Here is a 51,730-nt window from a genome sequence, read left to right as displayed (position 1 = left end):
GGTCGGGGCGGCCGTCGCCGGTGTAGTCGGAGCCGCCGCTGATCTGGTCGTAGGTCTGCCAGCCGCCGCCTATGGCGACGCGGCCCGCGAAGCCGTTGCGGCCGTCGCCCTGGTACAGCCACAGGACGCCCGCCTTGTCGCGGGCGACGAGGTCGGCGAAGCCGGTGCCGGCGATGTTCCCGGTGGCCTCGATCCGGTCGTAGATCTGCCAGCCGCCGCCGATGTACCCGGAGTCGTGCGTCCGCAGCACCCCGGAGGCGTCCCGGGCGAGCAGGTCGGGCGAGCCGTTGTCGTCGAAGTCGTGCGGCTTCTGCGCGCGGGTGACGGTGAGGGTGCCGGACCGCTTGACCGGCGCGCCGAAGCCGCCGCCGGACTCGGCGACCGACTCCCAGGTGTACGCGCCGTTGAAGGCGGCGATCGACCCCTTCGGGTCGGAGGCGTTCCCGTCGTTGAGGGTGCCCCACCAGCCCCAGCCCATCGGGATGCCGTCGGGGTACCAGCCGTCGTCCCCGGCACCGTCGTAGCCGTTCTCCACGAGCGTGAACGTCCTGCCGGTCCGCTCGTGCCTGAGGGTGTAGCGGTACTTCACGCCCTTGTGGTTGAAGAACTGCTCGAAGGGGACGCTGTACGTCTTGTCGAGGTCGACCGTCGTGGGCGGCAGGCGGGGCGGGCTGACCTCCGCGAGCTCGGCGGGGTAGCCGCCGTCGGCGAGGAACGCGGCGGTGGGCGTGGAGTCCGCGCCCACCGACACGCGGAAGACGCCGTCGCCGGTGCCGATCCTCCCGCCGCTGACCAGCAGGTCGCCCTCGGGGGTGGCGGCGACGGCCCGCACGTGGTCGAGCAGCCGGGTCGTGGCGCCGGTCGTGAGATCCACGATGTTCAGCGCGTGGAACGGCGACGGGCTGAGCGCCTGGGTGCCGTCCCAGGTGGCGTGAACGAGCCGGTCGCCGAGGAAGGCGACCTGGGCGTCCGGAGTCGACTCGAAGACCTGCTTCTCGGCCGCGCCGCGGGTGTGCACGACCACGGTCGACTTCTTGGTCGCCGGGTCGTACTCGCTCCAGGCGATCCGGGTGTCGGAGAGGGCCGCCTCGAAGCCCCACTCGCGGGTGAGCGGCGCCGCGTAGTCCTCCGCGACGGCGGCCGTGGCGAGGTCGACCGTGCCCCGGTGCTCGACCCCGTCGGGCCCCCGGTAGCGGAGCAGCGCGTGGGTGGCGGTGCCCTGCCGCACCCGGATGTACGTGGAGCCGTCCGGGATACCGGTGACGGGACGGCTGCCGTGCCCGGCGTCGTACACCCGCAGCTTGCCGGTGGGGCCCCAGGAGGTGAGGAAGACCGAGGCGCCCGCGAGCCCGGCGCACTGCTCGCCGCGCTCCATGGGCGCGGTCAGGACGGTGGCACCCGTGGACATGTTCCGCACGGTGGCGACGCCCCCCGCGCACAGCAGGGCGGTGTCCCCGACGACACTGTTCTCGCCGACGTACTCGTACCTGTTCTCCTCGACCGGGGTGCGTTCCCCGGTGTCGTACCGCACCCAGAACTGCTCCTCCCCGCGGTACCGGTTCATCGAGACGAGGAAGCCCGTCGAGCCGGCGGCGACGACGGCGGCCTGTGGCTCGATCCGGATCGGGGCGGGAGAGTCGGCGGCACCCGCCGACGGGGCGGCGAGGACGCCTGCGCCGAGGGTCGCGGCGAGGACGGTGGCGACGGAGGCACCGAGACGGTGTCCGGTGGAGCGGCTGGGCATGAGGGTTCCCCCTGGTCCGGAGCGGGCGGCGCGCCTGGCGGGGCGCACCGCCTGTTGGACTTCCGACCAGGGCGTCCGGTTGTACGGGATCCGGCACGAAGTTCTACCCGGGGTCCGGCCCCGTCCTCCGGTGCCAGGAGAAGCCGGTGAACTTCGTGCCCTCGCCCGCGGAAGCGGGGAGACCCGCACGCGCGGGAGAGCGCCCTTGGGGTGGGTCTCGTGGCTCAGAGGCGGGTCAGTGTGTCCACCAGGGCCAGTTCCTGGGCGTCGAAGTCGAGGTTGCCCAGAGCGGTCACGCTGTCCTCCAGCTGTCGTGGGCTGCTCGCGCCCACCAGGGCGGAGGTGACACGGCCGCCACGCAGCACCCAGGCGAGTGCGAGCTGGGCCAGGGTCTGGCCACGGGAGGCCGCGATGTCGTTCAGGGCCCGCAACCGCGTGATCAGTTCCGTGGTGAGGGCGTCCCTGTTCAGGAAGGGGCTGTCGCTCGCCGCCCGCGAGTCCTCGGGGATGCCGTCCAGATAGCGTCCGGTGAGCAGGCCCTGCTCCAGTGGGGAGTAGGCGATGGAGCCGATCCGCAGGTCGTCGAGGGCGTCGAGCAGGCCTTCGTCCTCCGGGCGCCGGTCGAGCATGGAGTAGCGCGGCTGGTGGATGGTGAGCGGTGTGCCGAGCTCGCCGAGGATGCGGGCGGCGTCACGGGTCTGTTCCGCCGAGTAGTTCGAGACGCCGACGTAGAGCGCCTTGCCCTGCTGGACGGCGGAGTGCAGGGCGCCCATGGTCTCTTCCAGGGGCGTCTGCGGGTCGAAGCGGTGCGAGTAGAAGACGTCGACGTAGTCGAGGCCGAGACGGCGCAGGCTCTGGTCCAGCGATGACAGCAGGGACTTCCGGGAGCCCCACTCGCCGTACGGTCCGGGCCACATCAGGTATCCGGCCTTGGTGGAGACGACCAGTTCGTCGCGGTAGGGCGCGAAGTCGGTCCGCAGGAGGGCGCCGAGGGCGGACTCCGCGGAGCCGGGCGGCGGGCCGTAGTTGTTCGCGAGGTCGAAGTGGGTGATCCCGAGGTCGAAGGCGCGGCGCAGGATGGCGCGCTGGGTCTCCGCGGGGCGCTCCGGGCCGAAGTTGTGCCACAGGCCCAGGGACAGGGCGGGGAGTCTGAGACCGCTGTGCCCGACGCGCCGGTAGGGCATGTCGTCGTATCGGTCGGATTTCGCGGTGTACAACGCGGCTCCAGGGCTTGGGGACGGCACCCGGCGATCGGGGTTGCGCCGGGCTGGTCGTGCGGTGACCAATCTGCCCTGGCCTGCGGGCATGGATCCAACAGGAGAATCCGATGGGATTCAGTGGGTAGGCTTCTGAATCATGGAACTCCGGCATCTCCAGCACTTCGTCGCCGTCGCCGAGGACCGGCACTTCACGCGCGCGGCGGAGCGCCTCATGGTCTCCCAGTCGGGTCTGTCGGCGTCGATCCGTGCCCTGGAGCGGACGCTGAAGGCCCCGTTGTTCGTACGCAGCACCCGACGGGTGACGCTGACGGAGGCCGGGCGGGCGCTGCTGGTCGAGGCGGAGCGCATCCTGGCGCAGGTACGGGCCGCGCACGAGGCGGTGGCGGCCGTGCAGGGCGTGCTGCGCGGCACGCTTTCCCTCGGCACCGAGCAGTGCGTCGCCGGAGTGCACGTGGCGAGACTGCTGGCCGCGTTCAGGCGACGCCATCCCGACGTGGAGGTACGGCTCCGGCAGGAGGGCGGGCTCACCCTGGCCGAGGACGTCGCCGCCGGCCGCCTCGACCTGGCCTTCGCCTACCGAGCCCAGGACGACTCCGAGCACCTGCGCTCCCTTCCGCTGGCGGCCGAGCCGATGACACTGCTGTGCCACCCCGAGCACCCGCTCGCCGCGGCAGGGCGGGGGCTCGCGCTCGCGGACCTCGCCGACGAGGTCTTCGTCGACTTCCACCCCGGCTGGGGGCCACGCCGGGCCACGGACGCCGCGTTCTCCTCCGCAGGCGTGGCGCGCACCGTGAGCCTGGAGGTGAACGACGTGCACAGCCTCCTGGACCTGGTCGAGGAGGACCTCGGTGTCGCCGCTGTACCCCGCCACTTCAGGCACAAGCGCGACTCCCTGCACGTCATCCCCCTCGCCGACACCGGAGACGCCGTCTACGTGACGGTCGCCCTCCTTCCAGCGGCACAGGCCACCAGTCCGGCAGCGCGCGCCCTGATGACGCTGCTGGAACAGGACGCCGCCCGCTGATATCCGACCGGGCCCCCTCCGCAACGGACGCTCACGCGATGCCGGAAGCAGCGCCGAACGGACGGGCTTCGTCGACGAGACGGGAAGACTTCCGCGGCCTCGGAAGTAGCCGACCCCGCCGAGCCCAAAAGGCGGGCATCGACCGCTCGCCTGCTGCCACGATGCACCCCATGGACGTCGAGAACCCCAGCGGTCTTCGAGTGGACCGCGCGGACCCATCGGACTGGGCCGCGTTGGCCAAGATCGATTCCGTCGCGGCGGCAGGCGACCCCACGCGTCGGGACAGCATCCGGCGCTGGTGCGAGCAGGGCGCTGTCCTCATGGCCCGGGACTCATCCGGACCTCTGGGTTACATCGTGCTGGAATACCACTTCTTCGAGCAGGGCTTCGCGACCATGCTGATGGTCGCCCCCGGTGCCCGTCGGCGGGGTGTGGGCGCACGTCTCCTCACGGCCGCCGAGGCCGTGTGCACCACCGCGAAGCTGTTCACCTCGACCAACGTCTCCAACCACCCCATGCAGCAGCTGCTGCAACGCGTCGGCTGGCACCCGGTCGGTCTGCTCCACGGCCTCGACGAGGGGGATCCCGAACTCTTCTACCTCTGTCCGAGCGCTCGACTCCGCGACGGCACCGGAACCGGGGGCTGAACGGCAAGCGGTGAGGCGACCGACCCCGCAGACGCCGGAACCGCCGTGGTGAGCATGGTGGTAGGAATCCCCGGCACACGGGAAACGACCCGGCGCCAGGCGCCGGACTCGTGGCCCCGCCGGCGCAAGCGCGGCCAGGCCGGACTCACGCCGCGGAAGAGGAGTCCCGGATCCGTCTCGCGGCCTCTCTCAGCAGCAGAAGGGCGGCCGCCGGGGCCGAGGGGCCCGAGGGGCGGGTCGCCAGGGAGGCGCCCGCGCGGCGTACGGCGTCGAGGCGGAGGCGCTGGACGCCGACGAGGGCGCGGACGAAGGGGCGGTACGGAGGGACCACGAGGGTCGGGAGGGGGCTGGCGTCCCCGAGGTCGGCGGCGGCGCGGCCGGCCTGTTCCTCGACGAGTCGGCCGAGTGCGGGGCCGGGTCGGGTGAGGTCCGCACCGTGGCGGGTCACCGCGTCGACGGGGACGCCGGGGCGGCCCGCGCGTACGTCCTCGGGCAGGTCCTCCAGGAAGTCGATGCGCTGCATGGCGCGGATGAGCAGGTGGCAGCCTTCGGTGAACGCCGTCCGCGTGGGCGCGTCCTCGGGCGCGAGGAGGCAGGCCGTGAGCATCAGCGCGGGAAGCGAGTACTCCCGTACGTACTGCTCCAGTTCCCGGTCGTCGGCGATGGTCCGCCAGGCGACCTCGCGCTCGCAGCCCCGCAGGAACTCGTCCACGTGGGCGCGCACGTCGGGGTGGTGTTCGGCGGTGTGTGCCAGGCAGCGCAGGACGGGCAGGGCGGAGTCGCCTTCGGCGAGGGCCTTGCGCACGAGGCCGTCCCACTCGGCGAGCGCGGCCGCCCGATCGTCCGGCGTGCCGCGGTCGATCCGGTCGTCGGTGTCGTGCATGAACGCGACGGCGGCCACGACGTGCGGGAGCAGCGCGGCGGGGAGCAGGAGCCGCGCCGCCGCGTACTCGGCCGCCGCGAACCTCCGTACCGCCCGCCGTTGCTCGGTGTACTCCCGCCGCAGCCGCGGCTCCCGCACCCCGGCCCGGTCGAGGGCCCGCTTCCACATGCCGGTCTCCTGTCGTCGTCGGCTGTGAGCCTACGGCTCCCGGGCGGAAAGCCCGGAGGGCCCCCGGCCGTTCGTCCACCGGACCCACGTCGACGCGCGAGGGGTCGCAGGGGGCAGGTGAACGAGGTCGACGGCCGCCCTCGTCCTCTCGCACGTGGCCGCACGCTGGTCCAGCCGATGCCGACCCGCGCGGCCGGACGGCCGGGCGGGCCGTCCGGCGAGGGTGACCGGGCCGCGGGAAGCCCGATTCGGGGCCGGCCGGGGTCCGGTTCTTCGTCACAGCCGCAGGAGTGCCGGGATGTCGGCCACGCCGTCGAGGATGTGGGTGGGGTTCTCGGCCGCGAGTTCCTCACGGGTCTGGGCGCCGGTGAGGACGCCGGCGACGATCCCGGCGCGGGCGGCGTGGCCGGCGCGGATGTCCAGGGCGGTGTCGCCGGCCGCGAGTACCTCGGCGGGGTCCTTCACGCCTGTCAGCTCCATGGCCCGGTGGATCATGTGCGGGGTCGGACGGCCCGCGGCGACCTCGGAGGCGCAGACGACGGCGTCGAGTTCGTCGCCGACGCGCCAGTGGAGCGCGGCGAGCAGGGGGTCGGTGACCTGGCGGTCGAAGCCGGTGGTGAGGGCGACGCGTACGCCGGCGGCGCGAAGGGCCGCCAGCGCCTCGGGGACGCCGGGCAGCGGTGCGGGGCGGATGGCGGCGTAGGTGTCGTGCAGGCGGCCGACGAAGTCGGCGTGCAGGTCCTCCACCGCCGCCGGGTCGCCGGTGAGCGCCGCGAGGGCCTCGCGCTTGTCGGCGCCCATCCAGCGGCGCAGGGCGGCGTCGTCCGCGGGGGTTCCGTGGTCGGCCACCACGGCGGCGAGCACGTCGTAGACGGCGTTCTTCTCGTCCACCGTCGTTCCGGCGATGTCGAGTACGACCAGGCTGATCATCGGTGTTCCTTCGGGACGGGCGGTCAGGACAGGCGCTTGCGGACGGTGGCGGAGAGGCGGTCGACGGCGACGATCAGGACGACGACGACCAGGATGTGGGTGAGCATCTCGTCGAACTTGAACAGCCGGATGGACTGGTTGATCAGGAAGCCGATGCCGCCCGCGCCGACGAGGCCGAGGACGAGTGAGGAGCGGACGTTGACGTCGAAGCGGTACAGCAGCAGGCCCGCGAGCTGCGGGGTGACGGTCGGCAGCAGCGCGTGCGTGGCGACCTGGATCCGGCCGGCGCCCGCCGACCGCAGCACCTGCGAGGGGCCGGGGTCGGCGTCCTCCAGGGCCTCGGCCCAGAGCTTGCCCATGACGCCGACGTTGTGGCAGACGAGGGCCAGCACTCCGGGGAAGGGGCCGAGGCCGACGGCCGTGACGAAGATCAGGGCGAAGACCACGTCGGGTACGGCCCGCAGGAAGGAGAGCACCGACCTCGCGGCCTGGTAGACGGCGCCGGACGGTGAGGTGCCACGCGCGGCGAGCAGGGCGAGCGCCAGGGAGAACGGGATGGAGAGCGTCGTTCCCAGCAAGCCGATCCACAGGGTGACGAGCGCGCCGGAGAGGCTGGGTTCCAGGACCTCCCACGACAGGTCGGGAGGGATCGCCTCGGCCAGGAAGTCGGCCATGCCGCGCCAGCCCTCGGCCAGGGCGGTGAACGACACGTCGGTGGCGTCCCACGCGATGACGTGCGCGGCCACCACCACCGCCGTGACGGCGGTGAGCGCGGCGTGTCTGCGGGGGCGGCGGGGTTTCGGGGGTACGGCGATGCGGCGCACTTCGTCGTGGACGAGGGTCATGACACGGCCTTCAGGATCGTCGGCTGGTACAGGGCGTCGACGTCCTGCCGGGGGTCCCCGTCGAGGACCACGTGGCCCTCGCGCAGGCCCACGACCCGGTCGGCGTGGCGCGCGGCGAGAGCGGGCTGGTGCAGGACGGCGAGGACGGCGAGGCCCTCGGCGTGGGCGAGTTCGGCGAGCAGGGCGAGGACCTGTTCGGAGGCGGCGGGGTCGAGCGCGGAGACCGGTTCGTCGGCGAGCAGGACCCGGGGACGCTGGCACAGGGCCCTGGCCACGGCGACGCGCTGCTGCTGTCCTCCGGAGAGGCTGCCCGCCCGGTCGTGGGCGCGGTCGGCCAGGCCGACCCTGTCCAGACAGGCCATGGCCTCCTCGCGCAGCGCCCGGGGGAAGAGGGCGGGGACGAGGGAGTGGCGCAGCGACAGCCGGCCGAGGGCTCCCGCGCACACGTTGTCGAGGACGGTGCGGCGGCGGACCAGGTGGATGTGCTGGAAGATCATGGCGATGTCGAGCGGTGCGGCGGGCCTGCCGTCGATGGCGACCCGGCCGGACTCCGGCTTCTCCAGGCCGGCGGCGGCGCGCAGGAGCGTCGACTTGCCGCAGCCGTTGGCGCCGAGGACGGCGAGGAGTTCGCCGTCGGCGACGGTGACGTCCACGCCGTGCAGCACGCGCCGGTCGCCGTAGCGCACGGTGATGGCGGACAGGTCGAGCATCAGACGTCCTTCTCGGTGAGCTTCAGCGTCTCGGCGAGGTCGAACAGCGGCTGGTACGTGGACTTGTCCACCTTCACCAGCGGGCCGGGCGGGCTGACGTCGAGCAGGGCGCCGATCTCGGCGACCTGGGCCGGCGGAAGGTTCAGCAGCGCCTCGCGCACGGCCTTCTTGAACTCCGGGGAGTGGTCGCCCCGGACGGTGATCGGGTCGTTCGGAATCGGCTCGGAGAACCAGATCCGCCGGAACTGCCTGCGGTCGAAGGTGCCGGCGTCGGTCGCGCTCGCCAGCTGCTGGGAGTTGATCTCGGCGGCGTCGACCGCGCCGTTCTTGAGCGCGAGCAACGCTTCCGGGTGACCGCCCGCGTAGCTGACCTTCACGTCGTCCTTGGCCAGGCCGGCGTCGAGGAGGGCCTTGCGGGGCAGGGCGTCGCCGGAGGTGGAACCGGGGGAACCGAGGGCGAGGGTGCGCCCCTTCAGCTGGTCGATCGAGGTGACCGGGGAGTCGTTGGCGACCCAGATGCCGGCCGTGTAGCTGGACAGCTTGCCGTTCGCGTCACCGAAGGAGGCCACGGCCTCGGCGTGCGCGCGCTTCTCGGCGAAGACGTAGCCGAGGGGGCCGAAGATGCCGATGTCCAGCCTGCGGTTCTGCATGGCGAGGACCTCGGCCGAGTAGTCCTCGGTGACGGTCAGCTCGACGGGACAGTCGAGCTTCTCGCCGAGGGCGTCGGCGAGCACCTTGGCGGCGGGGGTGAGACGGGCGGGGTCCTCGAAGGGCTCGACGCCGAAACGGATCTTCCCGCCGGGGCAGGTGGCGGATCCGGCTGCGGAGGAATCGCTTCCCCCGCAGGCCGTCAGGGTGAGGGTGGCAGCGAGGACGCCGGCGAGGGCGAGGCGGCGTACGGACACGGTGTACTCCGATGAGGATGATCGGTACGGGGAGGGAGGAGAGAGGGCGGGGATGCGGCGGGAGCTCGCCGGGCCGGCCAGAAGCAAAGTCTCAGGCCGGGCCGACCCGGGTCAAGATCTTGTATCTACAAGTCACCGTTTGTTCACCTGGAGCCCGCCGGCCGGGGACCGGCGGACGGTGCGGTGAGGGGTCAGGCGGGCGGGTGACCCATCTCGGCGGCCGTGCGGCGCACTTCGAAGAGACGGCGGCCGTCGCGGTTGATCCAGGTCGCGGTCAGCGTCGGCGTCGCGCCGGTCGTGTCGGCGACGAGCTTCAGGAAGACGTGCGGCTCCACGGCGCTGTGCACCAGGTGGGGGCTGGGTACGTTCAGGCTCGGGATCGTGCTGTCGTGCAGGGGGCTGACGATGAACTGCCACAGGTCGTAGCCGACGCGCGGCCCGTAGTCCAGGGCGCGGGAGACGTGGATGTCGCCGCCGACGAGGAAGCAGCCCGGGATGCGGTTCTCGGCGACGAAGTCGAGGAGGGCTTCCTTCTCGTGGGCGTAGGTGCCCCAGTCGTCGGACTCGCTGTTCTGCTTGTCGTCCCAGATCATGCCGCAGGCCAGCGCCTTGAAGGGCGCGGTGCTGCGCAGGAGGCGCTCGCGCAGCCAGTCCCACTGCACCTGTCCCAGGCAGCCCGGCTTCGTCGGGTCGGCCCAGCTGGGTTCGGTGCGGCTGAACCAGCGCGGGTCGAGGAGGAAGACCTCGATCGGGCCGCGGCGGAAGGAGGTGTACACACCGAGGCCGTCCGTGCGGGTGGTGAGCGTCGTCCCGCCGGCGTCGTGTCCGAAGCCGGCGTTGGCGCGGTAGTCGACGAACGCGGTGCGGTTGTTGCGCTTGCCCGGGGCGTCCCCCTGCAGGTTGTTGCCGCCGAAGTCGTGGTCGTCCCAGGTGGCCCAGACCGGCCGGGAGGCGACCAGCTCGGCCAGCTCGGGCTGCTGGAGGAACGTACGGTGCTTGCGCCGGGCGACGGCCAGGTCCGAGCTGTCCACATAGGGGGTGTCACCGAGCAGCACGAAGCTGTCGCAGCCCTCGTCCGCGATCCGCGTCCACACCGGGTTCGGCGTCGACGGGGCACAGGAGCCGAGCCCCATGGTCACGACCGCGGGGCTGCCCGGTACGGGTGCGGTGGTGAAGGATCCCGTCAGCGCCGTGAAGCCGGGGGAAGCCGTGACGGGCGTGATGCTCAGGTCGTAGCGGGTGTCCGGATCCAGGCCGCGCAGGTCGAAGAGGAGGGTGTTGTCGTTGGCCGTGGACAGCGCGGTCTCGACGGACCGCGCCGCGCCGCCCTCCTCGCGGAAGGCGCACACCCAGCGGGTGTGGACGGCGGGGTCGAGACCGGGCCGGGCCCAGACCCGCGCGGAGGCGAAGTCCACGTGGCCGACGAGCGGGCCGGCGGCCGGCTCGGGCGGCATCGGCGTCGGCGTCACGACGGGCGCGGCACCCTGCCGCACGAGCGCCACGTAGCGGGCGAGCGCCTCGAAGAAGGCCACGCTGTCGGCCACGGCAGCGGCCGGCTGGACCGGCGTACCGGCACCGTCGAAGCACTTGTCCACGGTCAGACTGCCCACCAGGAAGCGGCCGCGCCCGTACCCGCCCTCCAGCAGGGCCGGCGGGAAGCCGTGGGCGGCACAGGCCATCAGGACCCGCATCGACCGCCACTCCTTCACGGTCTCCCAGCTGACCCGGATCCCGGACGCGCGGCCGGTGAACAGCAGTCCGCCGCTGGTGCGCAGCCCGGCGACCAGCGGATGGTCCGGGGCGACGGGATGGATGGTGTCGTAGTCGGCGTCGGTGCGCACGGCCCCGAGCGCGGCGGGCAGGTAGGGCACCGCGGCGCCGTACTGGTCGGACTGCGCCAGGTCCAGGACGACGCCGCCGCCCTGGGCGAAGACGCGCAGGGACTCGGCGTGGGCGGTGGTGTAGGCGGCGTAGCGGGGGTCGTTGTTGGTGAAGCTCCCGAAGGCGATCAGGTCGACCGGCCCGGGCTGGTCGGTGGCGGGCCGGGTGAGGTCCAGGGGTACGACGGCGAAACCGGCACGGCGCAGGAGCTCGGCCAGGCCCGTGGCCCTGGTCCACTGGTCGGTGTACTCCAGGACCGCGGCGCGCGGCGGTTCCGCGGCGGCGGCGGCGGTCGGGGCCGCCGCGGCCAGCGCGGAAGCGGACAGGGCGGTGGCGACGCCGCCCGTCAACAGGCGTCGCCTTTCGAAGCCCTTCATGGTCATCTTCGTCCTCTCGCGGGAACGCGGGATGGTGCGTGGGGGGAGGTCCGCGGGGAACGCTGACAGAGGGCGCACACGAAAACAACAAGGTGTATGTACAAGTCACCCGATGTTCACCCGCCTCGGCCGGGAGCAGGGCGGGGAGGCTCCACCCAGTAAGGTCACGTTCATGGGGACACCGCTGCACACGACGATCTCGAGCACGCTGCGACTGCGCATCCGGGACGGACAGATCCGCGTCGGCGAGGCACTGCCCTCCGAGGCGCAGCTGTGCGAGGAGTTCTCCGCCTCCCGCGGCCCCGTGCGGCAGGCCCTGGCCGCGCTCCGGGACGAGGGGCTGATCGGCGGCGGCAAGGGGAAGCGCGCCGTCGTCCTCGACGCCGTACCCGCCCAGCCCTTCGAGTCGTTCCTCTCCTTCACGCGCCGGGCCGAGCTGACGGGCCACCTGCCGGGGCAGCGGCTCCAGGAGATCGCGATGCGCCGGCCCGAACCGGAGGTCTCCGCCGCCCTCCAGCTCGACCAGGACGAGCTCGTCGTCCAGCTTCTGCGCCTGCGCCTCCTCGACGGCCGCCCGGCCATGCTGGAGCGCATGACGTACACGGCGGCCGTCGGTCGCCCCCTCTTCGACGCCGACCTCGACGCCGGCTCGATCTACGCGCTCCTCACCGAGCAGGGCGTCGACCTGCACTCGGCGCGCCACACCTTCGACGCGGTCGCGGCCGACGCCACCGACGCCCGCCTGCTGGAGGTCCCCGAAGGCTCCCCGCTCCTGCGGGAGAGGCGCCTGACCACCGACTCCGGCGGGGTGCCGATCGAGTGGTCGGACGACCGCTACCGCCCGGACGTCGCCGCCGTCACGGTCACCAACACGCGCAGTACACGCACCGCGATGCTGTGACGGGCGGTACCCGCGTCGGTTCCCGTCACCGGGAGGGGACGATCGCCTGCCGCGGCTCGACGGAGCCCCGCGCGGCGGCCACCGCCTCGTCCAGGGCGTCCAACGGGTAGGAGCCACCCACCAGTTCGGCGAACGGGTAGGCGTCATGGCGGGCGGCGAGGAAGTCCACCGCCTCCTGAAGGTGCTCGGCCCGGTAGTTGTGGACGCCGACGACGGTGTGCAGGCCGCGGACCACGCTCTCGGGGTCGAGCGCGACCGGCTCGCCGGGTGACACCGAACCGACGAGCACGAGGGTGCCGCCCACGGCCAAGGCGCGCAGGCAGGTCGCCACGCCCTCCGAACGCCCCGACAGTTCGAGCGCCACGTCGATCTCCTCGGGTTCCGCTCCGACGTCCCGCGCCTCCACGGCCCCGAACCGCAGCGACTGCTCCCGCCGCGCCGGTTCGGGGTCGATCGCGACGACGTGGGCACCGGCCTCCCGGGCCATCGCCGCCGCGGTCAGACCGAGCATGCCGACGCCGGAGACCAGAACCCGCCGCCCCTCCAGGGGTCCCGCCGCGTCCAGGGCGGCGGCGACGGTCGCGGTGGCACACGAGGCCGGACCGGCCACGACGTCGGGAAGCCCGTCGGGAACGGCGACGACGGACGTACCGGGCAGGAGGACGCAGTGGGTGGCGAAGCCACCGGTCAGCGGGGCGTTCTCGTCCCACGGCTCATGCCCGTACTTCCGCAGTTCCCGGCACTTCTGCGGCAGGCCGCGGCGGCACCGGTCGCACGAGCCGCACGCGGCGGTGACCGACCACACGACCCGCATGCCGGGGACCACGGGCCTTCCGTCCACGCACCGCGGATCTCCCCCGCCCACACCGACCACGGTGCCGACCTGTTCATGACCGAGCAGGGCGGGCACCGGCGACGGCCGCCGGCCGCCGACGGTGTGCAGGTCGCTGCCGCACACCGTCGCGAGATCGACGCGTACGAGAACCTCACCGGGCCCGGGCGTACGAGAGGTGGTGACGGCCACGGTCGAGAACGGCCGGCCCACCCCTTCCCACCGCGCGCATCGGGCATGGACGACATCGTCAGGAAGTGTCAGTGCTGTCACACGCCCCAACCTGCCATGCCGACGACCCCGACAGCAAGAAGGTGTATGGACAAGTTGTCCTCGCTCGGGCGCCGCTTTCCCGCGGAGCCGGAGCGAGACGGTGTCCGCCCCTCCTCCTCGCGAAGGGGGCGGGCCGGACCAGGCCCGCGCTACGACAGAAGGGCCCGGACCGCGCGTAGCGGTCCGGGCCCCACCTCGTGTGGTGCCGCCGGTGGCGGCGGTGCGTCAGCTCTGCGCGGTGTCGTCGCCCGTCTGCGCGGTGTCGTCGCCCGTCTGCCCCGCGTTCCCGGCCGCGCGCGTCTTCTCGCGCATCTTGCGCACCAGCTCCGCCTTCTGGTCGGCGGCGCCCTGGCGGTCGCGGTTGCGATGCGGACCGTTGTCCTGTCGTTCGGCGCGGGACTGCTTCTTGCGCTGGCCGCCGCCCTGGCCCACGGGGTTGTTGATGTTCTTGCTGTCGGTCACGGGTTCTCCCGGTGCTGATGTGAGGTGATCTACGGATTCGTCGGTGAGGGACGGGCGGCGACGTCAAGGGAGGTCAGCGGGGCCCGTCACGCTCTCACTCGTGAATCGGTGTCTGGAAGAACATGGAAAAGAGGTTACCCGCTTCCGTGGGCCCCTCCCCCGCGGGCTTTCGCCCTCCCGGAGACGGCAGGCGTCGGTCTGTCGGACCCCGCACCTAGGCCGTTTCTTTCGGATCTGGCCGGGTGAGGGAGCGGCGTCTGGTGCGTGCGCTCGCAAGGCGGAGGAGGGAGTCCATGCGGAGCATAGGCGACCGACGACAACGCGGCGAGCGTGCGTGCCAGACGCCGCGAGCCCGGCAAGATCCGAAAGAGACGGCCTAGGCTGGAGCGAGATCGATCAAGGAGTGGGACCGTGCGAATAGAGCGTCACCAGGTGAGCGAGGCCGTCGTGTCGGCAGCGCGCGAGGACTTCACGAACCGCATCGGGGGACAGGTGCGGTCCATGTCGAGGGGCGGCCGGATGGCCACGTACGAGTGGCAGTCGATCGCCGACGAGTTCCTCGACTACCTGGGCGCCCTCTCCGTCGAGAAGCCCGACCTCGACACCGCGGAGGCGGCGGCCGTCCTCAAGGACGCCTCCGAGGCCGCGGCCGGTGCCGTCGCCTACGCCGCGTACCACCCGCACTGCACCTTCAACGTCTTCCTGTCGTACGTGAACTTCGGCATGAGCTACGACCCGGGTGAGGACGCCCCCGAAGAGAGTGTCACGCCCGGGGAGTGGACCGACGCGCTCTGCCTGGCGATCCTCGCCGACAGGGCCACGTGGCACGGTGAGGCCTTCCACTTCGCCCGCGGCAAGTTCGGCGCGGAGGTGCGGGGAACGCCCGGCGGCGAGCTCGCCACGGGGCTGACGGCCGTGGTCATGGACGACACCGGCGACGACGAGGAGTACCCGCCGACCGCGCAGGCCAAGGTCGCCGCCGTCGACGCGGCCCTGGACCGCGTCCGGGCCCGCGCCGAGGAGACCGGCAAGCCCCTGCTGGACCGGCCGGACAGCGTGGCCCTGCGCGCTCTGCGCGCCCTGGCCGCTGAAGACCGGGCGGCCTTCGACACGGCTCTGGCCGACCTCCTGGCCAGGGAGAACGCCCTGAACGGACCCGCGGCCTCGCCGAGCAGCCTGCTCCCGCTCGTCCCCCTCGCCCTCGCCGCGCTCGCGTACCGCACGCTGGGCTGGGCGCCGGCCGTCCGCACCGACTACCTCCCGCACGCGCTGGTCACCGGCTTCGAGACGCGTGGCCCGCGAGTCGGAGGGTTCGGCCGGGACCGGCGGCAGGACGCGGTCGTCGCGCTCGCCACGGGGCCGCTGGTCGTGGAGCGGCCCGCTTGCGAGAGCCCCCTGGACCCGGAGCTGGAGGCGACGTACGAGGAGAGGTTCCGCACAGCGTTCACACCGGTCGACGGCGAAGCCCTTTCCATCCGGAGGATCGAATACGTCATGGGCGATCAGGAACGCCTCTTCCGGTGGCGTTCCACGAGCCCCGGCGGCGTCACGGACGCCCAGAGGACGAGCCTTCGCCTGGCCTCCCAGGCGGGTGCGGCGCTGTTCCGCATCGCCCTCGCGGAGTCGGGCACCGACGCCGAGGTGACGATCGACGGCCGCGCGCTGCGCTTCCCGGGCGGGAACAAGCTGACGGCCGGCGCCCACAACTGGCAGACGGCCACTGCCTTCGCCCTGATCACCGGCGTACGCGAGGACCTCGCCCCGCTGGTCCTCACCGGCCCCGTCTTCGCCGGCCCGGACGGCTCCGCCTTCGGCCCGTACCGCGCGGCGCTCCACGCCTACCTGACGGGCACCGATCCCGAACTCGCGGCGCAGCGCGCCCTGCAGTACGCCGAGACGGCCAAGAACTGGGGCTTCGCGATGCCGCCGACCGTCCTGCTGTCGCAGCTCGTCGAGGGCGACGAGGAGAGCTTCAACCTGGCCCTGGCCGACGCGCTCGAAGCCCACCGCTCCTACTACGAGGTCGCCGACCGCGCCGACGATCCGGACGCCGCCGTCGACCTGGACATCCTCGCCCTGGCCTGCCACGCCCGCCGCCGCGGCTGGGCCATCCGCGTCGCGTCCCCCTACCTTCCGCCGGAGCTCCTGCAGAGCGCCGAACCCTTCCGGGACCGGTCCTGACGATCGTCGCGTCCGCCCTGGCGGTCGCCGACGACCATCACGCCGATTGGATCCACACCGCGGTCGTCGATGTCCTCGGCATCTTCTCGGAGGATCTGGACGAGGCGCTACGGATCTGCGAGGAGATGTCGGGCGACGCCGACGATCGTGTCGTCCGGGGTGCCCGTCGGCTGTACGAGAGCCTGGTAGTGATCGATCCCGTTCTTCGCCCCGTATAACGGGGGTTCGGTCGCCGCTGTGAGGGTGCGGGTCCTCAACGGCAGGGGCCGTGAGGGGCACCTTGCCGGCGCCGTGCCGCGGAGCCTTCCCGTCGATCACGTCCCGGATCGGATCGTGAGAGCTGCCACGGTGGCTGTGCCGAGAGAGACGCACGAGGTAGAGGCAACGGCGCTTGTCGTAGCGGGTGGCTACCGCCCGGTGCTGTCGCGACCGATGGACAGCCCGGCGGCGGGCCGGGGGGACGCCGCCGTGCCGGAACGCGGTCTCCGACTCCGGAACGTGCTCCAGGCGCTCGGCTCTCCGTCGTCGGCGCCGTCCCTGCCGACGGCGGCCCCGCGCGCCGCGCGGAGCCGGGCGCGGGTCGGCGAGCAGCCGACCCACGCGTCCGTCGGGCAGGACGCGGCAGAGGGGAACGGGACTCCTGCGGGCCCGTCAGGCACCCGCGGTGGCCTCGGTCTCGGGCAGCAGCTCGGGCATCCCCTCCACCAGCACGACGACCCCGACCACCTCACCGGCCTCGGAACGGCCGACCCAGACGGGATAGGTGCCGTCCCCCGTCGTCGCGAAGGCCACCAGCTCGCCGCCGGAGGCCTGGTCCCGGGCGCGCAGCAGGTACATGGAGTCGCTGATGTCCTCGTACACGTCCGGGCCCAGGTCGGGGTCCCCCTGGATCAGCCCTTTCTCGAAGAGCGCGAGGAGCGGCTCCCAGGCCCCGGCGTCGGCGAAGCAGCCCGTCGCGCCGTCGGTGACGAAGCCGAAGATCCCGTTCTCCGTGAGCAGGCGGGGGTCGTCGTCGGGCCGGGAGGCCATCTCCCACGTCGCGGCGGGGACCTCGCTGACGAGCACGCGTACGGCCATCGTGTCCGTACTCGTGACCTGGCGCCCCCTCCACTCGCAGTGGTAGGAGTAACTGGCCTGCGCCTCCTCCAGTACGTACTCCCCGGGCGGGACGCGGACCGTGAGGTGCGGCCCGTCGTCGTCGCCGCCGTCCGGGCCGGAGACGGCCAGCAGGCCGCTGGGCACGCGCAGGGCTCCGGTCCGACGCGGCTCCACGACCGTCATCTCCGGGTGGTACCCGTCGGTCACCCGCACGCCGGGCCGGAACAGCTCCGTGATCGGCCCGGGCCGCGCGGGGCGGGGCGGACGCCAACAGGTGGCCGGCGCAGGGCCGCTGCTGTCGTCGGCCGCCACCGCCTCGGTGATCTCGAAGACGGGCGGTTCCGTGAACCCGTGGACCTCGGCCGAGAGCAGCGGCCATTCCCCGAAGGCGGGCCGGTCCGTCCAGCGCTCGTCGTCACGGACCGTGGGCACGGTGACGTGGGCGCCTCCGCCCTCGCCCCGGGGCTCCTCCGTCCGCCGGCCCCTCCCGTCCGGGAAGAGCTCCACGGTGATACGCGGACACCGCTCGTCGAACTCCGCCGTCTCGGGGCCGGCATAGCTCCAGCCGGCGGTGTACCGGCGCAGCAGCCGCGCGGGGTCGTCCAGCAGCCGCATGTCCAGCTCGTAGGTACGCCGGCCTTCGGCGTCGTAGACCCACAACCCGACGTGGTGGTCCCGCCAGGAAACAAGCCGGACCTCCAGCGGAGCCTCCCGGCCCGCCGCCCGGTACACCACCACGTACGGAAGCCCGGCGGCATCCCGCTCACGAGCCTCCCCCACCGATATCGGTCGCCAAGGCGTGCGGGACCGCACGTCCCACGCCCGGGCGTACCCCACCTCGATCACCATGGCCGGCCGCTCCCCTGCTCCCGCTCGCGAATGTGCCGAACTGCAACGTAGCCGTCACCGGTGACAACGGGCGCGCCGGGCACCGCACCGCGACAGCGCGGCGGCGGCGCCCTCCCCTCGGCCGGATCCCGGTCGGCCTGCGCCCGGTTCGAGCGCGCGGTCACCAGGACCGGCGATGTGGCGGCGTCCGGGTCGTCGGCGTACGCCTCGCGCCGCTCGGCGTCCCAGGCGCTCCCCGGCGGCCGGCGGGGAGCGTCGTTCCACGCGTGCGGTGTTCCACACTCTCCGACATGCGTTCCGGTCTGTCGCCGCCTCCGGCCGGGGGTTCAGTCCTTCGCGTACGTCGCCTTCAGCTCGCGCTTGAGGACCTTCATGCTGGGGCCGAGCGGGAGCTCGTCGGTGATCTCGACGCGGCGCGGGTACTTGTGCTTGGCGAGGTGTTCCTTGGACCAGGCGATCACCTCGCCCGGAACGAGGTTCGCGCCCGGCTTGGGGACCAGGACGGCGCAGACCTCCTCGCCGTGCACGTCGTCGGCGAGGCCGATGACGGCGGCGTGGCCGACGCCGGGGTGGCGCATGAGCACCTCCTCGACCTCGCGCGGGTACACGTTGTAGCCGCCCCGGATGATGACGTCCTTCTTGCGGTCGACGATCGTGAGGTAGCCGTCGGCGTCCTTGGTGCCGAGGTCGCCGGTGCGGAACCAGCCGTCGACGAGCGCTTCGGCGGTGGCTTCGGGGCGGCCCAGGTACTCGGTGAAGACGTTGTGGCCGCGCACGACGATCTCTCCCAGATCGCCGGTGGGCAGCAGCTCGACGCGGTCGTCCACCCCGGCGCGGGCGATCTCCACGTCCACGCCCCAGATCGCGTGACCGACGGTGCCCGGCCGCGCGCCGTACCAGGGCTGGTTGACGGTGGCGACGGGCGAGGTCTCGCTCAGGCCGTAGCCCTCGTACACCGGGGAGCCGAAAAGGTCCTGGAAGCGGTGGAGGACGGTGACGGGGAGGGAGGCGCCGCCGGAGACGCCGATGCGCAGCCGGGGCAGCCGCGCGGCCTTCTCCGCGGCGGCGAGGAGGTGGATGTACATGGTGGGCACGCCGTGGAAGACCGTCACCTTCTCGCGGACCATCAGGTCCAGGGCCGCGGCCGCGTCGAAGCGGGGCAGGAGCACGAGGGTCTTGCCCGCGCGCCACACGGCGTTCAGGGAGGTGGTCTGCCCGAAGGCGTGGAACAGGGGCAGTGAGCCGAGGACGATGTCGTCGGGGACGTACTCGTTGCAGTCGAAGGCGTCGACGGTCGCGTTCATCACCAGGTTGAGGTGGCTGAGCACGGCGCCCTTGGGTACGCCGGTGGTGCCGCTGGTGTAGAAGATGACGGCCGGGTCGTCGGCGGCGCGGGCCGTGTGGACCCGGATCGGGGTGGTCTCCCTGGCGAGGCGGTCGAGTTCGCCGCCGTCCCCGAGGCCGACGAGGCGGGCGCCGACGGCCTCGGCGGCCGCGGTGCCGACGGCTGCCTGCGAGGGGTGGCAGAGCAGCAGCTTCACGTCGCTGTCGCGCAGGACGTGCTCGACCTCCGGGGCGGAGAGCAGCAGGTGGACGGGGACGACCACGCCGCCGGCCGCGAGGATCGCGTAGTAGGCGAGCGGGAAGTCGACGGTGTTCGGCGCCATCAGGGCCACCCGGTCGCCCGGGCGGACGTCGAGCCGCTCGACGAGCGCGGCGGCCTGCGTACGGACCTGTGCCCATACCTCGGCGAACGTCAGGCGCAGTTCGCCCTGGACGAGTGCCTCTTTGTCGGGCCTGCGGCGGGCGTTGTCGGCGAGGATCGCGGCGAGCGAGAGAGTGGACATGGGGAGGGTTACTCCGTTCCGTGCTGGTGCGGCTCTGGACCAGGAGGGGTGTCGCGGGCCGCTCCGCCCACGACGGGCATCAGCGGACGCCGCGCCTTGTACACGGCGTTCGTCCGCTGACGAGAGACGTGTCATCGCCGATGGCGACCGCGACGACGCTGCGCCGTGCTCGGGCCGTACGGCACCGGACTGCGGGGGCGCCTGGTGGTGGTCTCCTGTCGCTCGTCGAGGGGCCGAGGCGCTCGGCGGTGTCGAAGGTCATCGCGGGCACGTCGGCTCCTGTCGATGGACGCGCCGTAAAATTAGCACTGCTAGTTTTGGACTATAGCCAGGGGACGGACGCGTGGAAAGGGGGAGGGGCGGCGCACCAGGCCCGCATGGGCTCTGGAATGACGAGCGAGTGGCCGCACTCAGCCCAGCTCAGCCCAGCTCAGCCCAGCTCAGCTCAGCTCAGCTCGCCCCTGACCGCCCGCCGCCCGGCGACGCGGTCCCGCCCGGGCGCCGGCCGCGCCGCCGGCACCCATGGACCTCCCCGCGAACGGGCCCTGACCGCAGGACCTCGCCTCGCGGAAGCGGAGACGGGACGCGGCTTCTCCCCGGTGAGGCCGCCCGAAGTCCGTACCCCGCGCGCGGGGTACGGAAGTGGCCTACCGGAACGGTTCGCCGCGTGGAAGACGGCCGGTCCGGTCACCGGCCGGGGCTCTCGCGCCCGGCGGTCAGGACGGCTGCACCTGATCGAAGAGGGCGAGGGCCTGGGCGGGGTCCGGGCTCACGAGGCGCTCCAGTCCGGCCGCCGTGATCCTGGCCCACCTGCCGGCCCGTGCCCACATCCGTTCCTCGAAGGCGCGGACGGTCTCGCCCAGGTCCGCGGGGCCGGTGGCGATGGACTCGGCGAGTTCGGCGCCTTCCAGCATCGCGAGATTGGCGCCCGCCCCCAAGGGGGGCATCAGGTGGGCGGCGTCGCCCAGGAGCGTCACCCCGGGGACGTGGGTCCAGGTGTGGGACTCGGGCAGGACGTAGAGGGGGCGGTGGGTGAAAGCGGTGCCGTGGCGGAGGAGGTCGAGGACGGGAGCGGCCCAGCCGTCGAACATGGCCAGCAGACTCGATCGCACCGCCTCGACGTCGGTCAGGTCCAGGTCCGTGTGCCAGTCCAGCGGTGCGCGGAACTGGGCGTACACCTTGACGTGGCCACCGCTGTTGCGCTGGGCGACGACGGCTCGGTTCACCCCGTACGCGGCCACGGAGCCGTCTCCGACCAACCGGGCGAGGTCGGGGTGGCGGGTGTCGACGTCGTCGAGGGAGGTCTCGACGAAGGTGACGCCGGTGTAATGCGGCGTCACCGACGAGACCGCCGGGCGGACCCGGGACCAGGCGCCGTCGGCGCCGACCACGAGGTCGAAGCCCTCCTGCCGCCCGTCCTCGAAATGGACCAGTACGCCGTCCCGGGTTCCCGGGACCACCCGCGTCACGCCCCGGCCCCACTGGACGTCGAGAGGGCCGAGGAGCAGGTCGCGGAGTTGCCCGCGGTCGATCTCGGGATGGGCCCGGTCGTCCGGACCGGGCAGCCAGTCGCGCAGGACCGTTCCGTCCGTGTCCAGGATGCGCATGGCCTGCCCCTCGGGGCGGGACAGCGCCTGGAACTCCGCCAGCAGCCCCGCCTTGTCCAGCGCGAGCTGGCCCAGCCCTTCCTGCAGGTCCAGCGTGCCGCCCGGGGGGCGGGCGTCGGGAGAGGGATCGCGTTCGAGGACGGCGACGGAATGGCCGTGACGGTGCAGGACACGGGCGAAGGTGAGGCCGGCGGGGCCGCTTCCGACTACGGCGATACGATGTCTCATGCCGATACACTGTATTTCTCCGATACGATGCATCGCAACAGAACGGTGTGACCATGACTGTGTGGGACCGGCCGGAGCCGCCGACTCGCCCCGCGCCGCTCGACCGGGAGCGGATCGTCGCGACCGCCGTCGCGCTGGCCGACGAAGGCGGACTGGAAGCGGTGTCGCTGCGCAAGGTCGCCGCCCGGCTGAACGCCGGACCGATGCGGCTGTACGGATACATCGCCACCAAGGAGGAGTTGCTCGACCTCATGGTGGACGAGGTCCAGGCCGAGATCCTCCCCGAGGAGCGATCCGCCGACTGGCGGGAGGCGCTTCGCGTCCTCGCCCACCGCACCAGGCGGACCGCTCTCCGGCACGAATGGCTGGCCGACCTGCTCGGCGGCCGCCCGACCCTGGGTCCGAACGGCCTCGCGGTCACCGAGGCCACGCTGGCCGCCCTGGACGGTCTCGCCGACGTCGACACCGTCATGCGCGCCGTGGAGACCGTCAGCGCCTACTCCACCGGAGCGATCAGGCGCGAGATCGCGAACCTGCGGGCCGAGCGCGCCACGGGCCTGTCCGAACGCGACTGGCAGCGCGCCTACGGGCCGCATGTCACGAGAATGCTCGCCACGGGCCGCTTCCCGGCGCTGGCCAAGGCCGTCCACGACGGCACGGACGTGGACGCCGAGACCTCCTTCGCGACCGGCCTCGACTGGGTCCTCGACGCGGTGGCCGCCAGACTCCCCCGGCCGCCGGCGTGACGACGGGCAGTACGCGTGGTCCCCGACGAGCTCGACGGCCGGGGACCTCCCAGACGTACGGGGGGAGCCCCTTCCCCTCACCCCGACGTCGTGTACAGCCCCTGCGAGGTCAGCGCGGCGTACTCGTTCACCACGAGGGGAGCCGCGCCGGGGTCCAGCTCCCGGTCCCTGCCGGTCCTGCCGTCCAGGACGACGGGATCCCCCGGCCGCCCGTCCTCCAGGAGCCGTCCGTAGACCGCGCCGTGGAACGCGGTCAGGAGCAGCGGCGCCTCGCGGCCCTCCGTGTCGGAAACGCCCCCCACCCGCCACAGTCGCTTGCCGCTCACCGCGTCGTACCCCGACAGCTCTCCGCCCTCGACGGTGCGCGCGAAGCAGAAGGTGTGAGCCGCCCGGTCGTGGACGCACTTCTCGATCTCGTGCAGCCTCTCGCCGAAGCCCTCGACGTCCTGAGGCTTCCCGTCGGACATCCTCAGCACCCGGTCACCGCCGTAGTCGGAGGACTCGCTGATGTGGATCAGCCGGGGAGAGAACGTTCCGATCTCCGCGTCCGAGGTGAAGGTCTCCGACTGCCACCGCTGCTTCCCGGTGGAGGCGTCCAGCGCCGTCATGACGGTCCCTTCTCCGGAGTGGTCCTTGCCCACGACTTTCCCGCCCTGGACGAACCGCCCCTCGAAGTCGGGCCGCTCCCACAGCCGCTTGCCGGTGGCCAGGTCGACTCCGTACGTGGTCGGGTAGTCGGGGCTTCCTCCCAGGACGAGTACGGCCGTGCTTTCCGACACTCCCGCGACTTCGCAGACGTCACCGCCCACAGGTACGTCCAGCGGGGCCCGCAACGCGGCCTGCCCGGAGGTCGCGTCCACCGCGACCAGCTCGAAGGTCCAGCGGTCGGCCGTGGTCCCCGTCCCCTTGATCACCGTGGGAAACACCCCGACCGCCATCCGCTTGCCGCCGACCGTCCCGACCCCCGGCCGCGTCCGCTCACACAGCGGCGCCTTGAACTCCAGGGTGTCCACGCCATAGGTGTCGGGAAGCGCCCCCTGAGGCCCGGCGCCGTCGCCGACCCTCTCGCCGGAGGCCAGGTCGACGACGACGATCCTTCCTCGTTCCGACGCGTACGTGTAGGCCTTCCGGCCGTCCAGCGCGACCGCGCCGACCTCGACGTCCTCCAGGGCCGCCGCACTCGCGGCGCCGAACTTCACGGGAGGATCGTGCGCGACGAGCGGCGCGAGGGTCTCTTCCGGCCGAGTGGTCTCCTCCGGCCGAGCGCTCTCCTCGTGCTCGGCCGTCCTGCTGGGGTGGTCGTCCTTCGCCCCGTCTCCCTGTCCCCCGCCGCACCCGACCACGAACAGCAGCAGCACAGCGGCGACGGCGGCTCTTCCGTGTAATCCAGCGCGCATGTCTCCCCCTCGACTCGGCCCGACTCGGCGTACGCCAGGCCAGTTTCGATCAGCGCGACGGAAGATGCCAGAGAGGTTCGGGCCCGGAACCGACAGAGCACCGGACCGTATGACCGCCTTTCGGTCATCGCCGGTCACCCCCTCCCCGCTCCCCCGCCACGGAGACAGACCGCGCCGGGGCCGGCACGGGGATCGCGAGGCGACGACCGGCCGTGGCACCGAAGGCGTGTGGTGGATGACGGGACTTCAATCGCCGTCGTCCGAAGCCCTGCTCCCCTCGCCGACCCGCACGGAGGGCGGCGCGTCGAAGGCGTCTCGCGCGGGACACGCGCCGGATACCGGACGGGGAGGCGCTTGACCGTCGGCGCGTCGGCCCACGCGCCCGGGCCGGCCGAGGACGACTCCGGTCAGGATCAGGGCCAGTCCGCACAGTTGCCGCACGGTCACCACCTCCCCGGCGACCACGATGCCGAGCAGCACGCCGGTGACGGGGTTGAGCAGCCCGATCAGCCCGACCGTCCCCGCGGGCAGGTGGCGCAGCCCGGTGAACCAGGCCGCGAAGGCCAGCGCGGTGGCGATCAGGGCGACGTAGCCGAACGCGAGGAGCGTCGGTGCCGAGAACGCCGGCGGAGGGCCCTCCACGACTGCCGCGACCGGGAGCAGGAACAGACCTCCGGCGGTGAGTTGCCAGGCGGTCGAGGCGAGCACATCGGCGCCGGCGTCCCACCGTTTGGTCAGGACGTGCCCGAAGGACGACACCAGCATGGCGGCGGCCGAGGCGAGGACTCCCGGCACGCTCACCCCCTCCACGCCGGTGAGCAGTGTGAGACAGACCCCGCCGAGTCCGATCACGGCACCGGCCAGGTGTGTGACGCCGGGCCGCTCGGACACCAGGAGCCAGGCGATGAGCATCATCGTCAGCGGGGAGACCGCGATGACGGTCGAGGCGACGCTCGTCGGAAGCAGCTGGGAGGCGGCGTAGACGAGGACGAAGAACACGCTCATGTTGAGCAGCCCGAGCACCGCGGACCGCCACCACCACGCGCCGCGCGGCCGCTGCCTGCGCAGGGCGAGCAGGACGAGGCCGGCGGGGAGCGCCCGCAGGGCGGCCCCGTAGAGCGGGCGGTCGGCCGGCAGGAACTCGTGGGTGACGAAGTAGTTGGTCCCCCAGGCCACCGGGGCGACCGCGGTCAGAGCCACCCACCGCATTTTGGCTTCCATGGAAGCCATAATAACTTCCTTGGAAGCTATTATGGTGCGCATGAACCAAGGTGAACCGCTGGACCACGTGGCCCGCATCCAGGCCGACTGGCGCCGCGAGCGGCCCGACCTCGACGTCAGCCCACAGGGAGTGATCGGCCGACTGCACCGTCTGGCCGACCGGCTCACCGAGGAACTCTGCCTCGTCTACGGCCGCCACGGCCTCGGCGAAGGAGAGTTCGACGTCCTGTGCGCCCTGCGCCGGGCCGGGGAGCCCTACGAGCGGGCACCGGGCGAGCTCGCCGCGCACACCATGGTCACCACCGGCGCGATGACGAAGAGAATCGACCGCCTGGAGCGAGCCGGACTCGTCACCCGCCGCCGGTCCGACGACGACCAGCGCGGCCGGATCGTCGCCCTCACCACCCCCGGACGTGAACTGGTCGACCGGGCGTTCACCGACCACATGCGGAACGAACACCGCCTGCTGGATCTGCTCACACCCGCCGAAGCCGCGTCGCTCGAAACCCTGCTCACCAGCTGGCTCTCCCGCATGGACCCGGTCGCACCGCTCGATCGACCGGCCCCCGAAAGGTGACGCGGCCCGGACCAGCCGCGTGACGTGGGCGGTCCGGCCGTGCGTCCGGCTGCGCCACAGGCCCCGTACGCGGGAAGGTCACGGCGGCGGCCGGCCCCCGTACTCGGACGCCGAACCGCTCCCACTCGGACTCGACGTGGTGTCAGCCGTGTTCCACCACGCGGAAGGCAAGGCACACGACGACGACGTGGTCATCGACCGATGTCCCCTCCTCGCCCCAGAAGCGGCGGTGCACCTCGCGCCAGTCGTGAAGGGACGCGTCGCCTTCGCCCTCCGCCCTGGCGTGTTCCCAGGTGACCTCGCCGAAGGGCTTCACTTCGACACCGGTGAACATCAGGGTGGCGATACGTCGGCCCGTGTTGTCGAGCAGGGCCTGTCGCTCACCGACGTACTCCAGGCCCTCCATCTCCTGCGCGTACTCGTCGAGCAGACACGTCGTGGCGGTCTTGGTACCCGCCAGAACCAACGAGTTCAGCTCGTCCCGCATGCTCCCCGGCGATCCCAGTTCCAGCGCACGCATGCCGTCGACTCGCGGCCACATCGTCTCTTCACCCCACTCCGGAACGGTCGGCCCGCCGTTCGACAGGCGGCACACGGATGATCATATTCATCCGGAACGGTGGGGAACCGGGCCCACGGGTGAGCCGCTGCTACTCGTCCGAGGCGACTCCACCGTGGCTGCTGCAGGCGCCCTGCTTCCCGATGGAGGGGGAGGACCAACCGTCGGCGCACTTCCCGCTCTGTCCGGACGCCCCGCTCTCGCCGGTCTCGGGGTCCTCGGTGACCTCCCGCTCCTCACCGGATTCCTCTCCCCGGGCGCGGTGGGCGACGACCACGACGGCCACGACAGCCGCGACCGCTCCGGCCCCGACCCCGGCGATGAGCTTCTTGTTGTCCTTCCACAAGCGCTTGACGGTCGCCACAGCGGAGGCGGGCTCGGTCTGATCCGCGTCGGTCTGATCGAGGTCGGTCTGCTGAGTCACGGCGGGGCCTTCCCTGAGCGGTGTCGGTCGTGCGGGTAGTCGTGATGATCGCTGGCCGGCGGCGCCGGTGTCGAACCGACTGCGCCCGCGGCCGCGAAGAGCGGCGTCCACCGGCCTGCTCGCGCGGCGCTGTCCGCGAACCTTCCCCGCGCGAGTGGGGAGCGGCGATGCGGCCTCTGCGGGATGGACGGAACAGGACGTCGCCGAGGAACCATCGAACGCCGTGGACCGACCGGACAGGCCCCAGGGTTCTGCCTAGCGGTGCAGATGGCTCAGAGCCTCATCGCCCACGGGGTAGGGGCGTTCGCGCGGTAGGAGTCGCCGGGCGGCGTCCAGTTCTCCGTCTTGTACATGTCCGTGGATCACGCGGGCGAGCGGTGTGACGTCGGTGAGGGAGACGATCCATTCGTCGGCGTAGCGACGTGCGGCTTCGCCTGCCAGGCCGAGCTGGAGCGATCGGTGGGGAAGCGACTGAAGGCGCAGGTCGCGTTCGGGGTCCCATTGCACGCGCGCAGGAGCCCGGTTCAGTCGGCGTCTCCACGTGTCGCGGTCGGTGTGGAGGCCGTGTTCGTAGTGGGACAGGCAGGCGTGCCGCAGTGCCCACTCGAAGCCCTCCCGGGCTATCTCCACGGCGAGAACACGCTTCTGGCCTTCCTTGGTGCCCCAGCCGCTGCGGTACATCATCCACAGGAACGACGGCTTGATCCACGTCATCCTGTCCCGCTTCCACGTTGCGGGGAATCGCCCCTCCCGGCCGGCGGGCAGACCGATCTCCGGCGGGTACGCCTGGTACACGGTGATGGTGGAGTCCGTATGGAGGGCCCGGATCCGATACGTGGGTTCTGTCACCGGACCAGGGTGATCACTCCCCTTCACGTGCGCCATCGAATTACCGCGGCACGGCGTCGCCGAGTCCGCGGCGGCAGAGGGGAACTACCGTGGAGCGCCCACGCCTTGGGGTGGTTCACGCCGCTCTTTCCGCTCGTGGACCGACGGGCATCGCCTAGCCTGCTCCGCATGTCCGACGACAGCACGCACCCGAGGCGTGACGACCGGCCCGAGGAATCCCGGCGAGTGCGCCTCAGCCGGACGTTCGACGAGGACGCGGAGTCGTACGACCAGGCCCGGCCCGGCTATCCGGCGGAGCTGTACGACGACCTCGCGGAGTTCGCCGGCGCCTGCCCGGGCAGCCGGGTGCTGGAGATCGGCTGTGGGACCGGCCAGGCCACGCGGCCGTTGGCCGAGCGAGGCTGTCGGATCACGGCCGTCGAGGCGGGACCGAGCATGGCCGCGGTCGCCCGCCGCAATCTGGAAGGGGTCGCGGGGGTGGAGATCGTCACGGCGGACTTCGAGAGCTGGCCCCTGCCGGCGGACTCGTTCGACGTGGTCCTCGCCGCGACCTCTTTCCACTGGATCGACCCTGCGGTGCGGGTGGCGAAGGCCGCCGAGGCGCTGCGTCCGGGCGGGGCGCTCGCCGTGGTGCGAACCCAGCATGTGAGGGGCGGTACCGAGGAGTTCTTCATCGAGGTCCAGCGCTGTTACGAGCGGTTCGACCCGGAGACGCCGCCCGGGCTGCGGCCTCCGGATGCCGCCGACGTCGACGGCTCGGACCACGCCCGGGAAGTCGTGCGGAGCGGCGCGTTCGGCCCCACGGTGTTCCGTCGGTACGAGCAGGACCTCACGTACACCACGTCGGAGTACCTGAAACTGCTTCGGACGTACTCCGGCCACCGAGCTCTTCCGGCAGCCGCCAGGAACGGTCTGCTGGGATGCGTCGCGGGCCTGATCGACGGGCGGTTCGGCGGTCGGGTGACCAAGCGCTGTCTCGTCGAGTCGGCGGTGGCACGTCGGCGGTGACTCCGGCCGGCACGCCGTCACGCCCTTCGTCGGTCACGGAGTCCGAGGGAGCGAAGCTCCCCCGGTCAGGGCTTCAGGCCCCCGCGCGTGCGGGGAGCGGGGAGCCGGTCGGTCGCCTGGTCCGCGGCCGGTCGCTGCGGTGTCCTGGGGTCGTGTGGGTGCCTGGGGCGACGCGTACCCGGCCGAGGTCAGCGTGGGGTGAGTCCGTGGATGAGGGCGGTGATGGCGCGGTCGGTGGAGGCGGCCATGTCCACGCGGTCCGGGGACAGCAGCCACTGCACCTGTAGGCCGTCCATGACGGCGATGATCGCGTTGGCGGTGTCCTCCACCGAGGTGTCTCCCTCGATCTCGCCGAGTTCGCATGCCTCCCGGAGGGCCTCGGCGACCATGGCGCGCAGGCCCTCGTAGCGGGTACGGAAGTAGTCCTGGGCGGGATGTCCGTCGGTGACGCTCTCGGCGGACAGCACCGCGTACAGCCGCACGATCCCTTCGCGTCGGGCGTTGCGGGACGTGGTGTCGACCAGGTGTCGCAGGAACGCCAGGCCCCGGGGGCGTTCGGTGCCGAGCTGTTCCATGTCGTCGGCGTCGCGCTTGTCCAGGACGCTGGTCAGCAGGTTCGCCTTGGAGCGGAAGTAGTGCAGCACTCCTGCCTGCGTCAGTCCGGCGAGGTCGGCGATCTCCTGGAGCGAGGCGTTGTTGTAGCCGCGGGCGGCGAACGTGTCCATCGCGATGCGCAGGATGTCCTGCTGCCGCTGCTTGGCCTCCGGGCTGCGGGGCGTACGCGGCTGCGTCTTGCGGTTCGTTCCGCTTACCGACTGGTTACTCACCCGCCCAGCATAGGTCCCTCCGCGCTTTCGGTGATCGACTTCCCGGCACCGGGTGTCCACTGTGACCCGCACCACTTACTAAGTACTTAGCAAGTGTGCTTTCATGTGGCCGTCATCACGACGACACGCCGCTGTCACGGCTCGAAAGGATCTCCATGCCCGTCCCGTCGCCCCCTGCCTCCGACCTCCCGGACCAGCTGGAACAAGTGGATGAGAGCCGCCGGGTCGAGCTGGTCGAGAGCCTGGACCTGGCCGAGAAGGTGCGGCTGCTGACCGGGGCGACCCTGTGGGCGCTGCCCGCGGAACCGCGGCTCGGCCTGCACGCGGTGGTCACCTCCGACGGGCCGCAGGGCGTGCGGGGCACCGGCGAGGTGCCCGGCGAGACCGGTCTGCTGGCGCCCGCCCCGAGCGCGACGGCCGCCACCTGGGACACCGCGCTCGCCGAGCGGCTGGGCCGGCTGTTCGCCGCCGAAGCCCGCCGCAAGAACGTGGACGTGGTCCTCGCGCCGCTGGTCAACCTGCAGCGCACCCCGGTCGCCGGGCGGCACTTCGAGTGCCTCTCCGAGGACCCGCTGCTCTCCGGCGCGCTCGGCGCCGCCCTGGTGCGGGGCCTGCAGCAGGAGGGCGTCGCGGCGTGCCTGAAGCACTTCGTCGCCAACGACTCCGAGACCGACCGTACCCGCTACCGGGCCCGGATCGACGCCCGCACCCTGCGCGAGGTCCATCTCGCGCCGTTCGAGCGGATCATGGCCGAAGCCGGACCGTGGAGCGTCATGGGCGCCTACTCCGGCCTCGACGACGGCACCGAGTCCGCGCCCGTCCTGGAGCACCGGCGGATCCTGCGGGGCGTCCTGAAGGACGAGTGGGGCTTCGACGGCGCCGTGATCAGCGACTGGGCCGCCACGCAGACGGCCGCGCCCGCGGCCAACGCCGGTCTCGACCTCGTGATGCCGGGCCCCGACGGCCCGTGGGGCGCCGCCCTCGTCGACGCGGTGGAGCGGGGCGAGGTGGACGAGGCCGTCATCGACGACAAGGTCCTGCGCCTGATGCGCCTCGCCTCCCGCGTCGGCAAGCTCACCGCCCCCTGGACCCCCGGCGAGCAGCCCCCGCCGCTCCCCGCCGCCCCGCGGCCCGCACCGGCCGGCGAGAGCGACTTCGCCACCCTGCGCGAGGTCCTCACCCGCGGCACCGTCCTGCTGCGCAACGAACGGGACCTCCTCCCGCTCGACACCGGCCGGCTCGGCAGCATCGCGCTGATCGGCCCGAACGCCGTCGAGCCCTACCTCCAGGGCGGCGGCAGCGCCTACGTCCCCGCCGTCCGCACCATCGGCTACGTCGAAGGCATCCGCACCGCGCTCCCCGACGACGTCACGCTGACCGTGCGCCGAGGCGGCTCCTCCCGGCGCCACGCCCCCTTCGTCGACCCCGCCCGCCTCACCGGCCTGCACGCCGCCTACCTGGCCGCCGACGGCACCGCGGTGGGCGAGGAGGTCCGCCCCACGGGGAACTGGGGCTTCTTCCGCGTACCCGACGGCGCGCGCGACGTCGTCCTCACCGGTCGCATCACGCTGGCCGAAGAGGGCGCCCACACCCTGGAGTTCGGCTGCGCCGGGCGTTTCACCGTCGCCCTGGACCACGACGTCGTGCACTCCGGCACGGACGACCGGGGCGTCGAGCTCATCCTCGAGTCCGGCCACAACCACCCCGCCACCCACCGTCACACCGTGCGGGTCGGCGCCACACCGGTCGAACTGAGCCTGCGGATCGACCTGCGCGTCGTCGACGGCGAGGGCTACGGCCGCTTCGTCACCGCGCACGTCCGCCACCAGCCGCCCGGTCCGACCGTCGAGGACGAGATCGCCGAAGCCGCCGAGGCGGCCCGCGCGGCCGACGTCGCGGTCGTGGTCATCGGCACCAACGAGGAGATCGAGTCCGAGGGCTGGGACCGCCCCGACCTGGAGCTCACCACCCAGCAGCACCGGCTGGTGCGCGCCGTGGCCGCCGCCAACCCCCGGACCGTCGTGGTGGTCAACGCCGGCGCCCCGGTCCTGCTGCCGTGGGCCGACCAGGTCCCCGCCCTGCTGTGGCAGTGGCTGCCCGGACAGGAGGCGGGGCACGCGCTCGCCGACGTCCTGTTCGGCCGCGCCGAACCCGCCGGTCGCCTGCCCTGGACGCTGCCCGCCCGCGCCACGGACGTCCCCGTCCCCGACGCCGTGCCGGTCGGCGGTGTCGTCGACTACCGCGAAGGGCTCCACATCGGCCACCGCGCCTACGACCGCGCCGGCACCGGGCCCGCCTTCCCCTTCGGCCACGGCCTGGGCTGGACCACCTGGTCCTACACCGCCGCCGAAGCCCCTGAACCGTCCGTCCCCGCCCCACCGTCCCGCCCCGCCGGCGGGGACGGACTGCCCGTCACGGTGACCCTCACCAACACCGGTCCCCGCCGAGGACGGGAGGTCGTCCAGGCGTACCTCGAAGCCCCTGCCGCACCGGGCGATCCCGTCCGGGTCCTGGCCGGGTTCGCCGTGGCCGAGGCCGAGGCCGGTGAGACCACGACGGTCACCCTGACCGTGCCGTGGCGGGCCTTCCACACCTGGGACGACACCCACCAGCGGTGGCGCCCGCGCACCGGGTCCGGCCGCCTGCGGATCGGCCGGTCCAGCCGCGACCTGCGGCTCGACCTCGACCTCGACCTCAACCTCGACCTCGATCCAGCCCTCGCCCTCGGCATCCACACCGGTGACAGCGGGACCGGACCGACGCCGGCTCCCGCCCGCTGACCCGCGGTCTCGGCCAGCCCTCGGCCACCTCCCGGCCACCCACGCGCTTCCCTGTCACGGCAGGCCGCCTTCTCCCCCGGCGGGCCGACCTCCATGCCCGCCCGGCGCCCCTCCCGGCCCACCCTCCCCTGCCGACCCGCCCCCACCCTGCCGGCCCGGCAGCCCCGTACGCCGCAAAGCTCCGTAAAGCCCCGCAAAGCCCCGCACCCAGGAGTGATGAGCATGTCCCGTACCGCCCGCGTCGTCAGAGTCACCTCCGCCGGCCTCGCCGCCCTGCTGCTCGCCACGGCTTGCGGCCGGTCCGCCGACAGCGGCCCGGACAAGCAGGCCGCCTCCCTCGGCGAGGGTCCGGCCGAGGGCAAGGTCACCATGTGGTCCATGGGCGACCCGGACCCGACCCTGGAGTCCCTGGCGAAGGAGTTCGAGAAGCGGAACCCCGACGCCGACATCCAGATCACGCCCATCCCCTGGGACGCCGCGCACGACAAGCTGACCACCGCGATAGCGGGCGGCAACGGACCCGACGTCTCCCTGATCGGCTCCACCTGGATGGCCGAGATGGCCGCCATGAACGGCTTCGAGGCCACCCCGAAGGAGATCTCCCCCGGCGCCTTCTTCCCCGGCCAGTGGGAGACCACGGAGTACAAGGACACCGCCTACGGAGTCCCCTTCATCGCCGACACCTCGGTGATCTACTACCGCACCGACCTCGCGGAGAAGGCCGGCATCACCCGTCCCGCCACCGACTGGGACGGCTTCTACGAGAACCTCGAAGCCCTCCAGCGGACCGCCGGCAAGCAGAACCCGAAGCTGCGCCACGCCTCGGGCATGCAGACCGGCTTCAACGCCTGGCTGTTCTGGCTGCCCCTGGTCTGGCAGTCCGGCGGGGACATCTACGACCCGAAGACGAAGACGTTCACCTTCGACAGCCCCGAGGTCACCCAGGCCCTGGAGTACTACGGCAAGATCTTCCGGAACAAGATGGCGCCGACGGACAAGACCGACGGGCAGCAGGGCTTCCGCGACGGTCTGATCGCCACCCTCCAGCAGGGCGCCAGCGTCGGCGGCAACCTCCACAAGGACAGCCCCGAACTCGACGGCGCCTGGCAGACCATGCCGCTCCCGGTCGGCCGCGACGCCGCGGGCCTGGCCGGCGGCAGCGACCTCGCCGTGTTCAAGAGCAGCGACAACAAGGACGCCGCCTGGAAGTTCGTCCGCTTCCTCACCGAGGCCACGAACCTCGCCACCTACGGAGCCGGCACCGGACAGCTGCCCGCCGCGATCGGTGCCTGGAGCGACGAACGCATGACGAGCAACGCCAAACTCGCCGCCTTCCGCAAGCAGCTCGACGTCACCAAGGCCCCGCCGGCGCTCACCACCTGGCAGCAGATCGCCTCGGCCATCGACTCCGAACTGGAGAAGCTCGCGCTCGGCAAGGCCGGCGTCCAGGACGTGCAGAAGGCCCTCCAGTCCAAGGCGACCTCCATCGGCACCGGACGCTGACCTGCGGCCCGGCCCGCCCCCGTACGGACGGAACGAACCTCCATGTCCCTCACCCCGACCCCCGCCGCCACCGGGCGGCGCGGGCCCAGGACCTCCTCCCCCGCGGCCCGGCGCCAGAGCCGCGCCGCGTGGACCCTGGCCCTGCCGTTCCTCGCCCTGTTCGCCGTGTTCATGCTGCTGCCGGTCGCCTGGTCGCTGCTGATGAGCGTCACCGACACCAAGAGCGCGGACCTTCGGACCCCGTTCGCCGTCGGCTTCGTCGGCCTGGACAACTACGTCGAGCTGTTCCAGGACCCCGTCTTCTTCACCGCCCTGCGCAACACCGGTGTCTTCGTCCTGTTCGGGCTGCCCCTGACCCTCGCGGCGGGCCTGGCCGCCGCCGTCGTCCTCGACCGGGGCATCCGCGCCTTCCGGGCCGTCTTCCGCGTCGGTCTCTACCTGCCCGTCGTCACCAGCGTCGTCGCCATCGCCGTCGTGTGGAAGACCCTCCTCGAACCCCGCGCCGGCCTGGTCAACACCGTGCTCGGTCGGGTCGGGATCGACGGCCCGGCCTGGCTGGCCGACACCCGCTTCGCGCTCCCCGTCATGATCGTCATGGCGGTGTGGCGCAATCTCGGCACCGTCATGATCATCATGCTGGCGGGGCTCCAAGGAGTGCCGCAGTCGCTCATGGAAGCGGCCGAGCTCGACGGCGCGGGCCCGTGGCAGCGGTTCCGGCGGATCACCTTGCCGCTGCTGCGCCCGGCCCTCCTGCTCACCTCGGTCACCACCGGCATCGGCTACCTGCAGTTCTTCGACGAGCCGTTCGTGATGACGAACGGCGGCCCGCTGGACTCCACGCTGTCCGCCACGATGTTCTCCTACCGCCAGTTCGGCTACGGCAACTACGACTACTCCTCGGCGGCCAGCTACGTCGTCTTCGTGCTCATCGCAGCCCTCACCGTGCTGCAGTTCCGCGTGATGCGGGAGAAGGACTGACCCATGGCCACCTCCGCCACCTCCGCCACCAGCGCCCTCGCCGACTCCCGCCCCGCCCGCCGGCGCCGGACACGGCAGCGCTGGGGCAACCCCTGGCTCTACCTGCCCATGACGGGCGCCCTGATCGTCATGCTGGCGCCCTTCCTGTGGATGCTGTCCGGCTCCTTCAAGCCCGAAGCCGACATCCGCAGGGTGCCGCCGGTCCTCATCCCCACCGACCCGACCACCGCGAACTACGCCGAACTGTTCGACAGCCTCGACTTCGTCGGCATGTTCGCCAACTCCCTCGCCGTCGCCCTCGCCGTCACCGCGGGCAATCTGCTGTTCTGCTCGATGCTCGGCTACGCCCTGGCGAAACTGGAGTTCCGCGGCCGCAAGGCGGTCTTCGCCCTGGTCCTGGCCACCCTGATGGTCCCCGGCCTCGTCACCTTCGTGCCGCTGTACGTGCTGACGACCGGCCTCGGGCTGACGGACTCGCTCCTCGGGCTGATCCTGCCGTTCCTCGCCGCGCCCTTCGGCGTCTTCCTGATGCGCCAGTTCATCGGTTCGCTGCCCGACGAGCTCATCGACGCCGCCCGCATGGACGGCTGCGGAGAGATCGCGATCTTCCGGCGGATCATCCTGCCGATGACCACGCCCGCTCTCGCCACCCTGGGCATCATCAGCTTCCTCGGATCCTGGAACAACTTCCTGTGGCCCCTGGTCGTCGCCCAGAACGAGGACCAGTACACGCTGCCCGTCGGTCTCGCCCTCGTCAGCAGCGGCCAGGACTTCACCCGTTACGGCGTCCTCCTCGCCGGCGCCGCCGTCGTCCTCCTCCCCGTCCTGGTCGTCTTCCTCCTCTTCCAGCGCCACTTCATCGCCGGCATCGCCACCACCGGCCTGAAGTAGCCGCGCGCCACCGGCCGGTCCCACCCCTCGCACCCGCCGAGCGTCACGCCGCGCCACAGCCCGCACCCGGCAGGCAAGCGCCGGACGAGCCCCACCGGGCCACCACACCACCGCCGCCGCACCACCACCGCGGCAGAGCGGGCGCACCACCCTTCGATCTCCGGTCGGCCGGGGCGGGCACCGAAGTGCCCCGCCCCGGGCGACCGGGTGCACCACCCCTGCGAGACCCGGCCATCCCCGTCAGGGCCCCGATCGGACATCGGGGCAGGCCGGCGCGTCACACCTCGTACCAGGTCACCCCCACCGAAGGAGAGCCGCACCGTGTCCATCCGAACGATCCCCAGAGCGCGCGCCGCAGGCGCAGCCCTGATCCTCGCCGTCTCCGGCCTCGCCGCCGCGGGTACCGGCACCGCCCAGGCCGCCGACGCCACCGCCCAGGTCTGGGTCACCACCGCGGACGGGTCCAGGAAACTGGCAGTCGAGACCGTCCCCTTCGGCAGCTCCGCGCAGCCCGTCGACATCCGCGTCGACGCGAGCAGCAAGAGCCAGAAGTTCACCGGTGCCGGCGCCTCGATCACCGAAGCCTCCGCGCACCTCATCCAGAGCCTGCCCGCCGACAAGCGCGCCGACCTGATGAAGTCGCTGTTCTCCCCCACCGACGGCATCGGGCTGAACTACCTGCGCCAGCCGCTCGGCTCGACCGACTTCAACTCCGGCGGCTTCTACACCTACGAGGACACCAAGGGCGCCTTCTCCCTCGCCCGCGACCAGCAGCAGATCATCCCGGTCATCAGGCAGGCGACCGCCTACAACCCCTCGATCCGCTTCATGGGCTCGCCCTGGTCGCCCCCGGCGTGGATGAAGACCGGCAACTCGCTCAACGGCGGCAGCCTCAAGACCGACCACTACCAGGCGTACGCCGACTACCTGGTCAAGGCGATCAAGGCGTACGGGCAGCAGGGCATCACCCTCAGCGACCTCACCGTCCAGAACGAGCCCGAGTTCGCCACCACCTACCCGTCGATGTCGATGACGTCGTCCGAGCAGGCCGCGTTCCTGAAGGTCCTCGACCGGACCCTGACCGCCGACGGGCTGCCCACCAACGTCCTGGCGTACGACCACAACTGGGACCACCCGAACTACCCCGTCGAGGTCTTCGACGCCACCCAGGGCATCCCGCGCGTCATCGGCGCGGCGTTCCACTGCTACGGCGGGGCCCCCTCCGCGCAGCAGCAGGTCGTCAACGCCGGCAAGCGGGTCTTCTTCACCGAGTGCTCCGGCACCGACACCGCCAACACCTTCGCCGACACCCTGCAGTGGCACTCCGAGAACCTCGTCGTGCAGAACATGCGCAACGGCGGCGAGACGGTCGTCAACTGGAACCTCGCCCTCGACCGGAACGGCGGCCCGCACCAGGGCCACTGCACCAACCGGTGCAACGGCGTCGTCGAGATCGCCGACGGCAACGTCACCCGTGGCGCCGAGTACTACGTGCTGGGCCACGTCACCAAGTTCGTCAAGCCCGGCGCCACCCGCGTCGGCTCCACCAGCCAGGGCGCCGGCGGCGTGCAGAACGTCACCTTCCAGAACCCCGACGGCTCCTTCGCGACCTTCGTCGTCAACACCGCCGCCGGCTCCCAGCGCTTCTCGCTGACCGAAGGCGGCAAGAGCCTCGCGTACACCCTCCCCGCCGGCGCCATCGCGACCATCACCTGGACCGGCGGCACGACCGGCCCGGACCCGGCCGGCCCCATCGACCCCGCCGCCTGGTACCGCGTCGTCAACGCCGGCAGCAACGCCTGCCTGGACGCCGCCGACTGGGGCACCGGTGACGGCACCGCCCTGCAGCAGTGGGCCTGCGGCACCGGCGGCAATCAGAAGTGGCAGCTCCGGCCCACCAGCGACGGCTACTACCAGGTCGTGAACCAGTTCAACAACCGTGTCTGGGACGTCGACGGCGGCCCCGGCGCCACGGCCAACGGCACCAAGGTCCACCTGTGGACCTCCTTCGCCGCCACCAACCAGCAGTGGCGCCCCGAGCCCACCGGCACCAACGGCCAGTACCGCTTCGTCGCCCGCCACAGCGGCAAGTGCCTCACCGTCGACAACGGCTCCACCGCCAACGGCGCCCGCCTGGCCCAGCAGCCCTGCGCCGCCTCCCATGCCCAGAGGTTCTCCCTGACCGGCTGACCCGACCTCCACGAAGCCACACAGCGGGGCCCGGCACACCACCGGGCCCCGCCCCCGGTCGGCCCCGGGGTCCGCTCGGATACGGGCCGCGCGGCAGCCGGTCAGGAATCGAGAAGCCCTGGGCACGGCACGGCCCCTAGCGTGATGGTCATGGCAACCACCGCTTCCACCACCGGCAACACGTCCCTCGCTTCCGTCACCCTCGAGGTGGCCGACCCCGAGGCCTCCCACCGCTTCTACAGCGCCTTCGGCGTGGACACGTACCTGAGCCTGCGGGCGTCCGAGGCGGGCTCCACCGGATTCCGCGGCTTCACTCTGGCGCTCACGGTGTCCGGTCCGGCCACCGTCGACGGCTTCGTCGGCGCCGCCGTGGCCGCCGGCGCCACGGTCCTGAAGCCCGCCAAGAAGTCGCTGTGGGGCTACGGCGGCATCATCCAGGCGCCGGACGGGACCATCTGGAAGATCGCGACCTCGGCGAAGAAGGACACCGGCCCCGACACCCGCGAGATCGACGAGGTCGTCCTGCTGCTCGGCGTCGAGGACGTGAAGGCCACCAAGCAGTTCTACGCCGACCGGGGCCTGACCGTGGCCAAGAGCTTCGGCGGCAAGTACGTCGAGTTCGCCCCGGGCGAGTCCAGCCCCGTCAAGCTGGCGCTGTACAAGCGCCGCGGCCTGGCCAAGGACCTCGGCGTCCCCGACGACGGGACGGGCTCGCACCGCATCGTCCTCGGCGGCACCGCCGACGCCTTCACCGACCTGGACGGGTTCGTCTGGGAGGCTGCCGCGTAGCTCGCCCGCCCGCCCTGTGCCGTCCCGGCTCCCGGCCCCGCGGACACCGAGGCCCCGAGGTCCCAAGGCCCCGAGGTCGTGGCCGCCGGGCCTCAGGGCCTCCGGGACCGTGTTCCGGGATGTGGGTCCCCGACGCGCCGCGGGCGGACTCCGCCGGGTGGCCCGGGGCCATCTGGGCCACTCTCGTCGCGGTGCGACCCGCCACGTGGTGGGCTGAGGTCGAGGGGAGTGCCCCACAAGCCGATCTCCGGGGCGGCCGGAACATGACGATGATCATCACTGTGGTGGCGATGGCCGCGGCCCTCGCGGCCGGTCTGTTCGCCAATCAGGTCCGCCGTCGCCGGCGCGCGGGCGACGCCGACGGCGACGGCGAGGAGGCGTCCGTCAGCGATCTGATCAGCCCGCTGGAGACCCTCGCCGTCCTCCTGGTGGCCTTCGTCATCGTCGTGGCGGCCGAGTCGTACGGCGCCGCGTCCACCGCCGTGGAGGCCGAGGCCGGTCGGGTGGACCAGCTCTACGAGGTGGCCGACTACGCCCCGGAGCCACAGCGCGAACGGCTCCAGGCCGCCGCGGTCTGCTACGCCCGTGCCATCCAGGCCGTGGAGTGGCCCCTCATGGCCGAGGGCGGCGCGAAGTCCCCGTACGCGTCCGTGTGGTCCACCGGCTTCCGCACGCACTTCAAGGAACTGGCCCACCAGGACGACGCCACCTTCGGGCTCCTGGTCGAGGCCGACGACGAACGCTCCAAGGCCCGGCAGGCGCGGATCTCCGAGGCGACCCCGGCGATCCCGCCGTTCGTCTACTGGTTCATGGTCGTCGCGCTCGCCGCCACCGTCGGGGCCTTCGCCTTCGGTCTGCCCCGCGAGCGCGGGCCCTCGCACCTCATCCTCCTGTGCGTCCTCGCCGTGCTGTTCACCGGGTCGCTGCTCCTGATCGAGGACATCGACACGCCCTTCTCGGGTCAGATCAGGATCACCAACGAGTCCATGCGCGAGACCGCGGAGGACATCTCCGAGGACTTCGCCGTCGACCACCCCACCAGCACACTGCCGTGCGACGCGGACGGGCAGCGCCGACCGGCCTGAGGCCTCCCCCGCGTCGCTCCCTCACAAGCCCGGTCGGGCCTGACGGTCCCGTGCGGCCCGTCGGGTGAGCAGGGCGGTGCGGTGGGCCTCGCCGGTGGCGAGGTCGAGGACGGTCCACGCCATGGCCAGGCCGCCTTCGAGGACGGCCAGGTCGGCTGCCGGTGTGGTGCCGTACCGGGTGAACTCGGGGTTGTGCATGACGGCGTCGCCGCAGTCGTAGCCGATCATGGGGTGGATGGTGGGGACGAGGTGCGAGACGTTGCCCATGTCCGTCGATCCGCCGCGCAGGGCCGGGTCGACGTCCCGCACGGCGCGTCCGAGGTCCCGGGCCGCGGACAGATAGCTTCGCGCGATGTCGAGGTCCTGGCGCAGGTCGGCGTAGTCGTTCCCGACCGCTTCCAGGGCCAGTTCGGCGCCGGTGGCCAGGGCGCCGGCCTCGAAGCAGGCGCGGACGCGGACCTGGAGCTCGCGCAGCTCCTCCATGGTTCCGGCGCGGCAGTCGTAGTCCGCGGTGGCCCGGGCCGGGATCACGTTCGCGGCGTCACCGCCGTGCGTGACGACGCCGGAGACGACGGCGCCGGGAAGCATCTGCTGGCGGTGGGCGGCGATGGCCACCTGCGCGATCATCATCGCGTCGGCCGCGTTGATCCCGCGGTCGGGCATCGCCGCGGCGTGGGCGGCGCGCCCCGTGTAGCCGACCTTCCAGCTGCCGATGGCCTGCGAGGTCATGCCCACGGCGTCCTGCGGGGCGGCGTGGACCATCATCGCGGCCGCCACGTCGTCGAAGGCGCCGGCCCGCAGCATGTCGACCTTGCCGCCGCCCGATTCCTCGGCCGGGGTGCCCAGCAGCTTCACGGTGATGCCGAGGTCGTCGGCGTACGGGGCCAGGGCGAGGGCGGCCGCCACCGAGGCGGCCCCGTTGACGTTGTGGCCGCAGGCGTGGCCGATGCCGGGCAGCGCGTCGTACTCGGCGCAGATGCCGACGACCAGGTCCCCGCTGCCGGCGGTGGCCCGGAACGCGGTCGGCAGTCCGTACGCGCCGCGCTCGGTGTCGAAGCCGGCGGCTTCGACGAGGTCGGCGATGCGCCGGGCCGACCGGTGCTCCTCGTACGCGAGCTCGGGGTCGGCGTGCAGGGCGTGGCTGAGGTCCCGTACGTCGTCGCGGCGGGCTTCGAGGACGGCGCGGGTGCGCTCTCGCAGGCTGGTCGCGGCGGTCATGCGCGCTCCTTCTCGGGCTGGGTGGTGCGGTAGAGCAGGGCGATCGCGGCGCCGGCGACGGACACGGCCGCGCAGAGGGTCCACGAGGTGGTGTAGGCGCCGAGTGCGGGCAGGGCCCGACCGGGGGCGGTGTGGCCGGCGAAGACGGTGAGGACTGCGGCGGCGCCGAGGGAGCCGCCGACGTTGATCAGGAGTTCGTTGATGCCGGAGCCGACGGCGGTGCGGTCGCGCGGCACGGACTCGACGGCGAGGGTGCGGGTGGAGTGCTGCATGAAGCCGGTGCCGAGCCCGGCCACGGCCGTGCCGACGAGGAAGGCGACCAGATGCGTGTGGCCGACGGCGGAGAGCACGTATCCCCCGGCCATCAGCAGGGACCCGCACACGAGGGTGAGCCGGTCGGACAGGGCCCTGGCCACGGCCGGCGCGATCAGCGCGCCCGCGGCGAGGGCCAGGAGGTTGGGGAGCATGGCCAGGGCGATGGCGAAGGGGTCGAGGCCGGGGCCGTAGCCGTCACGCGCGGTGCTGCTGCCGAGGAAGACCGGGTTGGCGACCTGCAGGCCCAGCATGCAGAAGGTGAAGGTCAGCGTGACGAGGGAGACCACCGCGACGTTGCGGCGACGGAACATCCGGACGTCGATCATCGGCTCGACGGTCCTCAGCTCCACCCGGACCCACAGCGCCGTCACCGCCGCGCCGCCGATCAGACAGCCCAGCGTGCGCGGGGAGCTCCACTCCCAGCCGGGGGTGCCGCCGAGACCCAGCCCGAGCATCACGGCGAGCAGACCGACGCAGAGCAGGGCCCCGCCCGCCCAGTCGACCCGTCCGCCCGGCCGGTGGTCCGACTCCGGCAGCAGGCGCCAGCTGAGGACGAACGCGAGGGAGGTGGCCACCGCGGGCACCCAGAGGGCGGCCGTCGGGCTGTCCACCGAGCGGGCCACGAGCCCGCTGGTCACGAGCCCGAGGGCCAGGCCGCCCACCAGGGCGGCGACCATCACGCTGATCCCCTTGCGGCTCTCGGCGTCTCCCGACCGGTTGCGCAGGATGCCCACGAGCAGCGGGAAGAAGCCGGCGAAGGCGCCCTGGAGGATCTGCCCGACGAGCAGCGTCGGGAAGTCGCGTGAGGCTCCGACCAGGAGGGAACCGAGGAGGACGATCGCGAGGTTCCAGCGCAGCACCCGGCGATGGCCGTGCAGGTCTCCCATCCGGGAGAGGACGGGGGTGAAGGCGACGCTCGCGAGGAGGTTGGCGATGCTGATCCAGTTCAGGTCCGCGGCGGACACCCGCAGGGTGTCGGTGAGGCTGCGCAGGATCGGGGAGAGGAAGCCCTGCGTGATGCCGCTGGAGAGCTCGACGAGGATCACGGCGGTGATCACCGCGACCGCGGGTGTGGGACGCACCGGGACTCTTGGGGCGGCGGAAGGCGCGACGGTTTCCGTCATACGTATCACCTGTTCGGTGGCTGGCCCTCGCGGGCGGGCAGGGGGTGACGTGGCAGGGGTGGTGTGGCAGGGGTGACGTGATGGGGGTGACGTGGCAGAGGCCGTGGGGAGGATGCCGGCGCGCGGCCGGCGGGTCGTGCGGCCGGGCCGTACGCCTCGCGGTCCGCACACAATGTCGCCAACCTGGCCGGACCACGACAAGAGTCGGCGGTGGAGTCGGGGGAAGGAGACAATCGAGGCCCCCAAGACGGCGGATACTGGCGGGACACGGCGGAGTCCGACGGCAATCGGACAGCTCGTGGGAGGCCGATCGCGCCGTCCCGTACGGTCCGCCGGAGAACCGGCTCGCAGGAAGGAGCGGCCCGTGACCGTCCCCTACACGGGTCCGCTCGCCCTGGACGCCGTGGACCACACGGTGCTCCGCGCGCTGCACCGCAATCCGCGGGCCGCCTTCGCCGAGATCGGCGTGGCCGCGGGGGTGCACGAACGGACCGTGGCCCGTCGGCTCGAACGGCTGACCGCCACCGGACGGGTCCGCTTCACCGCCGCGCTGATCCCCGAGTACCTCGGCGAGGGCGTGATCGCCGAGCTCGCCGTACGGTGCGCGCCCGGCCGCGTGCACGAGACCGCGCTGGCACTGGCCCGCCGCGCGGACACCCGGTCGGTCGAGGTCGCCACGGGAGACCTGGAGGTCTACGCCGAGATCACGGCCCCCGACCACGACGCCCTGCTCACGCTGATCGACTCCGCGATCGGCCGGCTCGACGGCGTCGTCGACGTGCGCTCCCAGGTGGTGCTGCGGCTCCTGCTGACGGCCAGCGACTGGGCACCGTACGACGAGCGGCCGACGGAGGTGCGCCGCCGGGTCATGGACGGCCTGCCCCTGCCCGAACCGCCCGGCGTGGACGATCTGGACCGGCGCCTCGTCGCGCTGCTGGGTACGGACGCCCGCATGTCCACCACCCGCCTCGCGCAGGCCCTGCGGGTGGGCGAGACGACGGCCCGCCGGCGGCTCGCCCGGCTGATGGCCTCGCACGTGCTGCATCTGCGGCTGCACGCCGACCCGTCCGTCCTCGGCTATCCGGTGGAGGCGCGGTTCCGGCTCGCCATCGCCCCGAGCCGGCTGGAGGCCGCGCTCCGTCTCCTCGCCCGCGAGCCGGCCGTCCGGCATCTGGTCCTCACCACCGGCACCAGCAACGTCCTGGGGTACTCCAGCCATCGGGACACCCGTGACCTGCACGCCTTCACGACCCGGGTCTTCGCCCTGCTGGACGGGGCGACCGCGACGGAGACGGCCGTCCTCATGCGGACGTACAAGCGGGCGGGCATCGCCGAGAGGCCTCCGGGACCGCCGCCGAGACCGTAGGACCTCATCGCCGGGTCAGGTCACGACGCTCCCCGGACGGCCGCGGCGGCGCGCTGCTCCCCGCGCGGCGTCGTGCCCCGGCTGTCGCGGGATCGAGCCCGGTGCGACGCGTACGAGAGTCGCCGTCGCCTGGCGCAAGAACGACCAGAACTCCCTAATCACGAACCTGCCGGCCGTCCTCGGCCAAGAGGGGCCGGACAGTCCCCGACGAGTTCGCGCACGGTAGGACCGTCTCGTAGGGAACGTGTCGTAGGGACCGCCTCTCAGATCCGTCCGTGCCCCGGCCCGTGCCTGACGTGGGCCGGGTGGGCCGCACCGACCTCGACGCGGTTCTCGTCCATGCCGTTGACGATCCGCAGGCAGCCGCCGGTGAAGACGAACTCCACCGCCACCGTGCCGGCCGCCAGGTCACGTTCCGCGGGACACCACTCCAAGAGCCTCACCTCGGCCAGTTCCCGGCCGACGAACGATTCGAGGCGCTCGTCTTCGCGAGACCACCGCGGTGTGAACCCGGCTTCCTCCCACCCGGTGATGGCCGCCGTGGTGTCGATCGTGTCCCAGCCGATCGAGAGTTCGTCGAACTTCCAGTGGCAGACCTCCACCTGAGCACCTTCGAAATCCAGCACCACCGGGCAATCGGCGAACCAGTCCCCGTCCTCGGCGAACCGCACCAGCGCGAACCACGTCAGCCGCCTGTCGGCCAACGCCGCCAGGCGCGATCCGTGCGCCCGGCGAATCGCGTCGATCCCGACCCGGAACGTCGGCGCGAAACCGGAGATCCCCATATCCACGAGACCCGATTCTCCCCTCCGTCCGGCTCGGCGGCCGACACGGGCCGGCCGAGAGGAGCCACGGCACCCCCTCTACCGGAGCGGGTGCGGTACGACCACGATCTGTACGTCGTCCTCGTACACGACCCGGCCAGGGTCCTCGGAACGAAGGACCCGGAAGTCGACGCCGTGCGCGGTCAGGATCTCCGGATAGCCGGGGACACGGGCGAGGAGGTGAGTGGCCGACGGCTTGAACCATGCCGCCGCACCGGGGTTGGTCTCGTCGTCGTAGACGCTGGGGTCGACGGTCGAGGGGTCGGTGTAGGCGGCGTCGTACCAGATGTTGTTGCTGCGGCGGAACGACTCCTGCTCGTCGGAGAGCCTCCCCTCCCGCGCCAGGTTGTTGACGAGCCCGAAGACGCCGGTGAAGTGGCCTCGACCGTTTTGATGAGGCGACTGAAAACGTACGTATCGGATGGCCTCGCCGCCACCGTCGTCCCTCTCCATCGAAGCATCCTTCCATCCACCATCCGCCATTCGCCATCTGCCATCCGGCGTCCGGCGTCCGGCGTCCGGCGTCCGGCGGCGCGGCGAGTGACGTGAGGGCCGTCGTCCCGTCGGCGAGGACAAGGCCGAGGCCCCGGGGGTTCGCCCGGGGCCTCGGTCGGTGTCGGTGCCGGGTGGGTCAGGCGAGCTGCCGGACCGAGCCCCAGGTGGTTCCGCCGACGGTGACGGGGAGCTGGCTGTTGATGGTGCCGTCGCCCTTGCCGCTGTAGTAGTGGAGGGTGCCGTCGTTCCACACGGTCTTCAGGTCGGCGTTGCCGTCCTTGTTGAAGTCACCGGCGGTGAGGTGCTTGATGGTGGACCAGGTGGTGCCACCGATCATGGTGGTTCCGGCGTTGAGCTGGCCGTCGCCCTTGCCGGTGTACAGGTGGAGGGAGCCGTCGCCCCAGATCGCCATGAGGTCGGCGGCGCCGTCCTTGTTGAAGTCACCGGCGGCGATGTGCTTGACGGTGAGCCAGGTGGCGGCGCCCTGCGAGACGGTGACGCCATTGTTGAGCTGGCCGTCGCCCTTGCCGGTGTAGACGTGGAGGGTGCCGTCGCCCCAGATGGTGATGAGGTCGTCGACGCCGTCCTTGTTGAAGTCGCCGGCGGCGATGTTCTTGATCGGCAGCCACGTGTCGCCGCCGAGGGCGACGGTGCGCTGGGTGTCGACGGTGCCGTTGCCCTTGCCCGGGTAGTAGTGCAGCGTGCCGTCGCCCCAGATGGACATCAGGTCGGCGATGCCGTCGCCGGTGAAGTCGCCCTTGGTGAGGTGCTTGATCGTGGACCAGGTGGTGCCGCCGATCAGCGGGATCTGGTTGCCGAGCTGCCCGTTGCCGAGGCCGGGGTACGCGTGCAGGGTGCTGTCGTCCCAGACCGCGGTCAGGTCGGAGATCTTGTCGCCGGTCATGTCGCCCTGCGCGCGGAACGCGGTCGACGTGATCCAGGAGCGCACGTCGTCGGTCCGGGTGGCGACGGCTCCGGTCCGGGTCTCGAGGGAGTCGGTGCCGAGGCAGCCGCCCTGCCAGGACTTGGCGGCGACGGCGACGAGCTCGCGTACGGTGCCGTTCACGCGCACGACCGGGCCGCCGGCGTCACCCTTGCACAGCCCGGCTTCCGCCGAAGCGGTGAGGTCGACCGAGTCCGTGCCCACCGTGGCGGCGGTGAAGGCGGCCGTGTGCAGGCGGTCGGGGACCCACATGGTCTTCGTCCGGCCGTAGCCGGCCGCGCGCAGTTCCTGACCGTCGACGGCGGGCGTGGTGGCCAGGGCCACGGGCTGGACGTTGTTGACCCGAGCGGAGAGCCTGACCATGACCAGGTCGCGGTCGGGGTGTGCCACGAGCGCGGTCGCGGTGCGTACGGCGCCGGCCGTGGTCTGGGTGAGGTCGGGGCGGCCGACCGTGACCTTCGTGGTGGCCTGGGGCTTGCCGGGCACGGCGCCGGTGGCGTCGGCGAAGCAGCTCTTGGAGGACAGGACCCACTGCGGGGCGACGAGCGCTCCGCTGCAGGCGCGGTCGGAGGCGCCGACGAGGATGTGGGCGCTGTACGGGTGGGAGGCGGCGTCAGAGTCGATGCTCTGCACGGCCTGGGACGGCGAGCTCACGAGGCTGGCGGCCAGCGCGGCGATGGCCGCGCCGCCGATCCAGGTCGCGCGGGTGCGCGCGTGGGACATGACGAACTCCTGCGGATGGTTCGGATCCGTCAGGTGGCGAGGTGGCGTCCGGAGCGCGGCCGAGACGCGCTCCGGGCCTCGCTGCACCGGCGACGGGAAGAAGTGGTTGCCCTGGAATGGGCGGGCGGGCGGCCCGGGCTGGACTTGACGCCGGTGACACCGCGGCGGCGGACGCTCCGGGCCTCCGTCGGTGGGGGGCCGGGCCGGGGGCCTGGGGCAGGCGTCGGGGCAGGGGCCGGGGCCGGTAAGCCTTCCGGCCGAGCCGGGTGGCGTCAGCCGGTGATGCGGAGCTCGACGAGTGTGGTCGGCGCGTCACCGAGTCCCTCGCCGACGCCCACCATCTTGTCCTTGCCGACGTTGACCGTCTGGGCCTTCCCTTCGGCGGTCAGATCCGCGCTGATGGAACGGTCGGTCGTCTGCAGGGCGAACACTTCCGGGACTTCCAGCGTCAGGAAGCCCGTGGCCGCCGTCGCCCGGAAGCAGAACTTGTCTTCCTTGTCGCTGGTGCGGCTCCAGATCGTGATCTGGTCGGCGGTCTCGCCGCACGTGGCCACCAGGATGTGTCCGTCGCCCCGGAGCAGCTTGAGCTTGGTGTCCTGAAGGATCCGGGCTGCGTCGGGGTAGTTGAAATCTTCAACCATGCCCGGCATCTCGGTGGCCGTCTCGGCCGTCATGACGCTCGCGGTGGCGGCCTGCGGAGCCGCCTGGGCGCCGGTGGCCATGGTCGCGGCCGCGAGGCATGCGGCCACAGCGCCGGCGGCTCCGAGAACGACCGCCTTACGGATCGGCGATATCGCCATCTTGTACTCCCCTCCCTGAAACACGAAACAAGCGGTCCCCCTCCGCTTGGCGGAAGTAAAGCACAAGGTTGACCTGGACACGCAGGAGCCTCCCGTCCGTTCGCGGTGCCGGAAGCCGGACCGCCAGGCGACCCCGGACCCGGCGCGGCCACTTCGCCCCGACCATGAAAAGTACAGGTCATGCCTGGTCAGGGGCATGACAGTGCTGCACGAGGGGCCTGAGTGGAGGACACCGGCGGCCACTTATGCTGTGCCTCCATCAGTCGCCGCCGGCCTCGGGAGCCGGCATCCATGGGGAGGGATCGTCCGTTGAGACGAGGTTCCGCTTTGCGGTTCAGAACAGCGTCACGTCGTCACGTGAACATGCTGGAGAGGGGGAAGAACGGGGGGATCCTGCGCCATTCGGGCTTCTTGCCCTCCATGCGCCTCATATGCCTGAGCCTCCTGCTCACGCTGCTCGTCGGCGGCATCGGTCCCGCCCCGGTGGTGCAGCAGGCCGCCGCGGTCGACGGAACGTCGTCCGGGGAGCCGGCTGACATTCCGGCGACGGACCGGGGGCGGGTCGTCGAGCTGTGGAGGGCCGGCGGGCCGGGCGTGAAGGCCGCCGCCGAAGTCGCGCTGATGGGCGCAGACGCCGATGTGCGGCGGTTCCTCGACCACGAGAACGCCGTCAAGCAGGCCAGCGACAGCCGGGTGGCGGGCTTTCAGATCCACTCCGCCGGCGGCCGCGCGGTGCGCGCGGCAGCGGAACTGGCCCTGAACGGCACTTCCGAGGAGCTCGACGCCTTCCTGAAGGACGGCTGGAAGGCCCCGCTCGAAGAGGACCAGCGTGTCCGGGCCACCCAGATCATGTCCGCCGGCGGCCGGGGTGTGAAGGAAGCCGGCGCCACGGCGATGAGCGGCACCATCGAGGACATCCGGACCTTCATCGCCGAAGGGCAGTACGCCGCCCAGGACGAGGACGACCGGGTCCAGACCGTCCAGATCATGAGCGCCGGCGGCCCCGCCGTACGCGACGCCGCCACCACCGCCCTCAAGGGCGATATCCAGGACATCCGCGAGTTCCTGGAGGTCGGTCAGCACATCGCCCGGGCGCGCGACCAGGAGCTGGCCACCGTCTCCGAACTCGCCGCCCTCGCCGAGGAAGCGGGCCGCCAGGCGAAGAAGGAGACCGAGGCCGCCAAGGAGGCCTCCAAGCGCGCGATCGACGCGACCGCCCTCGCCAAGAAGGAGGCCGAGAAGGCCGCCGCCGAGACCGCGGACGCCCAGCAGAAGGGCATCGACGCGTCCGACGCGGCCGGCCGCGCCGCCGACTACGCCAGCGGCGCCGCCAAGGCCGCCCAGGAAGCCATCAGCTCCTCGCGCGCCGCGAACACCTCGGCGCGCATCGCCGCCAACGCCGCCTCCCAGGCCGCCTCCGCGGCCGCGGGAGCCGCCCAGGCAGCCGCACATGCCCGCAACGCGGCCGCCGCCGCAGCCACCGACGCCTCCAAGGCCTCCGCCGCCCGAACGGCAGCCGACACCGCCCGCAAGGCCGCCGAAGGCGCCAAGAAGGCCGCACAGGCAGCCCAGTTCGCGGGCACGGCCGCCACCGAGGCCGGAAACGCCGCCAATGCCGCCGCGAGCGCCGGCGCCAACGCCAACGCCGCAGCGGCCGCCGCGGAGCAGGCCAGCGGCTACTCCAACGTCTCCAGCGCCCAGGCCCAGCGCGCGAAGGCAGCCGCCGCAGACGCCCGCCGCCACGCCGCCGCCGCCAGCGCCGCGGCCGGCCGCGCCACCAGCCTCGCCGGCAAGGCGGCCAAGGCCGCCTTCGAAGCCCGCGACGCGGCCAACGCCGCCGCGACCCACGCCGAGAACGCGGCCGCCGCCGCCGAAGCGGCCGCGGACCACGCCGGAGAGGCGGCCACCGCCGCCGCGGAGTCGACCAAGCACGCAGCGGCGGCCAAGACCGCCGCCGACTCGGCGACCGCCGCGGTCGCCAAGGCCCGCACCACCTTCGACCTCGCCCGCGAAGTCGAGGCCGCGGAACTCGCCGACCGCACCACCACCGCGATCGAGGAGGCCAAGGCCGCCAAGATCACCGTGGACGAGCGCAAGGCGGGAGCCCAGAAGGACGCCGACCAGGCCCGCCAGAACGAGACCGAGGCACAGCAGCTCGTCACCGAGGTCGCCCAGCCCGGCGCCGACCTCGCGGCCCTGGCCCCCAAGGCGCGCAAGGTCGCCCTGCACATCGCCAAGACCCGCGGCCCCTGGGCCGCCACAGCGGCCCAGGTGGCCCTCGCCGGCTCCGACAGCGACGTCGTCGAGTACGTCCGCACCGGCCGGGGTCTCGCCGACCAGTACGACAACACCGACCGCGCCGCACGCCTCGCCTGGGACTCCGAGTACGAGGCGGTACGCACGGCCGCCCAGACCGCACTCGCCGGCGACGCCGCCACCATCCGCGCCTTCCTCGAAACGGGACAGCACCAGGCGGCCGCCACCGACTACCGCGTCCGGGTCGTCCAGCTCATGGAAGGCGCGGGCCCGGACGTCAAGAAGTACGCCCAGGCCGCCCTGGAGGCCCAGACGCCCCAGGCACTGCGGGACTTCGTCTCCACCGGCTACTACGACGCCCGCACCAGCGACGAACGAGTCCGCGCCGTCCAGCTGATGGAAACCGGCACCGCCGAGGTCAGGTCGGCCGCCCAGGCCGCCCTGGCCGGGCCCCCGGAGCTGCTGCACACCTTCATCGAGGTCGGGCAGTACCGCGCCCTGCGCAAGGACCAGCTCGGTGCCACGCACATCGCGCGCGTCCAGAAGGTGATCGCGGGAGCGGCGAGCACCGCCGCGACCGCCCAGGAGCAGGCGGCGCTGGCCGCCAAGGTCGCCGCCGAAGCCCGCAAGGCCGCCGCCGAAGCCGAAGAGTACGCCCAGCAGGCCAAGGCGTCGGCGGAGCAGGCCGGCAAGTACGCCACCGACGCCCGCGACGCCGCGAACGCCGCGGCCGCTTCCGCCACCCAGGCCGCCCAGTCCGCCCAGACGGCTCGGAACGCGGAGGCCAGCGCGCACAACGCGGCCGTCCGCGCGACCAACTCCGCCTCCCAGGCACAGTCCTCCGCCCACTCCGCGCAGAACTCCGCGAGCAGCGCCTGGGCTTCCGCGGGCGCCGCGCGCGCCTCGGCCGAACAGGCCGGCAAGGACTCCGCCGCGGCCCAGCAGGCCGCGAAGGACGCCCTCATCGTCGCTGTCGAGAAGCAGCAGGCCGAGGAACTCGCCAAGCTCAAGGACGAGGAAGCCCGAGACTTCAACGAGGACGTCAAGGCGTTCAACGAGTTCTTGAACCAGTCCGAGGACATCGACTGGGGGAAGGTCTTCTCCGAAGGCGGACACTTCGCGCTCGACGTCCTCGGCCTGATCCCCGGACTCGGCGAAGCCGCCGACGGGGCGAACTGCGCCTGGTACGGCGGTGAAGCGGCAACCGGCGCCAAGGACGCCCTCGGCGACGCCGCCCTCTCCTGCGCCGCCGCGATCCCGGCCGCCGGGTACGCGGCGAGCGGCGTCAAGTTCGGCAAGTGGGGCGACAAGGCCAGCGGATTCTTCAAGTCGATGTTCGGGAAGGGCGGCAAGGCACTCAAGCAGTGCAACAGCTTCACCCCGGAGACGCCCGTCCTCCTGGCCGACGGTTCCAGCAAGCCCATCAAGGACCTCGCCGTCGGAGACCGCGTTCTCGCCTCCGACCCCCTGACCCGGGAGTCCGGACCGCGCCCCATCGACCAGGTCTTCTCCAGCACCGCGCTGAAGGACCTCGTCACCATCACCGTCGACGAGGACGGCCCCGGCGGGAAGGCGGCCGGCACGTTCACCGCGACCGCTGCCCACCCCCTCTGGACCGCGAACCGGAACAGCTGGGCGCTCGCCGAGAGCATCGTCGCCGGGGACACCGTCCGCACGCCGGACGGCAGGACCGCCAAGGTCGTGGAGACGCGAGGAACCACGCGGGTCCAGCAGGTCTACAACATCTCCGTCCGCGATCTGCACACCTACTACGTACTCGCTGGAGACACCCCCCTCCTGGTGCACAACGCCACGTGCCCCATCGGATTCCAGGACCTGGGCGGCGACTACTTCGTGTCGCCGGGCGGCCTCACCTACGGCCCCTCGAAGCGGCCCAACAAGCCGCACAAGATCGAGCACGTCCTCGAGCACACCCGGCCCGACCCTGACAGGCTGCAGCACACCGTCTTCCTGGAAAAGGATCCCAAGAAGGTCTTCGACCTGATCGACGAGGCGTGGTCCAGGCCTGCCCTTCCCTCCGATGACAGGGGCGCCAAGGTGTTCGAAATGGACGGGGTGGTCGGCACGGCCGGTGAGAAGTTCATCAAGGTGGCCTTCGATCCGGATACAGGACTGATCAACAGTGCCTATCCCGTCGCCCACGGCTGACGACCCGAAAGAGTCGCCGGCTCCCTGATCCGAAAACAAGAGTGTGGGGTCCCCGCCGTAC

General features: G+C 72.2%; 41 protein-coding genes. 16 read left to right on the top strand and 25 right to left on the bottom strand.

Going from position 1 to position 51,730, the window contains the following annotated elements:
* Nucleotides 1-1,744, bottom strand: a 1,744-nt coding sequence (locus ACFQ8C_RS17010; protein ID WP_383457703.1) for a hypothetical protein, incomplete at its 3' end; no start/stop codon positions are given.
* 224 nt (nucleotides 1,745-1,968) lie between these two features.
* Nucleotides 1,969-2,961, bottom strand: a complete 993-nt coding sequence (mgrA, locus tag ACFQ8C_RS17005; RefSeq protein ID WP_383457700.1) for an L-glyceraldehyde 3-phosphate reductase — start codon at nucleotides 2,959-2,961, stop codon at nucleotides 1,969-1,971.
* Between the two features lie 139 nt (nucleotides 2,962-3,100).
* On the opposite strand from mgrA, the gene ACFQ8C_RS17000 reads away from it, so the two are divergent.
* Both ACFQ8C_RS17000 and ACFQ8C_RS16995 read left to right on the top strand, forming a co-directional pair.
* Nucleotides 3,101-3,988 carry a LysR family transcriptional regulator gene (locus ACFQ8C_RS17000; RefSeq protein ID WP_383457698.1) on the top strand — a complete coding sequence of 296 codons (888 nt, stop codon included), beginning with the start codon at nucleotides 3,101-3,103 and terminating at the stop codon, nucleotides 3,986-3,988.
* A gap of 170 nt (nucleotides 3,989-4,158) precedes the next feature.
* Entirely contained in the window at nucleotides 4,159-4,635 is a 477-nt protein-coding gene (locus tag ACFQ8C_RS16995) for a GNAT family N-acetyltransferase (RefSeq protein ID WP_383457695.1), read from the top strand.
* Between the two features lie 145 nt (nucleotides 4,636-4,780).
* Here the strand turns inward: ACFQ8C_RS16995 and ACFQ8C_RS16990 are convergent, their stop codons facing one another.
* From ACFQ8C_RS16990 to ACFQ8C_RS16965, 6 genes are all read right to left on the bottom strand, one after another.
* Nucleotides 4,781-5,686: a squalene/phytoene synthase family protein gene (locus ACFQ8C_RS16990; RefSeq protein ID WP_383457692.1), complete on the bottom strand. Its 906-nt coding sequence runs from the start codon at nucleotides 5,684-5,686 to the stop codon at nucleotides 4,781-4,783.
* A 276-nt stretch (nucleotides 5,687-5,962) separates the two neighbouring features.
* A complete protein-coding gene (locus tag ACFQ8C_RS16985) occupies nucleotides 5,963-6,616 on the bottom strand; it encodes a phosphonatase-like hydrolase (protein ID WP_383457689.1) in 654 nt (217 codons plus the stop codon).
* 23 nt (nucleotides 6,617-6,639) lie between these two features.
* A complete protein-coding gene (phnE, locus tag ACFQ8C_RS16980; protein ID WP_383457686.1) occupies nucleotides 6,640-7,461 on the bottom strand; it encodes a phosphonate ABC transporter, permease protein PhnE in 822 nt (273 codons plus the stop codon).
* Nucleotides 7,458-8,171: a phosphonate ABC transporter ATP-binding protein gene (locus tag ACFQ8C_RS16975; protein ID WP_383457684.1), complete on the bottom strand. Its 714-nt coding sequence runs from the start codon at nucleotides 8,169-8,171 to the stop codon at nucleotides 7,458-7,460. Before ACFQ8C_RS16975 ends, phnE begins: the two co-directional genes overlap by 4 nt.
* On the bottom strand, nucleotides 8,171-9,076 hold the full coding sequence (locus tag ACFQ8C_RS16970) for a phosphate/phosphite/phosphonate ABC transporter substrate-binding protein (protein ID WP_383457682.1): 906 nt from the start codon (nucleotides 9,074-9,076) through the stop codon (nucleotides 8,171-8,173). The genes ACFQ8C_RS16975 and ACFQ8C_RS16970 overlap by 1 nt, the downstream gene beginning before the upstream one ends.
* A gap of 191 nt (nucleotides 9,077-9,267) precedes the next feature.
* The gene (locus tag ACFQ8C_RS16965) at nucleotides 9,268-11,334 is read right to left on the bottom strand and encodes an alkaline phosphatase D family protein (RefSeq protein ID WP_383457679.1); all 2,067 of its coding nucleotides are present in this window, start codon (nucleotides 11,332-11,334) and stop codon (nucleotides 9,268-9,270) included.
* 172 nt (nucleotides 11,335-11,506) lie between these two features.
* On the opposite strand from ACFQ8C_RS16965, the gene ACFQ8C_RS16960 reads away from it, so the two are divergent.
* A complete protein-coding gene (locus tag ACFQ8C_RS16960; RefSeq protein ID WP_383457675.1) occupies nucleotides 11,507-12,235 on the top strand; it encodes a GntR family transcriptional regulator in 729 nt (242 codons plus the stop codon).
* Between the two features lie 25 nt (nucleotides 12,236-12,260).
* Here the strand turns inward: ACFQ8C_RS16960 and ACFQ8C_RS16955 are convergent, their stop codons facing one another.
* Both ACFQ8C_RS16955 and ACFQ8C_RS16950 read right to left on the bottom strand, forming a co-directional pair.
* The gene (locus ACFQ8C_RS16955) at nucleotides 12,261-13,259 is read right to left on the bottom strand and encodes an alcohol dehydrogenase catalytic domain-containing protein (RefSeq protein WP_383457672.1); all 999 of its coding nucleotides are present in this window, start codon (nucleotides 13,257-13,259) and stop codon (nucleotides 12,261-12,263) included.
* Nucleotides 13,260-13,565: 306 nt separating this feature from the next.
* Nucleotides 13,566-13,802: a DUF6243 family protein gene (locus ACFQ8C_RS16950; protein ID WP_383457670.1), complete on the bottom strand. Its 237-nt coding sequence runs from the start codon at nucleotides 13,800-13,802 to the stop codon at nucleotides 13,566-13,568.
* A 411-nt stretch (nucleotides 13,803-14,213) separates the two neighbouring features.
* On the opposite strand from ACFQ8C_RS16950, the gene ACFQ8C_RS16945 reads away from it, so the two are divergent.
* Nucleotides 14,214-15,983, top strand: coding sequence for an immunity 49 family protein (locus tag ACFQ8C_RS16945; protein ID WP_383457667.1), 1,770 nt, complete (start codon nucleotides 14,214-14,216; stop codon nucleotides 15,981-15,983).
* 651 nt (nucleotides 15,984-16,634) lie between these two features.
* On the opposite strand, the gene ACFQ8C_RS16940 is transcribed toward ACFQ8C_RS16945, so the two are convergent.
* The 3 genes from ACFQ8C_RS16940 to ACFQ8C_RS16930 form a co-directional block, all read right to left on the bottom strand.
* Nucleotides 16,635-17,930, bottom strand: a complete 1,296-nt coding sequence (locus tag ACFQ8C_RS16940) for a DUF4241 domain-containing protein (RefSeq protein WP_383457664.1) — start codon at nucleotides 17,928-17,930, stop codon at nucleotides 16,635-16,637.
* Nucleotides 17,931-18,256: 326 nt separating this feature from the next.
* Nucleotides 18,257-19,777: a long-chain fatty acid--CoA ligase gene (locus ACFQ8C_RS16935; RefSeq protein WP_383457662.1), complete on the bottom strand. Its 1,521-nt coding sequence runs from the start codon at nucleotides 19,775-19,777 to the stop codon at nucleotides 18,257-18,259.
* A gap of 716 nt (nucleotides 19,778-20,493) precedes the next feature.
* On the bottom strand, nucleotides 20,494-21,612 hold the full coding sequence (locus tag ACFQ8C_RS16930) for an FAD-dependent oxidoreductase (protein WP_383457660.1): 1,119 nt from the start codon (nucleotides 21,610-21,612) through the stop codon (nucleotides 20,494-20,496).
* Nucleotides 21,613-21,665: 53 nt separating this feature from the next.
* On the opposite strand from ACFQ8C_RS16930, the gene ACFQ8C_RS16925 reads away from it, so the two are divergent.
* Nucleotides 21,666-22,358, top strand: coding sequence for a TetR/AcrR family transcriptional regulator (locus ACFQ8C_RS16925; protein WP_383457658.1), 693 nt, complete (start codon nucleotides 21,666-21,668; stop codon nucleotides 22,356-22,358).
* Between the two features lie 77 nt (nucleotides 22,359-22,435).
* On the opposite strand, the gene ACFQ8C_RS16920 is transcribed toward ACFQ8C_RS16925, so the two are convergent.
* Nucleotides 22,436-23,755 (bottom strand): PQQ-binding-like beta-propeller repeat protein, encoded by a 1,320-nt coding sequence (locus tag ACFQ8C_RS16920; protein ID WP_383457655.1) that lies wholly within the window; start codon nucleotides 23,753-23,755, stop codon nucleotides 22,436-22,438.
* Nucleotides 23,756-24,001: 246 nt separating this feature from the next.
* A complete protein-coding gene (locus ACFQ8C_RS16915) occupies nucleotides 24,002-24,976 on the bottom strand; it encodes an EamA family transporter (RefSeq protein WP_383457652.1) in 975 nt (324 codons plus the stop codon).
* 40 nt (nucleotides 24,977-25,016) lie between these two features.
* Between ACFQ8C_RS16915 and ACFQ8C_RS16910 the strand changes: the two genes are divergently transcribed.
* On the top strand, nucleotides 25,017-25,553 hold the full coding sequence (locus tag ACFQ8C_RS16910; RefSeq protein WP_383457649.1) for a MarR family winged helix-turn-helix transcriptional regulator: 537 nt from the start codon (nucleotides 25,017-25,019) through the stop codon (nucleotides 25,551-25,553).
* Nucleotides 25,554-25,695: 142 nt separating this feature from the next.
* Here the strand turns inward: ACFQ8C_RS16910 and ACFQ8C_RS16905 are convergent, their stop codons facing one another.
* From ACFQ8C_RS16905 to ACFQ8C_RS16895, 3 genes are all read right to left on the bottom strand, one after another.
* Nucleotides 25,696-26,148 (bottom strand): ASCH domain-containing protein, encoded by a 453-nt coding sequence (locus ACFQ8C_RS16905; RefSeq protein ID WP_383457646.1) that lies wholly within the window; start codon nucleotides 26,146-26,148, stop codon nucleotides 25,696-25,698.
* Between the two features lie 55 nt (nucleotides 26,149-26,203).
* Nucleotides 26,204-26,536, bottom strand: coding sequence for a hypothetical protein (locus tag ACFQ8C_RS16900; protein ID WP_383457643.1), 333 nt, complete (start codon nucleotides 26,534-26,536; stop codon nucleotides 26,204-26,206).
* Nucleotides 26,537-26,791: 255 nt separating this feature from the next.
* The gene (locus ACFQ8C_RS16895; RefSeq protein WP_383457640.1) at nucleotides 26,792-27,421 is read right to left on the bottom strand and encodes a DUF4291 domain-containing protein; all 630 of its coding nucleotides are present in this window, start codon (nucleotides 27,419-27,421) and stop codon (nucleotides 26,792-26,794) included.
* A 132-nt stretch (nucleotides 27,422-27,553) separates the two neighbouring features.
* On the opposite strand from ACFQ8C_RS16895, the gene ACFQ8C_RS16890 reads away from it, so the two are divergent.
* The gene (locus tag ACFQ8C_RS16890) at nucleotides 27,554-28,393 is read left to right on the top strand and encodes a class I SAM-dependent methyltransferase (RefSeq protein WP_383457637.1); all 840 of its coding nucleotides are present in this window, start codon (nucleotides 27,554-27,556) and stop codon (nucleotides 28,391-28,393) included.
* Between the two features lie 188 nt (nucleotides 28,394-28,581).
* On the opposite strand, the gene ACFQ8C_RS16885 is transcribed toward ACFQ8C_RS16890, so the two are convergent.
* A complete protein-coding gene (locus tag ACFQ8C_RS16885; RefSeq protein ID WP_383457634.1) occupies nucleotides 28,582-29,220 on the bottom strand; it encodes a TetR/AcrR family transcriptional regulator in 639 nt (212 codons plus the stop codon).
* A gap of 206 nt (nucleotides 29,221-29,426) precedes the next feature.
* Here ACFQ8C_RS16885 and ACFQ8C_RS16880 point away from each other — a divergent pair, with 206 nt between their 5' ends.
* The 7 genes from ACFQ8C_RS16880 (at nucleotide 29,427) to ACFQ8C_RS16850 (ending at nucleotide 39,436) form a co-directional block, all read left to right on the top strand.
* Entirely contained in the window at nucleotides 29,427-32,000 is a 2,574-nt protein-coding gene (locus tag ACFQ8C_RS16880) for a beta-glucosidase (RefSeq protein WP_383457632.1), read from the top strand.
* Nucleotides 32,001-32,222: 222 nt separating this feature from the next.
* The gene (locus ACFQ8C_RS16875; protein ID WP_383457629.1) at nucleotides 32,223-33,503 is read left to right on the top strand and encodes an extracellular solute-binding protein; all 1,281 of its coding nucleotides are present in this window, start codon (nucleotides 32,223-32,225) and stop codon (nucleotides 33,501-33,503) included.
* A 42-nt stretch (nucleotides 33,504-33,545) separates the two neighbouring features.
* Nucleotides 33,546-34,481 carry a carbohydrate ABC transporter permease gene (locus ACFQ8C_RS16870; RefSeq protein ID WP_383457626.1) on the top strand — a complete coding sequence of 312 codons (936 nt, stop codon included), beginning with the start codon at nucleotides 33,546-33,548 and terminating at the stop codon, nucleotides 34,479-34,481.
* A 3-nt stretch (nucleotides 34,482-34,484) separates the two neighbouring features.
* Nucleotides 34,485-35,372 carry a carbohydrate ABC transporter permease gene (locus tag ACFQ8C_RS16865; protein WP_383457624.1) on the top strand — a complete coding sequence of 296 codons (888 nt, stop codon included), beginning with the start codon at nucleotides 34,485-34,487 and terminating at the stop codon, nucleotides 35,370-35,372.
* Between the two features lie 321 nt (nucleotides 35,373-35,693).
* Nucleotides 35,694-37,562, top strand: coding sequence for an RICIN domain-containing protein (locus tag ACFQ8C_RS16860; RefSeq protein ID WP_383457622.1), 1,869 nt, complete (start codon nucleotides 35,694-35,696; stop codon nucleotides 37,560-37,562).
* A gap of 144 nt (nucleotides 37,563-37,706) precedes the next feature.
* Entirely contained in the window at nucleotides 37,707-38,351 is a 645-nt protein-coding gene (locus tag ACFQ8C_RS16855) for a glyoxalase (protein ID WP_383457708.1), read from the top strand.
* Nucleotides 38,352-38,620: 269 nt separating this feature from the next.
* Nucleotides 38,621-39,436 carry a hypothetical protein gene (locus ACFQ8C_RS16850; RefSeq protein WP_383457619.1) on the top strand — a complete coding sequence of 272 codons (816 nt, stop codon included), beginning with the start codon at nucleotides 38,621-38,623 and terminating at the stop codon, nucleotides 39,434-39,436.
* Between the two features lie 21 nt (nucleotides 39,437-39,457).
* On the opposite strand, the gene ACFQ8C_RS16845 is transcribed toward ACFQ8C_RS16850, so the two are convergent.
* On the bottom strand, nucleotides 39,458-40,654 hold the full coding sequence (locus ACFQ8C_RS16845; RefSeq protein WP_383457618.1) for an amidohydrolase: 1,197 nt from the start codon (nucleotides 40,652-40,654) through the stop codon (nucleotides 39,458-39,460).
* The gene (locus ACFQ8C_RS16840; protein WP_383457616.1) at nucleotides 40,651-42,051 is read right to left on the bottom strand and encodes an MFS transporter; all 1,401 of its coding nucleotides are present in this window, start codon (nucleotides 42,049-42,051) and stop codon (nucleotides 40,651-40,653) included. The genes ACFQ8C_RS16845 and ACFQ8C_RS16840 overlap by 4 nt, the downstream gene beginning before the upstream one ends.
* A 406-nt stretch (nucleotides 42,052-42,457) precedes the next feature.
* Here ACFQ8C_RS16840 and ACFQ8C_RS16835 point away from each other — a divergent pair, with 406 nt between their 5' ends.
* Nucleotides 42,458-43,459, top strand: a complete 1,002-nt coding sequence (locus ACFQ8C_RS16835; RefSeq protein ID WP_383457613.1) for an Lrp/AsnC family transcriptional regulator — start codon at nucleotides 42,458-42,460, stop codon at nucleotides 43,457-43,459.
* A 263-nt stretch (nucleotides 43,460-43,722) separates the two neighbouring features.
* Here the strand turns inward: ACFQ8C_RS16835 and ACFQ8C_RS16830 are convergent, their stop codons facing one another.
* The 4 genes from ACFQ8C_RS16830 to ACFQ8C_RS16815 all read right to left on the bottom strand — a co-directional run bounded on the left by ACFQ8C_RS16830 (nucleotide 43,723) and on the right by ACFQ8C_RS16815 (nucleotide 47,244).
* Entirely contained in the window at nucleotides 43,723-44,244 is a 522-nt protein-coding gene (locus ACFQ8C_RS16830) for a hypothetical protein (protein WP_383457706.1), read from the bottom strand.
* Between the two features lie 78 nt (nucleotides 44,245-44,322).
* Nucleotides 44,323-44,736 carry a hypothetical protein gene (locus ACFQ8C_RS16825; RefSeq protein ID WP_383457611.1) on the bottom strand — a complete coding sequence of 138 codons (414 nt, stop codon included), beginning with the start codon at nucleotides 44,734-44,736 and terminating at the stop codon, nucleotides 44,323-44,325.
* A gap of 178 nt (nucleotides 44,737-44,914) precedes the next feature.
* Nucleotides 44,915-46,444, bottom strand: a complete 1,530-nt coding sequence (locus ACFQ8C_RS16820) for an FG-GAP-like repeat-containing protein (protein WP_383457608.1) — start codon at nucleotides 46,442-46,444, stop codon at nucleotides 44,915-44,917.
* Nucleotides 46,445-46,716: 272 nt separating this feature from the next.
* On the bottom strand, nucleotides 46,717-47,244 hold the full coding sequence (locus ACFQ8C_RS16815) for a hypothetical protein (RefSeq protein ID WP_383457605.1): 528 nt from the start codon (nucleotides 47,242-47,244) through the stop codon (nucleotides 46,717-46,719).
* Nucleotides 47,245-47,664: 420 nt separating this feature from the next.
* Here ACFQ8C_RS16815 and ACFQ8C_RS16810 point away from each other — a divergent pair, with 420 nt between their 5' ends.
* Complete coding sequence (locus ACFQ8C_RS16810; protein WP_383457603.1) at nucleotides 47,665-51,669, top strand: polymorphic toxin-type HINT domain-containing protein; 4,005 nt, start codon at nucleotides 47,665-47,667, stop codon at nucleotides 51,667-51,669.
* The last annotated feature ends 61 nt before the right edge of the window (nucleotides 51,670-51,730 follow it).

Origin of the sequence: Streptomyces sp. NPDC056503 (genome assembly GCF_042794995.1) — a bacterium.
GTDB lineage: Bacteria > Actinomycetota > Actinomycetes > Streptomycetales > Streptomycetaceae > Streptomyces.
Note: the sequence above shows the minus strand (reverse complement) of the source record. Positions and strands in the feature narration are given on the sequence as shown.

What these genes read in the sequence shown, in the direction of transcription:
- ACFQ8C_RS16815 (WP_383457605.1), bottom strand. Translation starts at nt 47,244, where the DNA reads ATGGCGATATCGCCGATCCGTAAGGCGGTCGTTCTCGGAGCCGCCGGC.
- ACFQ8C_RS16960 (WP_383457675.1), top strand. Translation starts at nt 11,507, where the DNA reads ATGGGGACACCGCTGCACACGACGATCTCGAGCACGCTGCGACTGCGC.
- ACFQ8C_RS16920 (WP_383457655.1), bottom strand. Translation starts at nt 23,755, where the DNA reads ATGCGCGCTGGATTACACGGAAGAGCCGCCGTCGCCGCTGTGCTGCTG.
- ACFQ8C_RS16995 (WP_383457695.1), top strand. Translation starts at nt 4,159, where the DNA reads ATGGACGTCGAGAACCCCAGCGGTCTTCGAGTGGACCGCGCGGACCCA.
- ACFQ8C_RS16830 (WP_383457706.1), bottom strand. Translation starts at nt 44,244, where the DNA reads ATGGGGATCTCCGGTTTCGCGCCGACGTTCCGGGTCGGGATCGACGCG.
- ACFQ8C_RS16870 (WP_383457626.1), top strand. Translation starts at nt 33,546, where the DNA reads ATGTCCCTCACCCCGACCCCCGCCGCCACCGGGCGGCGCGGGCCCAGG.
- ACFQ8C_RS16985 (WP_383457689.1), bottom strand. Translation starts at nt 6,616, where the DNA reads ATGATCAGCCTGGTCGTACTCGACATCGCCGGAACGACGGTGGACGAG.
- ACFQ8C_RS16820 (WP_383457608.1), bottom strand. Translation starts at nt 46,444, where the DNA reads ATGTCCCACGCGCGCACCCGCGCGACCTGGATCGGCGGCGCGGCCATC.
- ACFQ8C_RS17000 (WP_383457698.1), top strand. Translation starts at nt 3,101, where the DNA reads ATGGAACTCCGGCATCTCCAGCACTTCGTCGCCGTCGCCGAGGACCGG.
- ACFQ8C_RS16930 (WP_383457660.1), bottom strand. Translation starts at nt 21,612, where the DNA reads ATGAGACATCGTATCGCCGTAGTCGGAAGCGGCCCCGCCGGCCTCACC.
- phnE (WP_383457686.1), bottom strand. Translation starts at nt 7,461, where the DNA reads ATGACCCTCGTCCACGACGAAGTGCGCCGCATCGCCGTACCCCCGAAA.
- ACFQ8C_RS16845 (WP_383457618.1), bottom strand. Translation starts at nt 40,654, where the DNA reads ATGACCGCCGCGACCAGCCTGCGAGAGCGCACCCGCGCCGTCCTCGAA.
- ACFQ8C_RS16990 (WP_383457692.1), bottom strand. Translation starts at nt 5,686, where the DNA reads ATGTGGAAGCGGGCCCTCGACCGGGCCGGGGTGCGGGAGCCGCGGCTG.
- ACFQ8C_RS16975 (WP_383457684.1), bottom strand. Translation starts at nt 8,171, where the DNA reads ATGCTCGACCTGTCCGCCATCACCGTGCGCTACGGCGACCGGCGCGTG.
- ACFQ8C_RS16925 (WP_383457658.1), top strand. Translation starts at nt 21,666, where the DNA reads ATGACTGTGTGGGACCGGCCGGAGCCGCCGACTCGCCCCGCGCCGCTC.
- ACFQ8C_RS16915 (WP_383457652.1), bottom strand. Translation starts at nt 24,976, where the DNA reads ATGGAAGCCAAAATGCGGTGGGTGGCTCTGACCGCGGTCGCCCCGGTG.
- ACFQ8C_RS16895 (WP_383457640.1), bottom strand. Translation starts at nt 27,421, where the DNA reads ATGGCGCACGTGAAGGGGAGTGATCACCCTGGTCCGGTGACAGAACCC.
- ACFQ8C_RS16865 (WP_383457624.1), top strand. Translation starts at nt 34,485, where the DNA reads ATGGCCACCTCCGCCACCTCCGCCACCAGCGCCCTCGCCGACTCCCGC.
- ACFQ8C_RS16855 (WP_383457708.1), top strand. Translation starts at nt 37,707, where the DNA reads ATGGTCATGGCAACCACCGCTTCCACCACCGGCAACACGTCCCTCGCT.
- ACFQ8C_RS16850 (WP_383457619.1), top strand. Translation starts at nt 38,621, where the DNA reads ATGATCATCACTGTGGTGGCGATGGCCGCGGCCCTCGCGGCCGGTCTG.
- ACFQ8C_RS16825 (WP_383457611.1), bottom strand. Translation starts at nt 44,736, where the DNA reads ATGGAGAGGGACGACGGTGGCGGCGAGGCCATCCGATACGTACGTTTT.
- ACFQ8C_RS16940 (WP_383457664.1), bottom strand. Translation starts at nt 17,930, where the DNA reads ATGGTGATCGAGGTGGGGTACGCCCGGGCGTGGGACGTGCGGTCCCGC.
- ACFQ8C_RS16875 (WP_383457629.1), top strand. Translation starts at nt 32,223, where the DNA reads ATGTCCCGTACCGCCCGCGTCGTCAGAGTCACCTCCGCCGGCCTCGCC.
- ACFQ8C_RS16890 (WP_383457637.1), top strand. Translation starts at nt 27,554, where the DNA reads ATGTCCGACGACAGCACGCACCCGAGGCGTGACGACCGGCCCGAGGAA.
- ACFQ8C_RS16810 (WP_383457603.1), top strand. Translation starts at nt 47,665, where the DNA reads ATGCGCCTCATATGCCTGAGCCTCCTGCTCACGCTGCTCGTCGGCGGC.
- ACFQ8C_RS16935 (WP_383457662.1), bottom strand. Translation starts at nt 19,777, where the DNA reads ATGTCCACTCTCTCGCTCGCCGCGATCCTCGCCGACAACGCCCGCCGC.
- ACFQ8C_RS16965 (WP_383457679.1), bottom strand. Translation starts at nt 11,334, where the DNA reads ATGAAGGGCTTCGAAAGGCGACGCCTGTTGACGGGCGGCGTCGCCACC.
- ACFQ8C_RS16910 (WP_383457649.1), top strand. Translation starts at nt 25,017, where the DNA reads ATGAACCAAGGTGAACCGCTGGACCACGTGGCCCGCATCCAGGCCGAC.